The organism is Pseudoalteromonas sp. TAE79 (genome assembly GCF_000498015.1).
Lineage (GTDB): Bacteria > Pseudomonadota > Gammaproteobacteria > Enterobacterales > Alteromonadaceae > Pseudoalteromonas.
Genome location: NZ_AUTL01000246.1, coordinates 1 through 48,447, shown reverse-complemented (window position 1 = coordinate 48,447; position 48,447 = coordinate 1). Strand labels below are relative to the sequence as shown.

Here is a 48,447-nt window from a genome sequence, read left to right as displayed (position 1 = left end):
AGGCAGGCTCGATATTGGCATTGTCAGCGCTAAAGGCGTACTCCCTAAAAAGCTAACCTATAGCGAACTACAAACGTATCCGTGTTTAGCCATGTTTGAAAGTGATTTGAGTATCGACAGCGACAGGCTATCGTACTCAAAAGGCTCCGCCATGATGAAAATTGATGATGTATCTACCTTAAAATCGTTTTTACTCTCAGGTGCAGGTTGGGCAATGATGAGCCTAGAACACTGCGCTCTTGAAATAAAAGCAGGCTTACTTCAAGAAATACATATAACTGATCGAGAGCATAAGTTTAGCGCGCAAATTAGAGCCTTTAGGCAGCATGCAATGCACCACGGCCCTGTAGCGCGTACTATTTGGGAGCAATTTAAAGTACTTAGTGAGGCGTATTTAAATGAACGCTGATATTGATAAAGAAACACTTATTTATACTGTTATCGCAGGCATACCAATAGGAAAAGTAGCAAGCTATGGGCAAGTTGCAGCTCTTGCGGGCTATCCGCAAAACTCACGATTGGTGGGGCGCTTATTAAAAATGATGCCAAACGACTCGGTTATATCTTGGCACAGGGTAGTGAATAGCCAAGGTAAAATATCATTCCCTGAAGGTAGCGAAAAATACCAAGAACAGCGCGAAAAGCTATTATCAGAAGGCGTATTGTTTAAAAACGACAAAGTGAATATGCGCGAGTGCCGATGGGAGTGATGTGACTATTGTGGGCAGGTAAGTGCCATTTGCGGACATTGATGATCCTTGATGAATATAATGTATGAAGTCATAATTTAACCTCTTTGGCATGTTTAAATCTTGCCATGAGCAATTCTTTGACTAATACTCGGGCCTTCTCTACATCAAATGCTCTAGCGGCATACCCTTTTGCAAGAATTTCTTGAGGTAAATATTCATCAAACTTATCTATGGCTTTTTCTGCAATAGCATCAGCTAAATCAATTGCTGATATGGTTTGATCATCTCGAAAGCTTTTAAGAGCCCCGATAACATCATCAATTAAGGTATTCTCAACTTCTATAATTCCTGCAAATGCACCTGCTCCAAACCCTTTGTGTATAAGTACTGCAACGAGTGTATTTACAACTTTATCGCCGGCCCAGGGCAAAACAACGGCTGTATTGCCATACTGTAAGAAATGCGTACTTTCAAGTTTTGCAGTTTTAAAAAAGTCAGCACCTTCTTTGAAAAGTGCTTGAGCAACGGCATCTGCAAATTCAATTCTTTGTTCACCAACTTGAATTCTGTAGTCACCTTCTTCCAGAATTTTAAGCATTTCTTGTCTCACTACATCATGTACAACCATTCCTGAACCACCAAATTTAGGTGGTTTTCCTCCTTTTGCATGCTTTACTGAAATTACTTTTTTATCTGTATCAACTAGCTCAACCACCCAACGTTTACCGGCAAATACAATATGTTGGCCCTCTAAAATAAGGCTATCTACGGGTAATGACCCTAGTGTTTTACTACCCGTTACAATTCTAAATTCTTCAGAGGTTTTAAACACGGCATAAAACGTATAATGATTTGTTATTTTTTCACCCATAAAACCTAAAACTAGTTCACCACTTCCTAACTGGGTAATAAGATCTACCTTACCCATGTGAGATAGCAAATCTTTAAAATGTGTAACAGTAACTTGTTGGAATGGACCGTCTTCACAAAGTAATACGTAGATTTGATCTGCTCTTATACCTCCCCATTGCGCGATGAGAGCTAAAACTTGATGAAGTAATGTTGAAAAGTGATAGAGCGAAGTGTCTGCTGGTTCGTACCATTTACTTGCAACCAATAAACGTATCATCGCTAGCGATTGAACCAATTCAAGCCGAAGTTTATCTACAATACTCGATTTTTCTGTAAGGTCAGCCTCAGTTATCAGCATTCGCAAAATACTAGCGCCACCACGCCTACCTGAACGACCCATGCGCTGCCGTAAACTTGCAATAGAATGCGGCGCAGTAACTTGCACGACAGAGTCAACCTTGCCTATATCAATGCCTAACTCCAAAGTCATAGTACACACTGCTGTAGTGGGCATTTGCTCTTGCTGAAGCCGAGCTTCAAGTGTTTCTCGCATTTCTTTGGCTAACGAGCCGTGATGTGGAAAAAACTCGTTAGGCACAGTGTTACTCTCACACATCTCAGCAAGAGTGGTCGCAATGCTTTCGGTGCGACTTCTGCTGTTTGCAAACACTAAGTGGTTCCCACCACGGCAAAGGCCATATAAATCGTTACATACGCTTTGCTCCGCAGTAACCGCCTCATCTATTACTACAGCGCTTTCAATGTATCCCTTCACTTGCATTTTTAACGTTGATGAAGACTGCGTTTGCTTTATTATTTTACAAGACAGCGATTTATTGGGTCTTAAAGACGCAGGGACACTTTCTAAGTCACCTAAAGTGGCACTTAAAGCGGTTCTGGGTATTGGTGCGTTTACACGGCCAAGCAGATGCTCTAAGCGGTGCAGTAAGCTCAACAAGTGATGGCCACGCTCAGTACCAATAAATGCGTGAAATTCGTCTATAACTATATGCTTTAAATTCTGAAAAGCAGATTTTACCCAGCCACTGTCTCTTATTAATAATGACTCTAGGGACTCTGGCGTTATTAACATGATGCCAGATGGATTTCGTTTCAGCTTATTTTTTCGACCTTGAGGGCTATCACCATGCCAAGGTGTAACTTGTATGTCTAACAAGTCTGACAAGCTTTCTAGCCTTCGATCTTGATCGTTTATTAACGCCTTTAGCGGGCTGATATATAAAATGCCTACACCGCTTACTTGATCTGCGATACTACTTATTGCAGGTAAAAAAAATGCTTCTGTTTTTCCTGCGGCAGTAGAGGCACTAATAAGCACATCAGTCTTTCCTGAGAGGATAGGGTCAATTGCTAAACATTGTATCTCTCTGAGTCGATCCCAGCCTTGTTTAAAAATCCACTGCTGAATTCGAAAATCAAGCCTTTCGTGTGCATCAATCATAATTTAAAATCAGCTAGCTCATCGTCCTCAGATTCAATTTCTAACTCTACATCGGAAGGCTTCTCCTCTGCAATATCAACATTTTTAATTAAGCTGTCCCAAGAAATACTTGGGTTTTGATCAATCACAGCAAGCATATCCAAAAACGCCTTAATCGTATTTCTTGGCGTTCTGAAGTAAGCGTCTCCAATTGTTTGGCTACAATGGACTAGAAATGCTTTAAGGGACTCGTCAGGAACTAAATATAGCGATTCATCACCTGATGCGAAAACATGTCTCAGGTTTTTAAGTAGTATAAATAACTCTTCTGGCGTTAAACTTGCCAAGTGTAATGCAGGGGATGAGTAATCAATAACACCGGCTTGTTTTGCAAATGTGTTGCCAGCTAGGCGAGATTGCAGCGCTTCATAGCTATATAACCCTTTTCTTGGATCAAGTAAAAACTCGGGTGTACCACCGAGTAAAAACCCTAAGTACTCAGCCGATCCTTGTAAGCAGTCGTTGAGTATTCTTAGAATTTGCTCGTAATTTGATAATCGTGCTTGGGTGCTATTGAGTTTGTATAAATTTACCATTTCATCGAGGTTAACTAATAACCCTTCGTAGCCAGCTTGCCTTACAAATAAACTCATAAGCTTTAGAGAGTCATAAAACGACGCATCTGAGATAATACTTCTTATACCAAGATCTTTGCGAGCATCTGTTTTTGTTGCATATTCTGCTCTTAACCATTTTACAGCGTTGTTCTTAAGTTGCTCGTTATCTGTTTCATGGCCAGTCCAGTATGCTTCTATAACTTTTGCAAAGTCGTAACCACCTACAAGCTCAGAGAGAGACGCGAGCCTTTCGTGGATCACTGTGGTTATTTCTTTGCTTGTATTATCTGCTTCTTTTCGTGCCTCGGTAATAAACTTTTCAACCACACTGGTCAATGCATTACCATCAGGCTTATTACGAGTAGACATGTTTCTCATTAACTCAGAATACAAGTTTCTGGCTTGTCCAGATGATGCATGAATACGACGGTCAGGAGATAGATCTGCATTAACAGTAACTAACTTGCGCTCTAATGCTATCGCTCTTACAACACTTAAAAAGAATGTTTTACCTGAGCCGTATTCGCCAATAATTAACCGAAAAGCAGAGCCACCCTCTGTCACTCTGTCGATATCTTTAATGAGTGCTTTAAGCTCATTACCACGACCTACTTGTATATGCTGTATGCCGACTTTTGGGGTAACACCCGATTTAAGAGACTGTATAATTGCATCGCGCTCTTTTGATCTAATTTTTTTTGCTGCCATTGTTATAACTCCCTTATCTCTTCGACTATTTCTTCATCAATGTATATATCACCGTCATAATCAATTACTGGTGCATCCACTAAATCAAATGACCAGTCATTAATGGTTTCTATAGCACCATCGACCATTAATTTTAGCTCACTACACATTTGAGCTACCTCTTCGCGACCCCATTGCGCTTTAGCACATAGCTTTTCAAACAACTGGCTATGAGCCTGATCTAATCCATCAACTTCGTTTGTCAGCTCTGAGACTTCAATATAATCGCTTTCATCTTCATCTGAGGTAAATATCTTTTCCAGCATATTTTTAGCTTCTGTTGTTTGGCTTTCATGAAGGGCTAAGATTGTTTCATCTAAGCTAAATTCTGATGAATTTTGACTTTTTGGCACAAGCCGATGACTACTTGTAGTAAGCTGATGAATATCACTCGTGACAGACTCTTTATTCAACCCTAAATTCGTGTAGAGTTTCTCGATTTGTTTTACTTCTTTGTTATCGACGTTGCCATCAGCGAGCGCAATAGACAGAATAAACCGCTTCACAAATTCTATTTCTGTTTCACCTAAATTATTAAGTCTATTTTTTAAACCCGCATTATCCGATGGGGTAACTAATCGCCATGTAAGATAAGCCTTTAAAGATCGCTTTTCTGTATCCGTTAATTTCTCATCATGAGCAATTAGCTTTTCTAGCTCAAAACTTTCTGACTCATCTACAACCCCATCTATGTTTGCCACCATAGCACCTAAACGCAGTGCGACACCCACTTGGTTAAATACATGACTAGGGACAAACTCTTCCCCATGCCCTGGAGTAAATAAGACAAGTTTGCCATCTAATTTAGGTTTTGCATGGTGGTAACGCGAGTCAGGCGCAATACCTATATCAGCAAAGCTCGCTAGGTTATAAATGAGTTCACTTTCCTTTTTATTTATCGCTTTTGGTGCTGGTAAGTCTGTTTGCAACCAAAATTCAGAAACGTTTGTTACCCCATCATTTTCTACAATGATAGTCTTAGCCCACTTTTTAAACTTTTCAATTAATGGTGATGGTTGGCTATTAGTAATAGCGCGTGGAAGTAACATCAGTGCAGCTAAGTCATCTCTATTAGTGCCTGCTTTACCTAAGTAACGGCTATAACTAGCGAGCTCTTCAGCGGCTTTATCAGCAATAGGTATTAGTTTTTTAATAGGGGCTTTTAATATACTCGGGTCTGGTAAACTATCGAGTAAAATTTTAACGCTAGGAATACCACCGCTGGCGGCAAAGTACTCAGCGTTTAACTTGGTTTTATTTGGTTTAACTTGCATTCCCTCAGAGAATTTTTGATTGTAGTAAAGTTTAAAAAGTGCATCAAACTCTACATCGCAACGCCTAGCTGCGGTTTTTAAATTGTATTGGTCTGTATTTTTGATCCATTCAAGTGCCAACTCATCATCCACTTTTTCTGTGGCAACGATTTGCTCTGAAAGGCGTAATTTAAAAAGTAGTGAATGACGCGTCTTCGGTAATGCATGTTTTTTACCTTTAAGTAATTTAGGTTTAACTAAATACATAAACTCTAAGAGATTTGCTGAATAACCAGCAAAAGAGCGATTTGAAGCAAACACTTTATGTAAACGAAGTACTTCATCAAAAATATCTTCAAATTGTTCCTCTCCAACTTTATTATCTTGACCATTCTCAACAACAAATCTTTCAAATCCGTAAAAGTACAAAAACACAAAGCCTATTGGAGTATTAGCCGCACTTCTATCGGTTGCTAACCAATCAAGGTAGGCACCTCTAGACTCTTTAGATAATAAACCGTAGCTTGGCCAGTAGCCTAAAGATTCATCAGTTGGGAATTCGTTTGAATTAGTCCGTGGTGATATTACTGGTAAGTCTGCACAAATTAATGCTGGTTCAGAGCGATAACCAACCAATGATTCCATCACCCCACCTACGTACAGAAACCCCTTTAACTTTCGACTGTGAATAGTAACTTCTTGACCCTTGCTTAACCATTGAGCTTGTTTACCCTTATTGATATAGGTGTCTTCAGATACATTACTCTCAAAAATATTAAATGTGGCTAAATCGTCTTCAGAATTTCTCGAACTATCAGCACTTTCTATAGTTGGGGTAGATGTATTAACAACAGTGATGCGAGGTTTTGGAGTTGTCTCCTTTGAGGTTGCTAATTCATTAGTTTGTTCGTGTAATTCAATACTTACTGATGCTTTATCAATTTTAATAGATTTTATAGGGCTGATTGCACCATTGGATAGAGCTGATACAGAAGGCTTAGAGGCTGGCGTACTATAAGTGCCTTTTATGTCCGAGCTTGGATTATCTAATACTCGAGGCTTTGCTTTATTTGAATTTGAGCGAGAACTGGTAATTAACCAAATTATCAATATAACAACTGCAATTATTAAAATGAATTCCATGTAACATCCCTTTAAAAATGGTTGGTACCATTTTAGTTTTTAAAACTCCATCGACTACTAACATACTACTAAAAAAATCAGAAATGTATAATACTGCTGCTAGCTAATTGCACTTATTATTAATCAAACAATAAAGTCGTCTTTAATAAAGCTTAATTTTGTATAAGGCTCTCCAGTGATGTGACTTGACCATCAGTATTGTGCTCTTAAATTTGCAAAATTTTAAGATAAACTTGAGCTTAATCCATAGCTAGTGACTGACTGCTTCTCGCTCAAACCAGACCATTCTAATTGGCTTTACCTGCCTAATAAACATAATTACTAATTGAAATATAATGGCAAACACACCCAGCAATAACAAATAAGTGCCAGATAGCGTGGCTAAATTGGGTGCTTTTAGCGCTGTAAAATAATGTACCTAAACTATAAAAAATACCGCCGGCAAGTAGCCAGTAAAGTGCTTTTACATCAACACTTGAATAAAGCGGATATACAATAGCCAGTGCGAACCAACCCATGAGCAAGTAAGTGGCGAGTGATATTTTTTTATTACCGTTTTTTACAAATACTTTGTACGCCACGCCCGCCAGTGCCACCGCCCAAATAAATGTAAGTGTGGCCCATGACCAAGCACCGGATAATGAGATTAATAAAAAGGGAGTGTAGGTGCCGGCAATTAATAAGTATATGGCGCAGTGATCGCACTTTTTATAAAAGGCTCTTAAGCGCGGTTGAATACTGGCGTGGTACAAAGTGGATGACAAAAACAGCACAAATAGGCTGCTGCCGTAAATTGCAGTACTAATATATGCTTTAGTGCTGGTGGCTTGGCTAAATAAATCCCACATTACAAATACGGCAAATATAATACCGAGTGCATGGCTGATTACGTTTAATTTCTCTTCTTTACGGGAATAAGGCGCTTCTAACGACATAACTGTTCCTACCACTATTGGAATTAATTTCAGTGTACAACTGTACGCTGAAATTTTCAATCTTAGCTGTGAGTAATTCTAAATAACTTTATTTGATACGCTACTTTAGCTTTTACTTGATTTTAAAGAGAATTAATTCACTATGTTGGTGTCTAGTGTAATACATATTACGAGCTGAAATAACCATGAAACAAGATCTAAAAGCTGCTTTACTTACCGCCATTGTTTATCCTGGAGCGGGGCATTTTTCTCTAAAAAAACACCTAATAGGCGCTATTTTTGCGGGTGTATTTACTGTTTTTTTAATTTTAACCTTTCAAGATATATTTGCGATTGCACAGTGTACTGCAAATGAAATTGTACACGGTAAAATCCCCATGTCGGTTACGGCCATTTTAAAAGCCGCGCAACAACCTTCCGACGCCTGCGCTAAACTCGCTGAATATAAGTATGTACCTTTAATGATTATAATTTGGGTGCTGAGCATGATTGATGCATACCGTTTGGGCAGAAAAGTACTTCCCACAAAAAAATAAGCCAATTAATTAGAGCTAGGTTTGGTTGGCTTATTAATTGCCTCCCTAATATTTATTCCTGATATTTAGCTATTATTAATGGCGGTAATAATTATTATTGCCGCCTTTTCATTTTTATATATATTTCTTGTAACCGAGATTTTTTGCCTGCATCGTGTAAATGCCTGTATATACCCAGTAAAATCCTCAAACCTCGTTAAAACGCTCAATTGTTAATATTTAGTTAATTAAAGTCCTTCTCCTTGTACCTTTTTATTCATTTAATGTTAATAAGTAAATGATACTTTCTGCTCGCCAAATTAACTTTGTTTAACTGTTAAGTATTGGTTTTGTGACAATTTATTACATCAAGCAATGATGACTGATAATTTCAATTTAAGGAAATACGATGAATAACAGTTTAAATAATCATAAAAGAAAGGATTTTAAAGTGGCGAGCTTATCGTTAGCTTTATTATTAGGGTGCTCAACGATGGCCAATGCCGCTGTTGAGAAGTTAACGGTGAGTGGGAACCAAATTCTTGCGGGTGGAGAAAACACAAGCTTTGCAGGACCTAGCCTATTTTGGAGTAATACGGGGTGGGGCGCTGAAAAATTTTACACAGCAGAAACAGTAGCAAAGGCAAAAACTGAATTTAATGCAACATTAATTCGTGCAGCTATTGGCCATGGTACGAGTACCGGTGGTAGTTTGAACTTTGATTGGGAGGGCAATATGAGCCGTCTTGATACTGTTGTAAACGCAGCTATTAGCGAAGATATGTACGTTATTATTGATTTTCATAGCCATGAAGCACATACCGATCAAGCAACTGCAATTCGCTTTTTTGAAAACGTAGCGACCAAATATGGGCAGTACGACAATGTTATTTATGAAATTTATAATGAGCCGTTACAAATTTCGTGGGTTAACGATATTAAGCCTTACGCAGAAACAGTTATTGATAAAATTAGAGCAATCGACCCTGATAACTTAATTGTGGTTGGTACGCCTACGTGGTCACAAGATGTGGATGTGGCATCACAAAACCCGATAGATCGCGCCAATATTGCTTACACTCTGCATTTTTATGCTGGCACGCATGGTCAATCGTATCGAAATAAAGCACAAACTGCACTCGATAACGGCATTGCACTATTCGCCACAGAGTGGGGTACAGTTAATGCTGATGGCAATGGTGGTGTTAATATTAATGAAACCGATGCATGGATGGCATTTTTTAAAACAAACAATATTAGCCACGCTAACTGGGCTTTAAACGATAAAAACGAAGGTGCATCGTTATTTACTCCAGGCGGTAGTTGGAATTCACTAACCGCTTCAGGCACTAAAGTTAAAGAGATCATTAAAGGTTGGGGTGGTAGTACGGTTGCTTTAGACTCTGATGGCGATGGTATAAGTGATAGTAACGATCAGTGCGATAACACTCCCGCAGGTACAACGGTTGATAGTATTGGTTGTGCAGTAATTGACAGCGATGGTATTAGCGATAGTGTTGATCAATGCCCTAATACACCTGCAGGTGAAACTATTAATAATGTAGGTTGCGTTGTTGAAGTAGTTGAACCACAAAGCGATGTGGATAACGATGGTGTGAATGATGATATTGATCAGTGCCCAGATACACCCGCTGGTACAAGTGTTGATACAAACGGATGCAGTGTTGTAAGTTCAACAGATTGTAATGGTATTAATACATATCCTAATTGGGTAAAAAAAGATTATTCGGCCGGTGCGTTTACTCACAATAACACAGACGATAAAATGCAATATCAAGGTAATGCATACAGCGCAAATTGGTATACAAACAGCATTCCAGGAAGTGATGCTTCGTGGACGCTTATCTATAGCTGTAGTTAAACGCGTTAAATAAAATATGCGAAGAAGGTAAATAATACATTTACCTTCTTTTTAAAAGTATTAGCCTTTATAAACACTTTGGTGTTGATTAATGATGTTGTAGCTAGGGGAGTTTATGTTATCTATATAGCGCCAATCGGTTGTGATTTGCTCTTTAGTAATAGTCACTAACATATATCCACGGTGTGATAAGTCACAATAGTTTAAGTCGTTTATTAACAATGAAAGCGAGTCAGCCATTTGCTTTGCTTGTGCTGTATTAAGCGCTAAATAATGCTCCATACCCGGGGATGTAACACCAGGCGTTGCAAATTCTACTCCTATGCTTTCGCCTTTTGCATTTTTTAATGTGCCATGCCACGCATTGTGCGTATCACCTGCAACCACGACTAACTTTTTATTTAATGCGGTAACGCTTTTGTATAATGCTTCGCGCTCGCTTGGGTAACCATCCCACGCATCTAAATTGTAAGGCATTAAAGTATTTACGCGTGCGAGTTGCTCAGGTGTTACCGCTTTATTAGCTAACACGGCTTTTTTAATGGCAACAAGCTCTTTTAACACCTGAGGTATTTTAGTGCGATCGGATTGCGAGAATATTTCAGTAGGTAGCCACATTTTAGTCATCAATACTTGCTGGCCCAATACTTGCCATTTTGCATTTGATTTAGTTATTGCACTCGTAAGCCAGTTTAGTTGTGTGTTACCTAGTAACTGCCTACTTGGATTATTTAAATCACTGGCAAAGCGCGCAACATCCATTTGTTTGGTCTCTAGGTTTTTATAGTCGCTGTAAGCGAGTTGTTTATCGCGTGCTATTACGCGCGTATCTAGCATGTGCAAGCTTATTAAATTACCAAAATCGAAGGTGCGGTATATTTGCGGGCTTTGCTCGCCCATAGGCGGTCTAATTGGCAGCCATTCGTAATAGGCTTGAATAGCTGCTGCACGGCGCATAAAAAAGTCACCTTCATCAGGGGTATGATTTTCAGCACCACTTTTATAGGTATCGTTGGTAACTTCGTGATCATCCCATATTGCAATAAAAGGCGCTGCAGCGTGAAGAGCTTGAAGGCCTTGGTCTGTTCTGTAAATAGCATAGCGCTTACGATAGTCGCTAAGGGTAATAATTTCACCACTGTTATCGGCTGCNAATTGGCGGCCAATTTTTTCAGCATTTTCGGTAGCGTATCCGCCCATTGGGTATTCGTAAATGTAATCTCCCAAATGCAGTACCACATCTAAATCTTTTTGTTTAGCGGCATCGGTGTAGGCATTAAAGTACCCAGCAGGATAGTTTGAGCACGACACAACAGCCATTTTTACTTGTTCAATGTTATTTATTGGTAGTGTTTTAGCACGGCCAATTGGGCTTTGTGTATTTAAACCCATAAACCGATAAAAGTACTCTGTGTTTGGAGTAAGTTCTTGCACATCTATTTTTATTGTAAAGTCTCTGCTTTTATCTGTTTGTTCGCGCCCGCTGCGGATGATGTTTTTAAATTGAGAGTCACTTGCCAGTTCCCAAGCAGCAGTAACTTCAAAATTTGATTGAGAAGTAGTTGCACGTGTCCAAATTATTAAAGCATTACTGAGCGGATCGCCACTGGCTACACCGTGTTTAAATTCAANATAGCCGATAGTGGTTTGTTTGTTAATGTTTGAGCACAACCTGTAATGGCACTCGATACTGCGACGGTAAATATGCTTGCTGCTGAGGTTTTTAAGAAATTTCGACGTGATGAAAGGGTCATACTGCACTTTTTGAATTATTTATAGTGGTGTGCACTTTAGCGGGTAGATATGACGTTTTTATAAACGCTAAATGTATTTAGTGTGACGGTATTAATACATTTAAACCCTTTTATTTATTAACTAAAAAGTAGTCAAAAAATTAAATTAAATGGTTAAATTAACAAGGTATGAATTTTTTAAATTAAAGAGATGCATGTAAAATTGTTTAATTACAGTTGCTTACGATTTATTTTTATGTTGGCACAACCCTTGAGTATGTAACTACGTCTAAACAATACACAAACAAGGAATACCATTATGAAACATTCAATTAAAATCGCTATGGCAAGTTTATTAGTATTAGGTTCTGCGCAAGTACATGCAACAGAAGTGGACCTAGATGTAACTGATATATTAACTCAAAGTGTAGCAAGCTACGTAAAGCAAACCACAATCGAGCTTGAAAAATCACTAAAGGAAACGCTTTATTTTGATGCTAAAACTGTTTTAGAGGGTTTATTAGATGAGCCCGTTTTAACACATAGCACAACGCTTAAAAATACTGACACTAGTATAAAAAACGTAAAATAAATTATTTAAAGGATTAAAACGATGAGCAGTGAACTTGGATTGTTTGCATTAATGTTAGCACCCGTAGTCAGTATGATTAGCGCTTATTACTCGGTTCAAGTGTTTAAAGCTATGGGAGGTTGGTTTAATCTTTAGCCAATTATATAGCTGGTAATTAATTCGATTCATACAAAGCTGATCGACTTAGCAAAAGCGCACGTAAATAAAGGCAGAGTGTTTGAAAGAAGTAGACTTTATGAAACGTGCGATTTTTCCATTACCCATTTTTATGTTACCTGAAGGCTATACGCGATTACGCATATTTGAGCCTCGCTATTTAAATATGGTTAAAACCGCATTAAAAAACAATACAGGGTTTGTGCTTTGTACATTTGAGCACGACACACCATTTAATATAAGCGCGCAAGGTTGCCTTGTTGATATTATTGATTTTGACCAAGACGACAACGATGTATTATTAATCGATGTGTTTGCTTCTCAAAGCGTTCAAATAAATGACGTTTATCAAGACGAGGACGAACTGCGACATGGTTTGGTGTCTTCTTGTAATACGCCATATTGGTATAAGGATTCTAACAACTCAGTTGGCGAACATGACTTATTGCATGATGCGCTTTTAAACGTGTTTAAAAGTAATCCGGAACTTAATTTACTGTACAAAAAAACTCACTTTGACAAACTGCCTTGGATTGCAGCCCGTTGGCTTGAGCTCCTACCTATTTCTATTGAGAAAAAACAGCAACTTGCGTTTGAAACGAACTTTGATAACTTACTGAATTTCCTCCATACTGTGATTAATAACGAATTTGCCTAAATTTTATGATCCTAAATTAATTATTGCCCGTATTACTTAATACAAAAGCAATAACGGGATAAATTATTATGGTAAGTCAACAACAATCACCACGTTGTGAACCTAATACAGGTAAGTACACTGCCATGCCAGAAACGCCGAGTAAAGAACTCATGCAAGCGCTTATAGATGTTGCACAGTCACGCGATAAAAAAGCATTTTCCTACTTATTTGAATACTTTGCGCCAAAAATTAAACGCTTTGGAATTAAGCAATTTGGTGTTGAAGCTCAAGCAATGGAGCTTGTGCAAGAGACGTTAACATCTGTTTGGCGTAAAGCACATTTGTATCACAGTGATAAAGGTGCGGCTACTACTTGGGTTTATACCGTTATGCGTAACGCTTCATTCGATATGCTTCGTAAAATGAAAAGTAATAAAGAAGAAAACATAAGCGAAGATATTTGGCCGTTATTAAACGAATCACAAGATACACATTACGAATACAGTGATCATTTAGAAGATAAACAAATTAAACGTTATTTAGACAAATTACCTATTGCTCAACGCGAAGTGGTAAGAGGCGTTTATTTTCAAGACATGTCGCAAGAGCAACTTGCACATCAACTTAATATTCCAGTAGGCACGGTAAAATCACGATTACGTTTGGCCTTGCAAAAATTACGTAATGAAATGGGAGATCAGCATGATTAAACATCACCCGAGTGAAACTTTACTGACACAGTATTGCGATGCATCACTTGCTACATCATTGAGTTTAGCCGTTTCTATTCACGTAGACATGTGCCCTGTGTGCCAAGCTAAAGTAGCTAAAATTGAAGCAAGTAATGCAAATGCATTATTTAGTGAAGAGCCTGCTAAATTTGAGAAACCTCAAACTGAAAAATCTGATTTACTTGAAGAATTTGAACTAAATGTTCTCGATATGATCATGTCTGATGATTCTATCGATGAAGTTTACGAAGTAGAGCCTGTTTCTATTAAAGTTAATGAGCATAACTATCAGCTTCCACGTGCGCTAACGCGTATTTCTCACAGTAAATTTACCCAAGTGGGTAAGCTTGCGAGATCTCGTATTGCATTAGATGATGGTGCACTGCGTTCTAGCTTGTTACATATTGATGCTGGTGGTGAAATACCAGAACACACGCACACTGGCTTTGAAGTTACTTTACTCCTAGATGGCGAGTTTAGTGATGAAGAAGGAAAATATGTCCCAGGTGACTTTATATGGCAAGATAGTAGTCACCAACATACTCCTTTAACAAAAGATGGTTGTTTGTGCTTTACAGTTGTCAGTAGTGCGCTACATTTTAATAAGGGCTTCAGCAAGTTACTAAATCCAATAGGTAATTTGATTTACTAAGAGAATTTATGCACACAGATATAATAAAAATAGGTATAAGCGCCTGCTTAGCAGGCGAAAAAGTTAGATTTGACACAGGTCATAAAAAGTCAAATTTCTGTATGGATGAGTTAGGTAAACACGTTGAATATACACGGTTTTGTCCGGAGGTAGCGGTAGGTTTACCAATACCTCGACCAACTATTCGCCAAGTTAAAGTGGGAGATACTATTAAAGTATGTCGCCCAGATGGTACTGGAGACGTAGGCCAACAACTTACCGAGTATGGTAAAAAAGTTGCAACAGAACAAGCTAAAGAGTTGAGCGGGTTTGTATTTTGCGCAAAAAGTCCAAGCTGCGGCATGGAGCGCATTAAAATATACAACGAAGCAGGCACGGGTAATACTTCTGAAGGCGTTGGTTTTTTTGCTGAGCAAATAATGAAGCACAACCCATTATTGCCATGTGAAGAAAACGGTCGCTTAAATGACATGCATTTACGTGAAAACTTTGTAATGAGAATTTACGTATTTAAAAATTGGCAAAAGTTGGTACAAGAACCACTAACGGTTCACAAGCTTACTCAATTTCATTCTCAGTATAAGTACTTGTTGATGGCTCACAATTACCAAGCTTATCGAGATTTGGGTAATCTGCTTGGAACGTTCGTAGGTGACAATATAAATGCAGTTGCGGATGAATATATTTTAGGTTTGATGACGGGTTTGAAAAAGCCAGCTTCTCGCAGAAATAATTGCAACACCCTAATGCATTTACAAGGCTACTTTAAAAATGATTTATCAAAGGTTGAAAAACAAGAACTTCGTGATGCGATAGACGAATACCGCGAAGGATTGGTGCCATTGTATGTACCACTTACTTTGCTAAAACATCATTTGAAAGTTCATCCGAATGAGTACCTTGAAAAACAAGTGTTTTTTAACCCATACCCTCACGATTTAAAACTACGATTTGGTATTTAATGGATACATTATTTTGGTTTAGGCGCGATTTGCGCCTTTTTTCTAATGAAGCGTTAATTCAAGCGCTAAATAATGGCGCTAAACACGCCATTTTTTTTGTGTCTGAAAAGCAGTGGCAACAACACCAAGCTGCGCCTATTCAGATTGACTTACTCAAGCGCCGAGTTACTTATCTTCAATCACAACTTGCTGATTACGGTATTACTTTACATATTATTGAAGCGCCTAGCTTTAGTGATTGTACGCGCGAGCTGATTAACTTTTGTAAAGCAAACGATGTAAAACACGTAATTGCTAATACAGAGTATGAGCTTAATGAAGTAAACCGCGATAAAGCAATTTTGCATGAATGCGATGAGCTTTCTATTACTTTTACTTTGTACGAAGGTGATTTAATTGCGCCTGCAGGCTCTGTCAAAAATCAAAGTAATGAAATGTATAAAGTGTTTACTCCCTTTAAACGTGCATGGTTAAAGCAGTATCAAGATACACACTTTAGTTTGCCACAATGGCCTTTAACTTCTGAGCCAATAAAATTTGATGAAAGCGACTTACTAAAAAGTGATGGATGCTCAGATAAGTGGCCGGTTGACGACGAAACACTCTCTACCGTAGTTGATAATTTTATATGCGACAAACTTACAAGTTACGACGACCAGCGTGATATTCCCAGTGTAAAAGGCACATCGGGTTTAAGCCCGTATTTAGCACTAGGTATTGTAAGCACAAAGCAACTGCTTATTAATATTCAGCAGCGTTATCCTGATATTTTAACTACATCAAAAAGTAAAACGTTTACGTGGATTAACGAGCTTGTTTGGCGCGAATTTTACAGACATTTAATTGCTGAATTTCCGAAGCTTTCGCGCGGCGATAACTTCAACGAAAAGTATAATGCTGTAGTGTGGCGTAAAAGTGAAAGCGATTTTAAAGCATGGTGCGAAGGGCGTACAGGTTACCCATTAGTGGATGCAGCAATGCTACAACTTAAGCAAACCGGTTGGATGCATAATCGTTTACGAATGGTTGTTGCAAGCTTTCTAACTAAACATTTATTAATAGACTGGCGTGAAGGTGAACGCTTTTTTATGCAGCACTTAATTGATGGCGATTTAGCCTCAAATAATGGTGGTTGGCAGTGGGCTGCAAGTACGGGCTGTGATGCTCAGCCTTATTTTAGAGTTTTTAATCCTATCAGACAAAGCGAGCGCTTTGATCCAACGGGCAAGTTTATCCGTAAGTATTTGCCAGAGCTTGAAAACGTGCCAGATAAACACATTCATTTTCCACACACATATTTAGCCGCAACAGGCAAAGATAAGGAATGTTACTGGCCAGCAATAGTTGATCATAAAGCGGCACGAGAACGTGCACTTGCTGCATTTAAGGTGTGATATGGATAACCAGTTACCAGTAGATAAATTTGTTGAAATATACCAACAGCTTGATAGCACTAATCTTGATTTATTGAGTGATATTTACTGTGACAACATACAGTTTATAGACCCGATGCACGAAATTAACGGCATTGTAGAATTGCGAAGATACTTTGCTAACTTATACAGCAATGTTAAGCATTGCCAGTTTGATATTACTGATTCGTTTAATAGCGGTAACAATGCTTTTATTTATTGGACTATGCATTATGCACATCCAAAGCTGTCATCAGGTAAAACTATCTCGGTAGACGGTCATAGCAAGCTTATTTTTAAAGATGGCAAAATTATTAAGCACAGAGACTACTTTAATGTGGGCGAGTTGTTATACAAACACATTCCTTTACTTGGTAGCGTTATAAAGCTAATTGATAAAAGGGCAGGTTAATTATGATCACACTTATAACGGGTGCTACATCAGGTATTGGCGAGCAGCTAGCAATTAAATATGCACAGCTAGGAGACACTGTTATAGCTTGCGGTCGTAATAGTGATAAGCTCGCCGAGCTTGCTAAATATGACAATATCCAAGCATGCAAATTTGATGCAACTAACCTGCAAGATATAAAAGAGTCGACAGTTGGCTTTCCTCATTTTGACCGTGTTATTTTAAACGCTGGTAATTGTGAATATATAGATGATGCGCGCAATTTTGATAGCGCGTTGTTTGAGCGTGTAATAAACGTTAACTTACTTTCTATGGGGTATTGCCTTGAGGCGTTACTTCCTAAAATAAATCCAGGCGGCCAACTTGTTTTGGTCAGCTCAAGTGTTACTTATCTTGCGCTACCTCGTTCAGAAGCTTATGGCGCATCAAAAGCGGGTGTAAGTTACTTAGCAAAAAGCTTAGCGGTTGATTTAAATGATGTTGATGTGACTTTAGTTCATCCTGGGTTTGTAAAAACGCCACTTACTAATAAAAATGATTTCCCGATGCCTATGGCCGTTACTGCTGAAAAAGCAGCTGACTACATGATTAAGGGTATTCAAAAACGCCGCAAAGACGTTCATTTCCCTTATCGTTTTACACTTATATTAAAAGCTTTACGCATTTTACCACTGCCGATTTGGCTTAAAATCGCAAAAGGATTAGCCCGTTGAAAAAAATAGCAATAATAGGAACTGGTATATCTGGTTTAACATGTGGGCATTTGCTTCACAAACATTACGATGTAACCGTATTTGAAAAAAATGATTATATAGGTGGCCATACAGCAACGGTTGATGTTGATGTGTGTGGCATCAAATACGCAATAGATACTGGCTTTATTGTATTTAATGACCGAACTTACCCATATTTCGAAAAGCTACTTTCGCGCATTGGTATTGATAAACAAACAACCCAGATGAGCTTTAGTGTGCATAACGAAGCCACTGGTTTTGAATACAATGGACATACGTTTACAAGCTTATTTGCACAGCGTCGTAATATTTTTAGACCTAAGTTTTGGCGATTATTGTACGACATTGTTAGGTTTAACAAACTGTGCAAAGCAATGCATGAAAAAGGTGATTACCAGTCTGATCAATCATTAGGGCAATTGCTTAACGATAACCAGTTTAATGACTTTTTTAAATACCATTATATTCTTCCTATGGGCGCGGCTATTTGGTCTACCAGTATTAAAGAAATGGAAAACGTAGGCGTTGAGTTTTTTGTTAAGTTTTTCTTTAATCATGGGCTTTTAGATGTAACCAATAGACCACAGTGGTATGTAGTACCAGGAGGCTCTCGTCAGTATATAAAGCCGCTGATCAGAGGTTTTGCTGATAAAATTAAACTTAATACAGATATTAAATCTGTTACGCGGCAAAATGATGAAGTAACAATAGAGTTTGCCAATGGTGAGCAAAGTAAATTTGATAAAGTAATATTTGCTTGTCATTCAGATCAGGCGCTTGCACTACTGGGTGATGCTACTGAGCAAGAAAAGTCAGTATTGGGTGCAATAGCTTACACTGAGAACTCAGTGGTGTTGCACACCGATACAAACCTTTTACCAGATAGAAAAGCGGCATGGGCAAGCTGGAACTACCTACTTAACAACAACACTGATAAAGCTGCTGTTGTAACTTACCAAATGAATATTTTGCAAGGTATACAATCAGATACACAGTTCTGTGTAACGCTTAACCATCTTGAAGGAATAAGCCAAAGTAAAATTTTGCGCGAGTTTACTTATCACCACCCTGTATTTAACCAAGAGTCTATTGCGGCTCAAAAACTTAAACACAGTATTGACGGACACAACAATAGTTATTTTTGTGGCGCTTATTGGTACAATGGTTTTCATGAAGATGGCGTACACAGTGGTGTAGATGTAGCCAAGCAACTTGGGGTCGAATTTGACTAGTGCAGTGTATTTAGGCGATGTTAAACATCGCCGTTTTGCTGTTAAAGAACATCGCTTTAGTTACCCTCTGTATATGATGTGGGTAGATTTAAATAATCCTCAACAACTAAATGGTGTGCATAAACACATAGGTACGTCAGGCTTAAAGGCGTTAAAGTTTAATGAAGCTGATTATTTTAAAGGCACCTCACAGCTTGCTAAACGTCCTCTTATTGAGCGTGCACACGAACAACTTGCCAATTTAGGTATTACTGAAACCTTTACTCATATTTACATGCTTGGGCAACTTCGTTGTTTTGGTGTGTATTTTAGTCCTGTTAATTTTTACTTTTTTGGTCATAACGACACCCGTTTTAAATACATGATTGCTGAAGTAAGTAATACACCATGGAACGAACGTCATTATTATTTAGTACCTTTAGAAAAAAAAGTGAACTTTAAAAAGGTTTTTTCCGTATCACCTTTTATGAATCTAGATATGAACTATCATTGGCATGTTAAGCAATCGCCTGATAAAACATTGATACACATTGAAAATAAGCGAAATGAAGAGCTATTATTTGATGCTACACTTCGCTTAAAACGTAAAGAACTTACTAAAGAAGAAGTTAATAAGTTATTTAAACGTTTTCCGGCCATGACATGGTCTATTTTCAAAGGTATTTATTATCAAGCGTTAAAGTTGTTTATTAAACGAGTTCCTTTTTTAGGCCACTCAGGCAAGCCATAAAGCACATAGATAGTCAGGACAATTAATAGGTATTTCAATGGATAAAGTGTCGAGCTTAAATTGCGAACAAAGCACAAACTGGTTAACTAACATATATAAAAAATTAGTGACTAAAGCCTTCTCGTCAATTGAAACAGGTCAAGTTGTTTTAATTGAAGGGAATGAGCGTACAGTTTTTGGCGACCCATCTTCAGTGCTAAAAGCAACAATTATTGTAAACGATAAAGCTATGTATAAGGCATTTGCATTATCTGGGAGCGTTGGCGCTGGTGAAGCGTATATTTTGGGGCATTGGTCTTGTGACAACTTAACCTCTTTCATTGAGATATTTGCTATAAATGAGAAGCAACTTGATGAGTTTGAGAAGAAATTCGCATTTTTTAGCAATATTGCACACCGGTTTAATCACATAAAAAATAAAAATTCTGAATCGGGTTCTAAGAAAAACATCGTTGCTCATTACGACTTAGGTAATGATTTGTACGAATCATTTTTGAGTAAAGAAATGCTTTACTCAAGTGCTGTATATCCTTCAAAAGAAGCGACGCTTGAAGAGGCTCAACAATACAAGCTGAAACGCATTTGTGAGCAAGTTGAGCTTCAAAAAAATGATTCAGTAATTGAAATTGGTACAGGGTGGGGGGCTTTTGCTATATATGCAGCCACACATTACGATTGCCATGTAACAACAACAACCATATCTGATGAACAACATGATTATGTCGCTAATAAAATTTCAGAGCTTGGTCTTGAAAGTAAAATTACATTACTTAAGCTTGATTACAGGCAATTGAGAGGAAAATACGACAAGCTTGTTTCTATCGAAATGATAGAAGCGGTGGGCCATGAGTACTTACCTAGCTTTTTTACCCAATGTGGTGAATTGTTAAAAGATGACGGTGCCATGCTCATACAAGCTATAACTATTGGCGATCAGCGTTATAAGCATTACTTAAAAAACTCTGATTTTATTCAGCAGTATATTTTTCCAGGCGGGTGTTTGCCATCACTTAACGAAATGAGTGAGCAGATTAAAAATAATACCGACATGGTAATTCATACTGTTAATGATATTGGTGCACACTACGCAAGAACATTAGCAGACTGGCGAAGCCGTTTTATAAAAAGTTGGCCTGATTTGGACCGCTCAAAATTTGATGAACGTTTTTATCGTTTATGGTTGTTTTATTTTGCTTATTGCGAAGGCGCCTTTAGAGCTAGAGCAACAAGTACGGTGCATTTAATGGCGCGTAAACCACGTTTTGTTAGCGATAACGATGATATTGCGCTCGGTTACTAATTTTGTTTTATTTCAAGCAGTGTGGTTTTTATCCTTGCTGCTTGAAGCTGATTCGCTACTTTTTAGCGGATTGATTATTGTTTTAATGTTTTGGTTGTCAAAACAAAAAAAACAAGACACCTTACTTCTTATTAAAGTCCTACCTTTAGCACTATTATTAGAATTTATAGCAGTAAAGTTAGGCTTGTTAGAATTTAAAGTTTATCCCTTCCCTTTATGGCTCGTCTTTTTATGGGCTGCGTTATTACTTTCTTTAAATACTTCTATGGTTTTTTTGAGTAAATTAAAGCTTTGGCAGGCCTTTTTAGTATGCATGGCTTTTGCGCCAGCAAGTTATTGGGCTGGAGCACGCTTTGAAGTAATAAGTTTAGGTTTACCTTTATGGCAGTTTTGGCTCGTTTACGGTGCGCTTTGGTCTACAGTGTTTACTGTTATTCTTTTTATAAACCAAAAAATCAAGTTATTCATCAATCGCTGATCGCCCACAATTCCCATTTCGTAACATTACTCATTGACTCAAGGGAGCTTATTTTGAAATTTTTACTAAAGACAGTTACTTTTTATTTGCTTACAACTTCAATTGTTTTAGCTAACACACAGTTTAACAAAGTAGGCGAAGCACGAATGGAGTATTTATTTTGGGATGTATATGACGCGGTTTTATTTACCCCTTCAGGTAATTACAGCGCAGGAACGCATCCTATTAAATTTAAACTTACCTATTTACGTGACTTTGAAGCTAAAGAAATCGTAAAAGCAACAAATGAGCAGTGGGAGCATATTGGAAAAAAAGAGCTAGCAGACAAATACGACAGTAAATTATTGTCTATTTGGCCTGATATTAGACAAGGTGATTCGCTAACGTTAGTCACAAATGAGCAGGGTATGAGTACTTTTTATCATAATGATGAAAAAATTGGCGAAATAAATGAACCTCAATTTTCGAGTGATTTTTTAGCCATTTGGCTGGATGAAAAAACCTCTGAGCCGAAACTACGAAAGCAACTATTAGGGAATTAATATGAATGTATTTAACTCGTTTAAAACAGCTCTTGTATGCTTATCTGCTTTGTTGCTGATAAGCTGTTCGGCACCAAATGTAGAGCATTATAAAAATACATCGCCAAACTTTGACTTTAAAACATTTTTTAGTGGAAATTTGAAAGCCTACGGTGTTGTACAAGACTTTAAGGGTGAATTGACCCGCAAGCTTGTCGTAGATATGAATGCGAGCTGGGATGGTAACCAGGGCGTTATTGAAGAAGACTTTGTTTATGACGATGGCGAAACTCAAAAGCGTATTTGGAAAATAACGTTAAACGAAGACAATAGTTTAACGGGTGTGGCAGATGATGTTATAGGTACTGCAAAAGGTAGAAGTGATGGCAGCGTATTTCATTGGAATTACGATGTAGAGCTTCCATACGATGGCAGTACTTTAAAAGTGAATTTTGATGATTGGATGTACCTGGTTACACAATCGCGCTTGATAAACCGCACATCTATTGTTAAGTTTGGAGTCGAGGTCGGGGAAGTGACCTTAGTGATCGAAAAAATATAGCTTATTTACCCAGTTGCTTAACTTGCGCCAAAATTGTACTCAAATTAAGTCTTTGTTAACCCAACACGCTGTATTTTACAGAGAATTATTTAAATTTTACTCATTTTTTAAGAATTTAAGCAAAAAATGCAATTTGCTGTTGCTAACTCTTCAAAAATGCATAAAGATAGGTTTTGCGAAGGCAAAATAATAACGAATAGGAATCTAACAATGAATAAAGCTCAATTAGTTGAAAAAATTGCTACTGATGCAGAAATCTCTAAAGCCGCTGCTACTCGTGCTCTTGACGCGTTTACAGGTGCTGTAACTTCTTCTTTAAAAGAAGGTGATTCAGTAGCATTAGTTGGTTTTGGTACTTTCTCAGTAAAAGAACGTGCAGCTCGCACTGGCCGTAACCCACAAACGGGTGCTGAGATCCAAATCGCAGCGGCAACTATTCCAAGCTTTAAAGCAGGTAAAGGTCTTAAAGACCAAGTAAACCCTTAATAGGTTTAACGAATTAAATTAAAAAAAGAGCTAATTAGCTCTTTTTTTTTATGTTTAATAAAGACATCAATTGATGCCTTTATATTACAAATTTATGCTTTTAAGGCTTTATCGCCTCGACCAATGCCAACAGCGCCAGAACGTACAACTTCAATAATATCGGTTTCATGACGAAGAGTGTCTAAAAACGATTCTATTTTGTCTGTACTGCTCACTAATTGTAGACTATAGCTTTGTCGGCCCATATCTAAAATAGCACCTTGGAACACATCAACTACTCGCGTAACCGCTGCACGAGTCGTCTCGTCTTGAGCAAAGACCTTAACAAGCAATAGCTCACGTTCAATGTGACTCATTTCTGTTAAATCGATAATTTTAAGCACGTCGACTAATTTGTTAACCTGCTTTGTAATTTGCTCTACAACTCTGTCATCACCCATAGTGGTAATGGTAATACGTGATAGTGATTGATCGTCAGTTGTGCCAACAGTTAGGCTGTCGATGTTATATGCACGTTGTGAAAAAAGCCCAACAATACGTGATAGGGCACCTGGTTCGTTTTCTAATAAAATAGATAAAATACGACGCATTATGCTTTTACTCCTTTACGTAACCACATCTCATCAATGCCGCCTAACTTAATTTGCATTGGGTATACATGTTCTTTTTCATCAACGTTTATATCTAAAAAGACTAATCGGTCGTTAATTGACATTGCTTTATCGATAGCAGGTTGTAACTCATCTAGTGTGTTTACTTGTATGCCTACATGGCCGTAGCTTTCAACTAACTTAACAAAATCAGGTAGTGAATCCATGTAAGATGATGAATGACGTCCACCGTAAACCATGTCTTGCCATTGGCGTACCATACCTAAAGAGCGGTTATTAAGTGATACAACTTTTACCGCTAGGTTGTACTGTAAACAGGTTGATAGTTCTTGAATATTCATTTGAATAGAGCCATCACCCGTAATACACACAGACTCTTTATCAGGAAAGGCTAGCTTTACGCCCATTGCAGCAGGTAAACCAAAGCCCATGGTGCCTAAGCCGCCTGAGTTGATCCATTGACGAGGATGCTTAAATGGATAATATTGCGCTGCAAACATTTGATGCTGACCAACGTCTGAACTTACGTAAGCATCGCCATTAGTGGCTTTATAAACCGCTTCAATTACAGCTTGTGGCTTAATTTTGTCGCCATCAGTGTTGTAGCTTAAGCACTTTTGTTCGCGCCAGCTGATAATTTGTCGCCACCAATCTTCTTGCGCGCTGCGGTCTATTTTAATTGGGCTTTTATCAATACCCGCTTGTAGTTGTTCAAGTACGGTTGCTAAACAACCTACAACTGGTATGTGTGCTTTAATTGTTTTAGAAATTGAAGTAGGGTCAACATCCACATGAACAATAGTGGCATTAGGGCAAAACTTTTGAACATTATTAGTTACCCTGTCATCAAATCGGGCACCAAGCGCTAAAATTACATCGGCGTTAGCCATTGCTTTGTTTGCCTCAAGCGTGCCGTGCATGCCTAACATACCTACAAAGTTTGGATGCACACCTGAAATACCACCCAATCCCATTAGTGTATTTGTAATGGGGGCATTTAATGATTCAACTAAATGCGTTAATTGCTCTGATGTATTTGAAATAACAATACCACCACCAGAGTAGATAACCAGTTTTTTGGCCTCTAAAATAGCTGTTACGGCTTTGCGAATTTGTTTTGAGTGCCCTTTAGTATTAGGGCTGTACGTTCTCAGCTCGGTGGTTTTAGGAAATTCGTATTCAAACTTAATAGCAGGGTTAAGCATATCTTTTGGAAGCTCAACAACGACAGGACCTGGGCGACCAGTGCTAGCAATATAAAAAGCTTTAGCTAAGATTGTAGGGATGTCTTTAGCACTTCTACAGTTAAAACTGTGTTTAACTACAGGGCGAGAACAACCCACAATATCGGTTTCTTGGAATGCATCGTCGCCAATCAAATTTGTAGGCACTTGGCCTGATAACACAACCATAGGAATTGAATCCATGTAGGCCGTTGCAATACCTGTAATACAGTTTGTAGCGCCAGGGCCTGAGGTTGCAAGTACAACACCAACGTCTCCAGTAGCGCGGGCATAGCCGTCAGCCATATGTGTTGCAGCTTGTTCGTGACGTACTAATATATGTTCAATGTCATCTTGCTGAAAAAGTGCATCATATAAGTCTAAAACCGAACCACCGGGATAGCCAAATATGTATTTTACCTTTAACTCTTTTAATGCCTGAACTACTAGTTCAGAACCATTATATTCTTGTTTGCTCATCCTCATTCCTCTGTGCGCTTTTTTATGCATAAAAAAACCCCCGCGTAGTGCGAGGGTTTTTAAAAAGCAGTATCACCTTTTAATACATCCCCGCTGGGCTTATAACTAAGACCAGTACGAGTACGACTAAAAGATTAATGTGTGTGTTCATAGTTTTTACTCTACTTAGCAAAACACTGCTTTTAAATTAAAGATTTTGTATAGGTTTATTTTTAAGGGTTTTAAGCCTTTATGTCAACCTTGAAAGCTGTTTTTTGCATTTTAAATTCGTTTTGTGGCTTTTTTTAATTTAAACCTGCAGAAAACCTATGTTTAATTGAGTTTGCTGGCAGAAATTATGCGTTTTAGGTTGTAAGTTCGATTTTAGATATAAAAGAGTGTGAGAGACCATTAGCTTTAATTGCATATGTTAACTATATGTTTTTATCGCATGTTTAAATTTCTATTATTAGGTATGATTGCTACATAATTATGTTTGAGGAAAACACAGTGAAAAAAGTGACGTTAATTGCGCTTTTAACTACGTTATTAAGCCCTATGGTGGCGGCTAATAACTTAAGTCCGCATGATATTGGTATAACTAACGAAGAGCGTATTTTATATTGGCTTAAAAAAAGAGACCAAATATCTTCAAGTGAGTTAGATAGTTCATTTAAGTCATATATGAGTAACAAAGACGTTGCCAATCACTCTATTAAAAATGGCTTTAGGCAATTTAAACCCTCCTCCAACGTTTTTTCAAACACAAATAAACAACAGGTCGCTTTTTCAACGTCGCTAGTGCCAGATCAAAGCGTTAATGATGTAAAAGTGTTAGCTATTTTAATTGATTTTCCTGATCTTAAACATGACGACAATCAACTTGTAGAGCAAGACACCGATATGTTTTACGCTGATTATTCAACTGAGCACTATCAGCAAATGCTTTTTAATACTCAAGGTTATACAGGCCCTGATGGACAAAGCTTAAAAACGGCTGCTGATTATTATAAAGCGGCTTCGGGAAACAGCTTAAACTTTAGCGGGCAGGTATATGGCTGGGTAACCGCTAATAGCAATGCAAAAATATATGGTGAGCGCCAAGGCAGTACACGGGATATAAATGCGCCCGCTTTAATTAAAGAGGCTGTGGAGAAAGCAGTTGCAAAGTTTAATATTAATTTAGCGGATTATGACTTAACTGATTTAGATGATATTGATGGCGACGGTATCCTTAATGAACCTAATGGCATTATTGACCATGTAATGGTATTTCATTCAAGTATTGGCGAAGAAGCGGGTGGCGGTTACCTAAGCACCGATGCTATTTGGTCGCACCGCTACTATGTATTTGATGAAAATAGCGGGCCGAGCGAGATTGCAGGCAGCAACATTAAGCTCTTTGGTTATACCATTAACCCTATTGATGCCGGGATTGGTGTGGTTGTGCATGAGTTTGGGCATGATTTAGGATTATTAGATGAATACGACTTACAATCTAACACGGTAGGTGAGCCTGTCGCGTCTTGGTCAGTTATGTCGACAGGAAGTTGGGCTGGTTCGCCAAGAGGCTCAGAGCCAGTTATGTTTAGCCCTTATGCGCTTGAATATTTACAAAAGCGGTACAAGGGTAACTGGGTTAACCAGCTTACGCTTGATATGGATGAGATAGAGGCTAACTCACAGCAAACATTAATTAATACTGCGAGTACTTCACAACAGCAAAATCAAATAAAAATAACACTACCACCAAGGCTCGAAAAATTTAGGGCTCCAGTTGAAGGTGATTTTCAATACTATTCAAATACGGGCGACAATATTAGCAACAGCTTAGCTAATACAATAGCGCTACCAAGCACAACTGAGACACTTACTTTAAGCTTTATTGCTTATTACAGTATTGAGCGTGATTACGATTTAGTTCAAGTAAAAGTAAATGGCGAGCCAATCGCGAGTAATTATACGCAAGCGCTTAATCCATACTACGGTGATATTGGTCCGTATATCTCAGGTGATTCATTTCTTAATAGTGATGCTAAGCAACCTAACGGCTATTTGACCCATAAGTTTGATTTATCAGCTTATGCTGGGCAAACAATTGATTTAAAAATTGAATACATAACAGATGCGAACACACATTATTATGGTTTTGTTGTTGATGATATGCGCATTGAGCAAAGTGATACTTTAATTTGGCAAAATAATGCACAAGATCAAGTTAACACTGTGTTTAATGGCTTTGAAAAAGTTGGTAGTTACACATATGCATCGCCATCACATTACTATTTACAACTGCGTTCATACACAGGCGTTGACAGTAGTTTGCAAGCAGAGCAGTACTCACCGGGGTTATTATTGTGGTACAGCAATGAATCTCAAGCAGATAATAATACTACCGAGCATCCAGGCAGTGGTTTTGCATTAGTGGTAGATGCCGATCAGCGCTCAATAAATAAAGGTAGTACGCAAACTCCGGCAGCTTCAGCAATTCAAATACGTGATGCTGCTTTTAGCCTATATCAACAAAGGGCAGGGTTAGGTGATGATGATTTATCAGCTATCACCGGGTTTACTGATAAAACCGATTATAGCTTTGCAGCGCAAAAACCATCGGGTGTTGTGCTTCCACAGGTTGGTTTTGGGTTTAGTATTATAAGCCAGTCAACAGACAGTGAAGATATAGAAGTAGAGCTTACTTACGATGTTACTAAGGGAATTAATTTTACTAAAAACGGTTTAACCGTTAATTTTAGTGTAGAAGGTTTTGCACTTACTCCTGCGGACAAATTTACGTGGAGTTTTGACGACGGGAGCTCCAGCACAGAGTTAACGCCTACTCATGAATACCAAGACTATGGCACTTATAACGTTGAGTTTATGGCAGATAATGGTACTTCACAGCAAGTAGCTGTAGCACAAGTTACATTAGTTGAACCATTAACTGTAAGTGAAATTGAATATGAAATAAACCAAGGAACTTTAACAGCTGACGCATCGCTTACAGGTGGGGTCGCACCGTATACTTATAATTGGCAGCTAGGGGATGGAAGTACTTTAACGACTCAATCGCTTACGTATAATTATTTGTACTCTGGTGATTACCAAGTAACGCTTACAGTGACAGATAACGAAGGCACTGAGCAATCAAAAGCGATTGATGTAACTGCTAATGTTCCGCTTAGCATAAACGCAAACGCTACAGTTAGTGATTTAAGCGCACAATTTAATGCCCAAGTAACCGGCGGCTTTAATAGTTATACTTACAGTTGGGATTTTGGTGATGGCAGTGCGTTATCAAATTTACAAAACCCAAGGCATACTTATCAAGCTGACGGGACTTATAACGTAACGTTGAATGTTACTGATACTCAAACCAATGATACTTTTACACAAGAGTTATCTGCTACTGTACAAAAACAACAAAGTAGTTCGGGTTCAAGTGGGGGATCTCTGGCGGGTTTATTAGGATTACTACTGTTAAGTTTATTTAGGTTTAATACTAACCTGCATAAATACATTAGGTAGTAAACGCAGTTAGCAAACATAAAAAAGCCCGCTAAATTAGCGGGCTATTTAAATTAATAACAAATATTAATTATAAACGGTCAATTACTGATTGAGTGAAATCAGTTGTACCGTGGCTGCCACCTAAATCGCGAGTTGTACGGTCACCTGATTTAATTACATCAGCAACAGCACTACGAATACGCTCTGCAGTATCGCCCATATTTAAATGCTCAAGCATTTGAATAGACGCTAAAATTACAGATGTTGGGTTAGCAAGGTTTTTGCCAGCAATATCTGGTGCACTACCGTGTACAGCTTCAAAAATTGCTGCGTCTTCACCAATGTTAGCACCTGGTGCCATACCTAAACCGCCAACTAAACCAGCACAAAGGTCAGATAAAATATCACCAAATAAGTTAGTCGTAACAATTACGTCAAACTCTTCAGGTGTCATTACTAGCTTCATACATGTTGCATCAACAATCATTTCATTTGATTCAATTTGTGGGTAACGCTCAGCTACTTCACGTGCTACTTTTAAAAACAAACCAGATGTTGATTTTAAAATGTTAGCTTTATGAACTGCAGTTACTTTTTTACGACCTTCGCGTACCGCTAGCTCGTATGCAAAAGTTACGATTTTTTCTGCGCCTTCACGCGTAATGATCGATTTTGCTTGTGCTTCATTACCGTCTTCACTTACTACTTGGCCAGCACCTGAGTACATACCTTGCGTGTTTTCACGAATAGTAATGATATCAATATCGTCGTAACGTGCTTTAGTACCAACAAATGATTTAACTGGACGTACGTTAGCGTATAAACCAAATTGCTTACGAAGTGTTACGTTAATAGATGTAAAACCTTCACCTACAGGCGTAGTTAATGGGCCTTTAAGAGTGATTTTGTTTTTAGCAATTGTATCAACTGTTTCTTGCGGTAATAACTCACCTGTTTTTTCAAGTGCAGCTAGGCCAGCATCAACAAATTCATAATCAAAGTCGCAACCTGCGGCTTTTAATATTTCAAGTGCTGAGTCGATAATGCTCGGACCGATGCCGTCGCCTTTGATCACTGTGATGGTTTGTTTGGCCATTGACTTTTCCTTTAAAGAGTTTGATTTGCACATAAATTATTACTCTGAGAGAGTAACCGCTTGTTAGAACATTTATGTGAACGTGCTTGAAAATTTAAGGGCGCATTTATACCAATTTATCACCCATTTTGCTAGTTTATACAAAAAATACTGGGTATACACGAAAGTTATAATGGGTATAAAGACATAAAATAGCTTCTAATAAACTAAATACTATTAAACAACTCAAGAGATTCTAATTGTTGATAAAAATCAGCTTGGTTATGCCACTTGAGTATTTTTAGCTGTTCATTTAACGTTTGCTGCTGCCACGGAGTTAGCGAAAGTTCAGGTTTAAACACATTTTGAGCAACAATCTTAAGTGTGATCCAAAGTTTATGGGCCTCAGTTAAGTGCTTCTTAGGTGTTTGCTCTGCTTCTAAGAGTGCTGCAGTCCATGGGTTGTCACTCAATAAATGAGTAAGCTGTTGTGTTAGTTGTTCGGTGTTAATTGAACTTACCCCAAAAAATGAGCAAATAGGGGCACTCAATGTTTTATTTGGTGTGTCGTCAATCAGCGTTTTACGAGAAAGCTGTGTACTGCATTGCGTTAATAAAAAATGGGCGTAAGCGTATAAAGGTAAAGTGATGTGCTCAAACTGGTCGTGATCATTTTTACTAACCAATAAAGCCATTATTTTTACTAATCCATTTAATCTGTTAGTTACGTAGGCTTGCAATGGGTGTGGGGTAACATTAACTAATTGTTCAAAAACAACCCGTTGAATTATTGCAGGTGCATTATAATAACCGACCATCGATAAACTATGTTTTAAGTCTTTTGCGGGCTGGTGTTCTTTATTATATGGTTTTACAGCCTCGCATAAATTAGCAATTACGAGAGGGTGAGGCACCATCAGCAGGCTTAATCCTTTATAGCTGTATTCGTGCTGTAACTTAATATTACTTATTAGCTCAAGTAAAGATTGTGCCTTATCAACCTCAAGCTCACTTTGTGGTTTTACATGTTCACTGTTAAATACTTTGAAGCTAATGGTTTTATCAGTGCAATGCCATTGTTTTGGATTATCGTTAAGCGTTGCTTTTACTCTGTACCAGGTTAATTTATTTGGATTTTCTGTACTAATTAAAACATGCCGTTGTTGTGCATCAGTTGCTAAATAAATCATGGTTTGCTCAGCGTATAAAACGCGGCTTCCCGGTAATAATGGCCCTAAATGCGCTATTAGTGATTGAATTAATTGCAGTGCGAACAAGTTAGGTGTGCGAATGTACAAATCGGTAAGTGCTTTATATAAGCTAATATGTTTATTAGCCGTATTGCTCGTAATGTTCATGCTAATAATATTTGCTAGAGCAATCAGCGTTATGCCCCCATCGTAAAGCATTATTTTAGGAGCACTTACCAATGCTTGTTTATACTTATTTAATTTAGCTAGTAACTGCGTAACAGGTTTGGCTGAATCGCCACTAGCTAACATTACTTTTGCTGCTAACTGATGACGCATTTTCCAAATTTTTTTATCAGAATCTTGAAAAGGTGTTTGCTCGCAAAGCTTGTTTAATTGCGCTCCAACACATAAATGTTCAATGAGTGTAGCGGCTATGTATAGCTCACTTAAGGCACTATTATAATTTTGAGATTTACACAGGGCAGCAGTTATGACGCTCTGACTAACAACTAAATTTGTTGCATAAGAATAACTTGGATTATAAAGCGTTAATCGGGATTGTAATGCGAATGGCTGTTTGCTGTAGAGCTCTCTATATTGCTCAGCTAGCTTACTTGCCATTGGATATAGAGCTGTCCATTTTTGTTTATTGTTGTAATAACTTAAAAACAGCTGCGTATTATTAAGCAGCTGCTCTAAGGTAGTTGAAACAGCTTCATCCATTAAACCTTCACCTAATTTTGTTCTTGGTATTTATTGTATGCACTCGGGCCCCATAAAAACAGCTGCCCATTTTTAAATAATAGGCCAGTACATTCATCCATAGTGGTAATACCGTCAGATGTTTTATGTTGTGTACGATAAAAAACTATCTGAAATACTTGTTCACCATCTCGTTTGGCATAAGTAAGATCGGGGCTGCCTAAGTAATCAAGAACACTATTTAGTGTTGTTGGCTGCTCAAGTGATAGTTTTTCGATGTAACGTTTATTGAAAGCCTCTCGGTCTTGCCAAATCATAGCTTGAGGATCGTCTTTATAAAAGGTAATCACCAATGCAGCTATCAGTGCATATAGCCCTAAACCTAAAATTAAATATCGGATAAATTTTTTCAATATGGCTTACTCTGACTCCGGTAACTAATATCAGTATACGTTTTGTAATGTTTAGAGGCTATTAACTTGCGACTAATTAAGTCTTAACTGCTTTAAACTAAAACCTAAATTTATATCGGTGCGTAAACTAACCAAGTGCTTTGAAATTACGTACATATCCATATTAGCGGCTAACTTTGCTTTAATACTCGGGCTTAGAGACTCATCTTCGGCTGCTTGTTCAATTGAGTTATAGTTATTAACTATTTGCTGCGCAGATTTAGTACCTATTCCTTTAACTCCCGGAATATCATTTGTTTTATCGCCCGCTAATGCCCAAAAATCAACGAGTTTATTTTGCTCAACACCAAAACGCTCTTTTATACTTGTCTCATCTAGATAGAGCTTTTTAAAGTAATCGTAAACTGTAATGTAAGGGCCAATATAAGGTAAAAAGCCTTTATCAGTAGAAACAACAGTGCTCGTTATTTGATTATTTGATGCCTTAAAGGCAAGCGTTGCAATAATATCATCAGCTTCATCGTTAATAGGCTCAAATACTACAATACCTGTTTCTTCAATTGCGGCTTTAAAATGCAATAGAGCATCTTTTAATACTTGGGGCATTGGCGCGCGTGAATGTTTGTAGTCTTTATAAAAATGATAACGCCAGCTTTTGTCACCATCGAACACAGCAATGGCATGGGTTGCATTACTCGTATCTAAAAGCTTTTTACAGGCGTGGGCTACACGTGCACAGCACGTTTGTATCATTTGCTCGTCGCTATGATGTTTTTGATTTGCGTCAACGGCGTAAATGCGCCTAATTAAATTAAGCGCATCAATAAGAAGTAAATGGGGTTTCAAACTATAAAACTCATGCTTTTATTTTGTAACATGGAACATATTTACTACCAGGGAGCTTCATGCGACCTTGAAGAACAAATGCCTGTAATAATTTATCCATATTTGTCATAAGGGCAGGTTCGCCACTTAAAATGTATGGACCGTTTAGTTTAATGGCTCTAACGCCTTCGTCTTTTACATTACCAGCAACAATACCAGAGAAAGCTCTACGCAAATTAGCCGCGAGTAGCTGTTTAGGCTGATCAAGGTGTAAATCTAGACTTGCCATATTTTCATGTGTTGGTGCAAAAGGTTGTTGAAAGTCGTTATCTATTTTTAATGTCCAGTTAAAGTAGTAGGCATCACCTTCACTTTTACGGTAATCACGAACATTAGCCATCGATGACTTTAGTTTTTGACCGACTAATTCAGGATTATCAATAATTACTTGAAACTTATCCAAGGCTTCCTTACCAAGTGTCATTTCAACGAACTCGCATAGCTCTTTAAAGTACGCCTCGCTTTGTTTGGGGCCAGTTAAAATAACAGGTAAACATTGCTTAGTATTATCTGGGTGCAACAATATGCCTAATAAATATAACAACTCTTCAGCAGTACCTGCGCCACCAGGAAAAATGATAATTGCGTGAGCTGTTCTAATAAAAGCTTCAAGGCGTTTTTCAATATCAGGTAAAATAACGAGTTCGTTTACAATAGGATTTGGTGGCTCGGCAGCAATAATGCTTGGCTCTGTTAAACCTAAGTAGCGATTATCGGTGTTACGTTGCTTTGCGTGGCCAATAGTTGCGCCTTTCATTGGGCCTTTCATGGCACCAGGACCACAACCGGTACAAATATTTAATCCACGTAAACCAAGTTCGTAACCTACTTGTTTTGTGTACTTATATTCAACCTCGTTTATTGAATGTCCGCCCCAGCAAACAACCATGTTAGGCTCGCTTTTAACACGCAGTGCACCTGCATTTCTGAGCATATCGAACACCATATGGGTTATGGCTTTTTGCTCTTTTAAATCTTTTTCGTATTTTTGACAAATAAACAAAATATCACGAATAACAGAAAATATATGTTCGTGAATACCGGTAATTATTTCGCCATCAACAAATGCGGTTTCGGGTGGGTTTTCAAGCTCAATTTTAATACCTCGTTCGCGGCTTACTAAACGAATATCAAAATCTTTGTATTTGTCGTATATATCGTTACTGTCGTCGGTATGGCTACCTACATTGAGGACTGCAAGTACGCAGTTTCTAAATAATTTATAACGCTCACTAGCAGACGATTGCTCTAATAAATCAACTTCTAATTGCGACAGTAAATCTAAAACCCCAGTTGGGTTTAACTGTATTAACATAGACGTGCTCCTACTACTAAATCGTAAAACTACTTGTCATAAAAGTTATAATAGCTATGACATTATTTACTGGTACAAAGTCTATCTCGCCCTGAATTTTTGGCTTCGTAAAGTGCATCATCAGCTCTATCAAATGCTTTTAATAGGGTATCGCCTTTTTTAAATTGAGTTGCACCTACCGAAATAGTGATCTCAATTTGTTTTTCTCTAAATTTAAAAGGTATATTTTTAATTACCTTTCTTACTTTATCCAGGGGTAATGTTGCGTTTTCTAGCGACACACCTGGCATTAACATTACAAATTCTTCACCGCCATAACGCGCTATAAAATCAGACTTTCTTACCGATTTTTGCAACGCTTTTGATATAACTTGTAAGGTAATATCACCTGCGGTGTGGCCAAATCTATCATTGATAGATTTAAAGTGGTCAACATCAATAACTGCAAGCGTAACATCTGATGGCTGCACATTAAACAAATGCATTTCGTGATTGTAACGTTCGTCAAATGCAGCCCGGTTAGGCAGTTTTGTAAGTCCATCTAGTAAGCTTTTAAAGCGCTGTTCGTTTAAGCGTTTTTTATACGTTGTTAACTTATCTTCTAAAGTAACAATTCGAGTCTTTATTTCATTAAAGCTAGCGCTAAGCATTTCTCTGTCTTTTCGTTCTAACTTTTCTTTTGCTATAAAATCTTCGCTTATTGATTTTAATTCGTTATCTACGAGTTCTTTTAAAGATGAGATTGATGTAGCTTTTTGCGTTTGCTCATTAAGATTTTTTATTTTTAGTTCAATGCTTTTATTAAGTGAGTCAAACTCAACTTCCATAGACTCAGAGTGCTTGCTAGTTGAGACGATAGAGTTATGTAGATCTTCGAGGGTTTGATTTAATGAAACTAAAAAACTTTGCGCGGATTTACGCTCTTTACTTATATTTTTTACGACTACATCAATAATACTAATTGCAACATCGAGTAATGAGTCGATTGAGTCACTTTCTGTAATATTATTTTTTATATTATTAATTTGTAGCGTAGCTTCTTCTTCAAGTATAAGTTCATTAGCGAGCTCAAGTAGTTTTTTTGCACGCGCCTGTTTTATTGGGCGCTGCTGATCAACTTGAGGGTCTTGTTTGGTAAGCAACGCTTCATGATAAAAGCTAATAAGTTGATCAAGTAGCGGAATGTAACCATGAGTTGAATGAACGTTATTAATCTCGTGATCGAGTAAATTTCTTAGAGTCCTACGAGTATCGTCAGGTAAACCTTTGGTTTTTTGTAATTGTTTACCGGCACTTTGCACACTGTTGTATAAATTACGTTGCTGAGCTTGTTGAATCGATTCTTGGTTTTTAAGTAGGATTAAAGTTTCACTAATAAGGGGAGCAAGGTTTTCAAAACTCATGCCTTTATTAAGCGCACTTCTAAATTTGGCGAGGCGATTATCTAACTCGATATCTAGTCCTTTACAGCTCAACGATAGTTTAGCTGTAAAGTCACATAGAACATCTACTTGATGTTTGCGAGCACTCTCAACAGCCATACGCGCATCAATTGCTTGTTTTAGCTTTTTATCTGTTGCGTTAGATCTTTGTGACACCTAAGCATACCGCCATCAAATTAATTTCATTATCTTCAGTTTACAACAAATTTTTATTATGTGTAGTTATCTAGTAAAAAACTTAGAAATTTTAATAAGCTACTACTTATAAACTCGTATATAGGGTCATTTATCGTATTTAATTCACTTTTAAATAGGGGCTTGTTAGTCTTGTAAGCAATTAAGTTTCCACTAAGAGTCTCTATGAAAAAGTTATTAGCCCTTTCAATTTTAGCTGCATGTTCTGCACCTGTATTTGCCGATGTAAATTATTCTTTAGAAATCTCGCAACCACAGCATCATTTAGGTGATGTAAGTGTTGAGTTTCCAAAAACAGCGCAAGCACACCTTGATATAAAACTTCCTGCGTGGCGCACGGGTCGCTACGAAATGTTAAACCTAGCAAATGGTATTCGCTACTTCAAAGCCAAAGATGAAGATGGCAAAGAACTAAAATGGGAAAAAATAGATCACAGTACATGGCGTGTACATCTTAATGAACCTACAGAAGTTAATGTTGACTACCAAGTGTATGCAAATGAGCTTGGTAAACGTGCTCGCCACATTGACGACAGCCATGCATTTATAGATGCGTCAGGCTTTTTTATGTTTAGTGACTCGTTTCGCCAAGAGCCTGTAACCGTTAATTTAGACGTGCCTAAAAAGTGGCGTTCTGTATCGGGTATGGATAATTTAAAAGGCAAAAATTCATTTAAAGCAGCCGATTACGACGTACTTGTTGATTCACCAATCGAAACGGGTATTAACCAACTACACACATTTGAAGTAGATGGCCGTGAATACGAGTTAGTTATATGGGGCGATGGTAACTACGATGTAGAGCAAATGCTTACCGATCTTAAAAAATTAGTTGCCACGGGTAATGTAATTTGGGATGGCTATCCGTATGAGCGTTATGTATTTATGGTGCATGCAACATCAGGTGCGGGTGGTGCAACAGAGCATTTAAACTCAACAATTATTCAACGTCCACGCGATAGATTTGGTAGCCGCGAAGATTACCTAGGTTTTATTAGCACCGCTGCGCATGAGTTTGTTCATACGTGGAATGTTAAAGCATACCGCCCTCAAGGTTTAGTGCCATACGATTACACTAATATGAATTACTCTAAACTGCTTTGGATTGCAGAGGGTTCAACAAGTTACTTTGAAGATCATTTATTAGTGCGCTCAGGCATTCAAACAACGGATGAATTTTTTAAAGTGATGAGTAAAACAATTAATCGTCATTTGCAAACACCGGGCCGTGAAGTGCAAAGCGCAAGCGAAACAAGCTTTGATAAATGGATTAATCAAGGTGGCGATCATGCACGTAACTACAGCACCAATATTTATTCTGAGGGCTCGTTACTTTCACTTGCTTTAGATATCGACTTACTAGAAAAAAGCCAAGGTAAAATAAGCTACCGAGACGTACACAAAGCACTTTATAACAATCATAAAATGCCCGCTGGATTTACAGATACAGATGTACTTAATATCTTAAAAGATTTAACAGGACGTGATTATTCAAGCTGGTGGCAAGAAAATGTAGAGTCGCCTGCAAGTATTAACTTTGACGACTTACTTACTAAAGTAGGTTTAAAGTTTGAGCGTCCTGAAAAAGCAAAAGCACTTGCAAGTATTGATGCTACCGCTAAAAACACGGGTGAATTACTGACGTTAAGTTATGTACGCCGTGGTGGCAGTGCGTGGAAAGCGGGTTTAACTACCGATGATAAAATTGTCGCTATAAACAAACATCACGTAGGTAAAGATTTAAAAACCAGCCTAGAAACGTTTAAGGCAGGCGACAAAGTAACCGTTGACTATCTTCGTCGCGATGCACTTGAAAGCTTAACATTAGTATTATCAGAAGATTTCGATAAGCCTAAAAAAGTAGTTGCTGATAAAGAGGCAACGCCACAGCAAAAAGCGCTTTTCAAAGCATGGATTGGCGTGGAACATCCAAATGATGTGACAAAAAAATAAATTTAGTTTTTATAGCGTTTAAATACAGTTAACAATTATTAAAAAAGAGCTTCGGCTCTTTTTTTGTTTTGTATAATGGCGTATATAATGTACATGGAAATTTAATATTAAAATTAAATTTAATTATTATTTGGTGTTTTTTATTACTAAATAAAATTACTTATGGATATAGCCTCAAAATGAAATTAGACGACGTTGCTTCAGACTTAACCAACCAATTTGTAATTAACGACTATTTGCATCAGTTATTTGATGCGGTAAATGTAATTTCTGTTCAAGGTTATGACAATGAACGTCGTGTTATTTATTGGAATGAAGGCAGTGAGCGACTTTACGGATACACAAAAGAAGAAGCCATAGGGCAAAAAATAGAAGACCTTATAATTCCAGAGCCGATGTGTGAATTTGTAATTGACGCACACAGTGATTGGGTAGAAAAAGACATAGAAATTCCAGCATCCGAAATTACCCTAAAAGGTAAAGATGGCGAAAGTGTATCTGTTTTTTCTAGCCATGTTATGTTTACAAATCAATATAATACAAAACAAATGTATTGCATTGATATTGACTTATCTGAGGTTAAAAAGGCACAAGCAGATGCATCATTTAATGAGGATATGCTAAAAACTATTTTTGAGGCAATTCCTGACTTATTTTTCTTGATGAAAAATGATGGAACTATTATTGAGTATCATGCCAGTAATGAGACCGATCTCTATACCAAGCCCAAGCAATTTATTGGTAAAAAAATGGGTGATGTACTCCCGCGCGATGTAGCCGAAAAATTTGAAACCTATATCAGCCTCGTATTAGAAAAAGAGCAGATGATGAGCTTTAAATACGAGCTAGCTTTGCCCCATGGGCTCGTTTTTTTTGAAGCAAGAATAAATAAAATAACAGAACATAACCAGTTAATGGTTATTATTCGAGATATTACAGAACAGCATAAATCAGATGAGCTAATTAGACATCAAGCGTATTACGATAGTCTAACTTTACTTCCAAATCGTTTTTTAGCACTTGATCGTTTGTCGCAATTACTTATTGAAGCACAAAGAAATAACGAAAAAGCAGCGGTACTGTTTTTGGATTTAGATGATTTTAAAAAAATAAATGATTCGTTAGGCCATGAAACAGGAGACAAACTTTTAATTGAATCAGCGCAAAGGCTGCAAGAGGCATTGCGAAAAGACGACACGGTAGGGCGCCTAGGTGGAGATGAGTTTATCGTATTACTGCGAGGTATAACTGATCACCATGCAGCGCTAAAAATTACTGAAAAACTGGTCAATAACTTTAGAGCCCCTTTTAAAATTGAGGGCCGAGAACACATACTTACAGCGAGTATTGGTGTAGCCATATACCCAGAAAATGGTACAACCGTTGCTGATTTATTACGAAATGCTGACACCGCAATGTATCAAGCAAAATCATATGGTCGTAATACTTATTCATTTTTTACTAAAAAAATGAATGTAATTATTCAGCGCCGACTAGTAATAGAAGAGCAGATGCGTGGCGCCCTTGAGCGTGATGAATTCGAGTTATTCTACCAACCCCAATTTGACGCCAAAAATAAACACATCATTGGCGCAGAAGCGTTATTACGCTGGAATAACCCTGTGCTAGGTAATGTAACTCCCGATGAGTTTATACCTATTGCCGAAAATACAGGATTAATTGTACCCATTGGCAAGTTTGTAATTAGCCAAGCATTAGATTTTTTAAACACATGGCAAAGTACCTGCAAACGCCAACAAAAATACACCATGGCTGTTAACTTATCGCCTCGTCAATTTAGGGACGTAGGGCTGCTCAGTTTTATTCAAAACTCATTGAGTGAAGCAAACGTAAATCCCGAAAATTTAGAGCTTGAAATAACTGAGGGAGTGCTGATGAGTTGCCACACTAATGTTGTTGATATACTGACTGAAATAACAGCATTAGGCATTAACTTGTCAATGGATGACTTTGGTACAGGTTATTCATCATTAAGTTATTTGAGAGAATACCCTTTTAATGTACTTAAAATAGATAGAAGTTTTATTGATGGTATTGTACTAAACAATGAAGATTGTAATCTCGTAAAGGCAATTATTGCTATGTCGCACAGCTTAGGACTGACAGTGGTAGCCGAAGGTGTAGAAACAAAAGAGCAGCATACTTTATTGAACGAATTGGGTTGTGATTTTATGCAAGGCTTCTATTTTAGTAAACCAATACCAGCAAAACAGTTTCTTGATTTTTCGATGAATTTTGATAAAAAGTAAGATTAAACACTCGATTGTAACAATTCATTGCACGGCTATTGACCTTATTGCCCCATCGCGAGTAACCTGTTATAGAAACAAATAAAAAGGATTCTATAATGCGTTTAAAACCTCTTGTAGCTACATTAGTAGCCACATTTTCTTTATCATTTGCAAGTAGTGCCATAGCCGACGAAGGCATGTGGCAACCACACCAACTTCCAGAGTTAGAATCAATTTTAAAAGCCAAAGGGCTTGAAATTGATGTTGAATCTATTTCTAAATTAACCGAATTCCCAATGAATGCGGTAATTAGCCTAGGTGGCTGTACAGCATCGTTTGTATCGCCTAAGGGTTTAGTTGTGTCAAACCATCACTGTGTTTATGGCTCGGTGCAATACAACTCAACACCTGAAAACAATATTTTAGAAAATGGCTTTTTAGCTAAAAGTCCTACAGAAGATTTACCTGCAGCGCCGGGCTCACGCGTCTATGTAACAAAAACGGTTACCAACGTAACAGATGAAGTAATTAAAGGTACTAACGAGTTAACAGCAAAAGCACGCTACGACGCAATAGTAAAAAACGAAAAAGCGCTAGTAGCCCAGTGTGAAGCCGACGAAAGCTACCGTTGTAATGTGTATTCGTTTCATGGTGGTTTAGAGTTTTACCTAATTAAGTCACTTGAAATTAAAGACGTACGTTTATCTTACGCACCAGCTATGGGCGTAGGTAAATACGGTGGCGATATAGATAACTGGATGTGGCCGCGCCACACAGGCGACTTTGGTTTTTACCGCGCTTATGTAGGCAAAGATGGAAAACCAGCTGAGTACAGCGAAGACAACGTACCTTACGTACCAGACTCTTACCTAAAAGTAAGTGCCAAAGGCGTGCAAGAAGGCGACTTTGTAATGGTTACAGGCTACCCAGGGCGTACTAACCGCTACCGCATTGCAACAGAGGTAGATAACGTATTTAACGACAGCTACCCTAAAGCACGCGTTCATAACTCAAAATACGTGTCGCTTATTGAAGAAAACTCAGAAGACGGCAGTAAAGCGCGTATTGCTTACGAAAGCACCATTGCAGGTTATAACAACTATATTAAAAACTATGGTTCGATGATCGAAAGCTTCAAAAAAGGCACTATGCTTGAGCGCAAAAAACAGTTTGAGCAAGAGTTAACACAATGGATCAATAGCGATGGTGAGCGTAAAGAGCAATACGGAAGCGTATTAGGTGAGCTATCTGAGCTAATTGCACAATCACAAGAGCACAGTGAACGCGACCGAATGTTAGGTTATGTACATCGCTCACAGATGATCAGCACAGCACGACGTTTATACCGCCTAGCTTACGAAAAACAAAAGCCAAATAGCGAACGTGAATCTGGTTATCAAGAACGTGACTTACCTCGCATTAAAGCAGGGCTTGAGCGCATGACGCGCCGTTATGATAGCAAAGTAGACAAAGCTATTTTACTGCACTTTTTAGAGCTGTATGCAGCACTTCCAAAAGAAGAGCGCTTTAGCGAGGTTGATAACGTATTTAAAGTACAAAATGGGTTTGATAAAGCAACCCAAAGCGCGTTACTTGATAGCATGTATGAACAGTCAAGACTCGATAATGCCACTGTTCGCAATTCATTATTTGAACAATCGTTTAGCCAGCTAAATCAAAGCCAAGACCCATTTGTGCATTACGCTAAAGCAATATTTAAAGTAATGAAAGCACAGGAAGATAAATCAAAAGCACTTGCAGGTAAATTACAAGCAGCTCGTCCAAAGCTAATGAGCGCAATAATTGCGTTTAACAAAGCTAAAAACAAACCTGTATACGCCGATGCCAACAGCACACTACGAGTAACCTATGGCACCGTAGGTGGCTACTCACCTCAAGATGGCTTGGTAGCAACACCTTTTACCTCGCTTGAAGGGTTACTCGCTAAAAACACCGATGTTGACCCATTTAATGCACCTAAAAAGTTACAAGAGCAAATTAAAGCCAAGCTTTACGGTGATTACACGGGCGGCATGAATACAGTACCAGTAAACTTTTTATCAAATGTAGACACTACCGGTGGTAACTCAGGTTCGCCAACACTTAACGGCAAAGCAGAGCTTGTTGGTTTACTGTTTGACGGTGTTTACGAAAGTATTATTGGTGACTGGGATTACAACCCTGAGCTTAATCGCTCAATCCACGTTGATTCACGCTACATGCTGTGGGTAATGGATAAAGTAGATAATGCACAAAACTTATTAGACGAAATGACAATCGTAAAATAAGTAATTAGTGAGATAAGAGAAGGGCGCTTACCGTAAAGGAAGCGCCTTTTTTGTTAATCATAATGGGTTACGGTTTGTATACGTCAGTAGCATAACTTAGTTTTGCTAAGCACGCTTCTCTTCATCGCGAAGTGTTAAAACTTCGAAGCCAGTTTCTGTTACTAGAACGGTATGTTCCCACTGAGCAGAAAGTTTCTTGTCTTTTGTTACGACTGTCCATCCATCTTTTTTAGTTTTTACCTTCTTGGAACCTTGGTTGATCATAGGCTCTATAGTAAAGGTCATACCTGCTTCAAGCACTAACCCTGTATGAGGTTTACCATAATGCAAAACTTGCGGCTCTTCATGCATTTCTTTACCAATACCATGACCGCAATATTCACGTACTACACTATAACCAGAAGATTCAGCGTGCTTTTGAATAGCATAGCCAATATCACCAAGCGTTGCTTTTGGCTTTACCACCTTAATACCTTCCCACATAGCATCATAAGTCGTTTTAACCAATCGTTTGGCTTCTGAGCTTGTCGCTGCAAAAGTATACATTTTACTTGAATCACTGATATAACCATTTTTCTCTAAGGTAATATCAATATTTAAAATATCTTTGTTTTTTAATTTATAAATATTATTGGGTACACCATGGCACACTACGTCATTAACAGATGAGTTCAATGAATACCGATAGCCATATTGGCCTTTACTGGCAGGACGAGCATGTAACACATTGGTAATATAGCTTTCTACTTTAGTGTCTATATCTAACGTAGTTATGCCCTCGCAAATAAAATCATCAAGCATTTTAAATACCTGAGCTAAAAGCTTTCCTGATTCTCTCATGAGCTCAATTTCTGCATCAGTCTTTATTGTTGCTTTACTCATGCAAAAGATCCTGAATAGTAAGCTTTTCTTTTATGAGTTGTTTTTTAATTATTTCATGGTAGGTAAGTGTCGGATTTAACTCAGCAAGCATGCCTATTTTAATCCAAAACTCTGCTTGTGAATTGATAGATCTGGACATGATATTACTCGATTTTCTAATTTCTTCATGCAGCCCATCTGATATTTTCACTATTCCCATTATATATACCGTATATGGTTCATGCATGTATCGTATATAATGAAAACATGGATGTCAACTTGGAGGTCTTACAATCAAAAGTGTATTTCTCTGCCACTTCACAAGAAAAATGATTAATAAGCAATGCTTTATGTTTGCATTGAATTATATAAGTAATCCTTTTAAACTGCATTGGGGCAGCTGATAAATTTAATGGGTTATGATATGAGATTGAATGTGACAAGAAGTGCGACTAGTATTTTATATAGCGCTATTTTGTATTTTCACTGTATTATTTTTGCACTAGGAATGGTTGAATCTACTTTTTCTGGGTATGAATTAATGAAGGTGATAAGCCCCACGACGGCAATAATTTCACTGTTAATTGCAGGCGTTTTAGCAACCATAAAAAAAGTAAGTCTATATACAAAGAAGTATTGCATCGCAATAGCTACAGTTGCTGCATTGTGTTTTCTATTTATTCAGTTTTCTTTTTTATTGCATATGCAGGTTAATTTCGATCTGGGAAGCCTTGATAACAACCCATTTACTTTATCATTGTACGCCATTTTTATGTTTACTTGTTTTTCAGCAATTACTATCAAAGCTTTTCATAAAAATATAAAAATAAATGAAATGAAAAAAATAAAATTAGTCGTATTTATAGTTGTATTAATCGGTTCAACTGTGTGGCATCAGTCATCTTTGAATCTAGTCAGAACCCAAGATGCTAATGCAAGAGAAAAAATACACTTATTAGAAACAATGATAAACCGCTCTTTGGCTTCACAGAAAAAAGCTCTAGCTAGAATAAAGACTAGAGTAGAAAAAGTTAGTTTTGAAGATTTTATGCGTCTAATTAATATAGACTCAAAAAATTACATTAGTGATTATAATATAATCAAAGGTGTTTTAGTTCTTGATAATGAATTAAATTATATTTCAGGCGATAATTTTTCTAGCAGTTTTTACTTAAATGGAATGCTAGAAAAACCTACAATAAAATTATGGCTTAAAAGAGATATAGAGGAAGTCCAATTTGCAGCTAACTCATTAACTCTAGACTCCGATATACCAATTTTAATGTTTTTAGCCCCTGTTAAACTTGCGAACCAAAGTCGTTTTTATATATTAAATTTACTAGATATGAACTTATTATTAGAGAAAAGTTATTTAAAATATCTTAGTCGGTATGATACATATTTAGAGTTAACTCCAAATGTATACTTTTCAGTAGACTATAAAAATAAAACTCAGTCTGATTTAAACAAGCTAACTAGCCGTTATAACCATTTTATCACTGAAAAAATAAATGTGATGGGTTTAGTTGAACATAATGTCTATACCTTTATCAATGACTATGAAGCAATACACATTGATACCATAATTGATCAATTAATATTATGGTTTACGTTTCTATTTATATTTATTTTTGTACTGGTAGCTGATTCATCAAGAGCCTTAGAGTTTAGTACAAAGCATGATGAATTAACTGGTTTACTGAGATTGAAAGCTTTGGAAGAAGAGTTTCTGCAGCTTAGCTCGGTTAGAGGATATAGTAATTTTGCAACTGTAATAGTTAAACTAGATTTTTATGAAGAGATACATAACTCTTTAGGTTATGAAATCAGTGATAAAATTCTGAAAAAAGCTTCTGAAAGAATAAGTATAAATGTTGACAACCGAGTATTAATTTCTAAGGGAATTAACGATAGCTTTGTTTTATATTTTACAGATACTACACCAGCTATCCTTGAGCAAAAAATTGAGGCTCTAATACTCGATTTATCTAAAGCGTACTGTATAGACACATTTGACTTCAATCTTACTGCAAGTGCTGGAGTGGTATTTTATCAAACCCCCGAATTATTTAATTTTAAGCTTAACCTTCAGCAAGCAAATATAGCCCTTGAAAAATCTACAGAGCTTGGAGGGAATCAAATACACTTTTATCAACAAATAATGGATGATAAACACAGCGAAAAAATTATTATCCGAAATAATTTACACACGGCTCTAAAGAACAACGAATTAGAAGTGTTCTACCAACCTATACATAACTTGAATGGGAACCAAATTGTAGGTGTTGAAGCGCTAGTTAGGTGGTGTTGTAACGGTGAATGGATCTCTCCGGCAAAATTTATCCCTGTAGCAGAAACTACGGGTCAAATAGTTCAAGTAGGTAAACAAGTTTTAAATCAAGTCCTTCACGATATAAAAAAACATTCGCAACTTCAAAATATAGCCGTAGCAGTTAATTTTTCAACCAAGCAGATTATTAAAGACAATTTTTCTATCGACTTACTCCATTTACTTACTCAAAATAACATCACATATAAAAATTTCACTGTTGAAGTCACTGAGTCCTCCTTTCAAGAAAAGACATCTATAGAGAAAACATTACTTGAATTAATTAATTCAGGTTTGAATGTTGCTATAGACGATTTTGGGACTGGTTTTTCAAGTTTGTCATATCTTGCTAATCAGCCCGCGAACATTATTAAAATTGATCGAGAGTTTACTCTTGGAGCGGATAAAGATACGAAAGAACGAAAGCTTTTAGATACCATTATCAAAGTTTGTTATGACTTAGGCAAAAAAGTGGTAGTAGAGGGGGTAGAAGATGAAAAGCTAATTACACACTTATCTAGATATAAAGGTATTAGGATTCAAGGATACTTTTTCTCAAAGCCGCTTCCTGTTGACCAACTTATTGAATATATTCGAGCCATACAATACAAATAATATTAGTAATTTATGTTGTCCTCTAAAGTTTCTAATACATATTTCGATTAAGCTTGTTTTATTTAGTGCTTAATACTAATTCATTAAATATAACCTTAAAATAACTTACTACCTAATGGAAGAACACAGCCATATAAAGTTTTTTTATATGGTTTTTCTAAAAAGTTCAAAAGAACATAATCCTTGAACTCATAGCTATTAACCGCCTTAACTTAAATCAAATCACCTAACAGCCTTTAATATATTTCATGTGCATTTTATAACCAAGAAGTGCTAGCTTAGTGGTAAATTAATTGAAGGAAATAATTATGAAATTAGAGTCATTAGCACTGCACCACGGTTACGAATCTGAGCCTACGACCAAATCGGCAGCCGTGCCTATTTATCACACTTCTTCTTATACATTTGACAACACGCAGCATGGCGCTGATTTATTCGATTTAAAAGTACCTGGAAATATTTACACCCGCATAATGAACCCAACCAATGCCGTACTTGAACAACGTATTGCCGCGATGGAAGGGGGCATTGGTGGGCTGGCCGTTGCCTCTGGGATGGCTGCTATTACGTATGCTATTCAATGTTTGTGTGAAGTCGGTACTAACATTGTCAGCACCAGCCAAGTATATGGTGGGACGTATAACTTATTTGCTCATACACTACCTAGGCAAGGTATTGAAGCACGCATGATTAAAGCTGATGACTTTAGCGCATTCGAGGATGCCATTGACGACAGCACCCGTGCTGTTTTTTGTGAATCTATTGGTAACCCGGCAGGTAATATTGTTGATATTGAGCGTTTAGCACGTATTGCACACAGCAAAGGTGTGCCGCTTATAGTTGATAATACCGTGGCTACGCCGTATTTATGCCGTCCATTTGAGCTGGGCGCCGATATAGTGGTTCACTCACTGACAAAGTATATAAACGGGCACGGTACTGCTATTGGCGGCATGATTGTCGACTCAGGTAAATTTGATTGGAAAGCGAATGCTACACGTTTTGCAATGATGAACGAGCCCGATCCGTCGTACCACAATGTGGTTTATACCGAAGCTTTTGCTGAAGCTGCATTTATCGGTCGCTGCAGAGTAGTGCCACTTAGAAATACCGGCGCAGCGCTTGCCCCTAAAAACGCATCTGACATTTTAATCGGCCTTGAAACCTTAGGCTTAAGAATGGATCGCCACTGCGAGAATGCACAGCAGCTAGCTGAGTATTTAGAAAATCATCCAAAAGTGCTTTGTGAATCGCCCCGAGTTCATCGGAGACCAGTTTGTTTAAGTCAGGCCACTTTACCTGACTCGTTTAAATTATCATAGTAGTCTGTTTCATATTGAGCTGGTGAAATATACCCAATTGAAGATAATAAGCGTTGATTATTAAACCAATTGACCCACTCTAACGTTGCGTATTCAACAGCATCAACATTCTTCCACGGGCCATTTCTGCGAATAATCTCTGTTTTAAATAATCCATTTATTGTTTCAGCCAATGCATTGTCATAAGAGTCACCCACACTGCCTACAGACGCTTGAATTCCAGCTTCAGCAAGTCGCTCAGTGTATCGTATAGACAAATATTGGCTGCCTCTGTCGCTGTGGTGAATTAACCCTTCGGGGTTGCCACGATGCCAAATAGCTTGCTCTAACGCATCAAGAATAAGCTCTGTGTGCATTGTCGTTGATACACGCCAACCTACAATGTATCGTGAAAAAA

General features: G+C 37.7%; 38 protein-coding genes and 3 pseudogenes. 25 read left to right on the top strand and 16 right to left on the bottom strand.

Annotated features, from left to right (window positions below; all coding sequences use genetic code 11):
- A pseudogene (locus L655_RS0119515) lies at window positions 1–409 on the top strand (LysR family transcriptional regulator); the annotation flags it as partial.
- Window positions 399–710: an MGMT family protein gene (locus L655_RS0119510; protein WP_024606020.1), complete on the top strand. Its 312-nt coding sequence runs from the start codon at window positions 399–401 to the stop codon at window positions 708–710. The pseudogene L655_RS0119515 and the gene L655_RS0119510, both read left to right, overlap by 11 nt.
- Window positions 711–780: 70 nt before the next feature.
- Here the strand turns inward: L655_RS0119510 and L655_RS0119505 are convergent, their stop codons facing one another.
- From L655_RS0119505 to L655_RS0119490, 4 genes are all read right to left on the bottom strand, one after another.
- The gene (locus L655_RS0119505; protein ID WP_024606019.1) at window positions 781–3,006 is read right to left on the bottom strand and encodes a DEAD/DEAH box helicase; all 2,226 of its coding nucleotides are present in this window, start codon (window positions 3,004–3,006) and stop codon (window positions 781–783) included.
- The gene (locus L655_RS0119500) at window positions 3,003–4,310 is read right to left on the bottom strand and encodes an ATP-binding protein (RefSeq protein WP_024606018.1); all 1,308 of its coding nucleotides are present in this window, start codon (window positions 4,308–4,310) and stop codon (window positions 3,003–3,005) included. Before L655_RS0119500 ends, L655_RS0119505 begins: the two co-directional genes overlap by 4 nt.
- 2 nt (window positions 4,311–4,312) lie before the next feature.
- Window positions 4,313–6,745 (bottom strand): TerB N-terminal domain-containing protein, encoded by a 2,433-nt coding sequence (locus tag L655_RS0119495; RefSeq protein WP_024606017.1) that lies wholly within the window; start codon window positions 6,743–6,745, stop codon window positions 4,313–4,315.
- Window positions 6,746–7,050: 305 nt separating this feature from the next.
- A complete protein-coding gene (locus L655_RS0119490) occupies window positions 7,051–7,680 on the bottom strand; it encodes a hemolysin III family protein (protein ID WP_024606016.1) in 630 nt (209 codons plus the stop codon).
- Between the two features lie 185 nt (window positions 7,681–7,865).
- Between L655_RS0119490 and L655_RS0119485 the strand changes: the two genes are divergently transcribed.
- On the top strand, window positions 7,866–8,216 hold the full coding sequence (locus L655_RS0119485; protein ID WP_024598121.1) for a hypothetical protein: 351 nt from the start codon (window positions 7,866–7,868) through the stop codon (window positions 8,214–8,216).
- Window positions 8,217–8,604: 388 nt separating this feature from the next.
- Entirely contained in the window at window positions 8,605–10,077 is a 1,473-nt protein-coding gene (locus L655_RS0119480) for a cellulase family glycosylhydrolase (protein ID WP_024606015.1), read from the top strand.
- 60 nt (window positions 10,078–10,137) lie between these two features.
- On the opposite strand, the pseudogene L655_RS01000000125915 reads toward L655_RS0119480, so the two are convergent.
- Window positions 10,138–11,831, bottom strand: a pseudogene (locus L655_RS01000000125915) (alkaline phosphatase D family protein).
- A gap of 298 nt (window positions 11,832–12,129) precedes the next feature.
- On the opposite strand from L655_RS01000000125915, the gene L655_RS0119470 reads away from it, so the two are divergent.
- The 15 genes from L655_RS0119470 (at window position 12,130) to L655_RS0119395 (ending at window position 23,410) form a co-directional block, all read left to right on the top strand.
- A complete protein-coding gene (locus L655_RS0119470) occupies window positions 12,130–12,402 on the top strand; it encodes a hypothetical protein (RefSeq protein ID WP_024596914.1) in 273 nt (90 codons plus the stop codon).
- 235 nt (window positions 12,403–12,637) lie between these two features.
- Complete coding sequence (locus L655_RS0119460) at window positions 12,638–13,216, top strand: LON peptidase substrate-binding domain-containing protein (protein WP_024596915.1); 579 nt, start codon at window positions 12,638–12,640, stop codon at window positions 13,214–13,216.
- 68 nt (window positions 13,217–13,284) lie between these two features.
- A complete protein-coding gene (locus tag L655_RS0119455; protein WP_024606014.1) occupies window positions 13,285–13,908 on the top strand; it encodes a sigma-70 family RNA polymerase sigma factor in 624 nt (207 codons plus the stop codon).
- Window positions 13,901–14,581, top strand: coding sequence for a ChrR family anti-sigma-E factor (locus L655_RS0119450; RefSeq protein ID WP_024606013.1), 681 nt, complete (start codon window positions 13,901–13,903; stop codon window positions 14,579–14,581). Before L655_RS0119455 ends, L655_RS0119450 begins: the two co-directional genes overlap by 8 nt.
- An 8-nt stretch (window positions 14,582–14,589) precedes the next feature.
- Complete coding sequence (locus L655_RS0119445; RefSeq protein WP_024606012.1) at window positions 14,590–15,543, top strand: DUF523 and DUF1722 domain-containing protein; 954 nt, start codon at window positions 14,590–14,592, stop codon at window positions 15,541–15,543.
- Window positions 15,543–16,937: a deoxyribodipyrimidine photo-lyase gene (gene phrB / locus L655_RS0119440; RefSeq protein WP_024606011.1), complete on the top strand. Its 1,395-nt coding sequence runs from the start codon at window positions 15,543–15,545 to the stop codon at window positions 16,935–16,937. Before L655_RS0119445 ends, phrB begins: the two co-directional genes overlap by 1 nt.
- A 1-nt stretch (window position 16,938) precedes the next feature.
- The gene (locus L655_RS0119435; RefSeq protein ID WP_024606010.1) at window positions 16,939–17,367 is read left to right on the top strand and encodes a nuclear transport factor 2 family protein; all 429 of its coding nucleotides are present in this window, start codon (window positions 16,939–16,941) and stop codon (window positions 17,365–17,367) included.
- A gap of 2 nt (window positions 17,368–17,369) precedes the next feature.
- Window positions 17,370–18,080: an SDR family NAD(P)-dependent oxidoreductase gene (locus L655_RS0119430; protein WP_024596920.1), complete on the top strand. Its 711-nt coding sequence runs from the start codon at window positions 17,370–17,372 to the stop codon at window positions 18,078–18,080.
- On the top strand, window positions 18,077–19,333 hold the full coding sequence (locus tag L655_RS0119425) for an FAD-dependent oxidoreductase (protein ID WP_024606009.1): 1,257 nt from the start codon (window positions 18,077–18,079) through the stop codon (window positions 19,331–19,333). The genes L655_RS0119430 and L655_RS0119425 overlap by 4 nt, the downstream gene beginning before the upstream one ends.
- Window positions 19,326–20,063 carry a DUF1365 domain-containing protein gene (locus L655_RS0119420; RefSeq protein ID WP_024606008.1) on the top strand — a complete coding sequence of 246 codons (738 nt, stop codon included), beginning with the start codon at window positions 19,326–19,328 and terminating at the stop codon, window positions 20,061–20,063. Before L655_RS0119425 ends, L655_RS0119420 begins: the two co-directional genes overlap by 8 nt.
- 37 nt (window positions 20,064–20,100) lie before the next feature.
- Window positions 20,101–21,363 (top strand): cyclopropane-fatty-acyl-phospholipid synthase family protein, encoded by a 1,263-nt coding sequence (locus tag L655_RS0119415; RefSeq protein WP_024606007.1) that lies wholly within the window; start codon window positions 20,101–20,103, stop codon window positions 21,361–21,363.
- Window positions 21,341–21,841, top strand: coding sequence for a DUF2878 domain-containing protein (locus L655_RS0119410; RefSeq protein WP_024606006.1), 501 nt, complete (start codon window positions 21,341–21,343; stop codon window positions 21,839–21,841). Before L655_RS0119415 ends, L655_RS0119410 begins: the two co-directional genes overlap by 23 nt.
- 53 nt (window positions 21,842–21,894) lie before the next feature.
- Window positions 21,895–22,383, top strand: coding sequence for a chalcone isomerase family protein (locus L655_RS0119405; RefSeq protein ID WP_024606005.1), 489 nt, complete (start codon window positions 21,895–21,897; stop codon window positions 22,381–22,383).
- A gap of 1 nt (window position 22,384) precedes the next feature.
- Window positions 22,385–22,924: a DUF3833 domain-containing protein gene (locus L655_RS0119400; protein ID WP_024606004.1), complete on the top strand. Its 540-nt coding sequence runs from the start codon at window positions 22,385–22,387 to the stop codon at window positions 22,922–22,924.
- Window positions 22,925–23,134: 210 nt separating this feature from the next.
- Window positions 23,135–23,410: an HU family DNA-binding protein gene (locus L655_RS0119395; protein WP_002962474.1), complete on the top strand. Its 276-nt coding sequence runs from the start codon at window positions 23,135–23,137 to the stop codon at window positions 23,408–23,410.
- A gap of 92 nt (window positions 23,411–23,502) precedes the next feature.
- Here L655_RS0119395 and ilvN read toward each other — a convergent pair whose 3' ends face one another.
- Window positions 23,503–24,000, bottom strand: coding sequence for an acetolactate synthase small subunit (gene ilvN / locus L655_RS0119390; protein ID WP_002960314.1), 498 nt, complete (start codon window positions 23,998–24,000; stop codon window positions 23,503–23,505).
- Window positions 24,000–25,724: an acetolactate synthase 3 large subunit gene (locus L655_RS0119385; RefSeq protein ID WP_024596926.1), complete on the bottom strand. Its 1,725-nt coding sequence runs from the start codon at window positions 25,722–25,724 to the stop codon at window positions 24,000–24,002. The genes ilvN and L655_RS0119385 overlap by 1 nt, the downstream gene beginning before the upstream one ends.
- Window positions 25,725–26,213: 489 nt before the next feature.
- Here L655_RS0119385 and L655_RS0119380 point away from each other — a divergent pair, with 489 nt between their 5' ends.
- Window positions 26,214–29,228, top strand: coding sequence for an immune inhibitor A domain-containing protein (locus L655_RS0119380; protein WP_024606003.1), 3,015 nt, complete (start codon window positions 26,214–26,216; stop codon window positions 29,226–29,228).
- A gap of 70 nt (window positions 29,229–29,298) precedes the next feature.
- Here the strand turns inward: L655_RS0119380 and L655_RS0119375 are convergent, their stop codons facing one another.
- From L655_RS0119375 to L655_RS0119350, 6 genes are all read right to left on the bottom strand, one after another.
- A complete protein-coding gene (locus tag L655_RS0119375; RefSeq protein WP_002960311.1) occupies window positions 29,299–30,306 on the bottom strand; it encodes an isocitrate dehydrogenase in 1,008 nt (335 codons plus the stop codon).
- A gap of 206 nt (window positions 30,307–30,512) precedes the next feature.
- Entirely contained in the window at window positions 30,513–32,201 is a 1,689-nt protein-coding gene (locus L655_RS0119370; protein ID WP_024606002.1) for a hypothetical protein, read from the bottom strand.
- Window positions 32,202–32,212: 11 nt separating this feature from the next.
- Window positions 32,213–32,596, bottom strand: a complete 384-nt coding sequence (locus L655_RS0119365) for a DUF3192 domain-containing protein (protein ID WP_024596929.1) — start codon at window positions 32,594–32,596, stop codon at window positions 32,213–32,215.
- Between the two features lie 69 nt (window positions 32,597–32,665).
- Complete coding sequence (gene xni, locus L655_RS0119360) at window positions 32,666–33,439, bottom strand: flap endonuclease Xni (RefSeq protein WP_024596930.1); 774 nt, start codon at window positions 33,437–33,439, stop codon at window positions 32,666–32,668.
- 10 nt (window positions 33,440–33,449) lie between these two features.
- Window positions 33,450–34,793 carry a nucleotide 5'-monophosphate nucleosidase PpnN gene (gene ppnN / locus L655_RS0119355; RefSeq protein ID WP_024606001.1) on the bottom strand — a complete coding sequence of 448 codons (1,344 nt, stop codon included), beginning with the start codon at window positions 34,791–34,793 and terminating at the stop codon, window positions 33,450–33,452.
- Window positions 34,794–34,855: 62 nt separating this feature from the next.
- Window positions 34,856–36,391, bottom strand: coding sequence for a GGDEF domain-containing protein (locus L655_RS0119350; RefSeq protein WP_024606000.1), 1,536 nt, complete (start codon window positions 36,389–36,391; stop codon window positions 34,856–34,858).
- Window positions 36,392–36,595: 204 nt separating this feature from the next.
- Between L655_RS0119350 and L655_RS0119345 the strand changes: the two genes are divergently transcribed.
- The 3 genes from L655_RS0119345 to L655_RS0119335 all read left to right on the top strand — a co-directional run bounded on the left by L655_RS0119345 (window position 36,596) and on the right by L655_RS0119335 (window position 42,923).
- On the top strand, window positions 36,596–38,383 hold the full coding sequence (locus tag L655_RS0119345; RefSeq protein ID WP_002960304.1) for a PDZ domain-containing protein: 1,788 nt from the start codon (window positions 36,596–36,598) through the stop codon (window positions 38,381–38,383).
- A 179-nt stretch (window positions 38,384–38,562) separates the two neighbouring features.
- Window positions 38,563–40,653, top strand: coding sequence for a bifunctional diguanylate cyclase/phosphodiesterase (locus L655_RS0119340; protein ID WP_024605999.1), 2,091 nt, complete (start codon window positions 38,563–38,565; stop codon window positions 40,651–40,653).
- Window positions 40,654–40,751: 98 nt separating this feature from the next.
- Window positions 40,752–42,923, top strand: coding sequence for a S46 family peptidase (locus tag L655_RS0119335; protein ID WP_024605998.1), 2,172 nt, complete (start codon window positions 40,752–40,754; stop codon window positions 42,921–42,923).
- 105 nt (window positions 42,924–43,028) lie between these two features.
- Here the strand turns inward: L655_RS0119335 and map are convergent, their stop codons facing one another.
- Together map and L655_RS0119325 are read right to left on the bottom strand one after the other, a co-directional pair.
- Window positions 43,029–43,805, bottom strand: a complete 777-nt coding sequence (gene map, locus L655_RS0119330; RefSeq protein ID WP_024605997.1) for a type I methionyl aminopeptidase — start codon at window positions 43,803–43,805, stop codon at window positions 43,029–43,031.
- Window positions 43,798–44,004 (bottom strand): ParD-like family protein, encoded by a 207-nt coding sequence (locus tag L655_RS0119325; protein WP_024596935.1) that lies wholly within the window; start codon window positions 44,002–44,004, stop codon window positions 43,798–43,800. The genes map and L655_RS0119325 overlap by 8 nt, the downstream gene beginning before the upstream one ends.
- A gap of 192 nt (window positions 44,005–44,196) precedes the next feature.
- On the opposite strand from L655_RS0119325, the gene L655_RS0119320 reads away from it, so the two are divergent.
- Window positions 44,197–46,728 (top strand): bifunctional diguanylate cyclase/phosphodiesterase, encoded by a 2,532-nt coding sequence (locus L655_RS0119320; protein ID WP_241764520.1) that lies wholly within the window; start codon window positions 44,197–44,199, stop codon window positions 46,726–46,728.
- A 308-nt stretch (window positions 46,729–47,036) separates the two neighbouring features.
- Window positions 47,037–47,972, top strand: a pseudogene (locus L655_RS0119315) (aminotransferase class I/II-fold pyridoxal phosphate-dependent enzyme); the annotation flags it as partial.
- A gap of 41 nt (window positions 47,973–48,013) precedes the next feature.
- Here L655_RS0119315 and L655_RS0119310 read toward each other — a convergent pair.
- Window positions 48,014–48,447: IS3 family transposase (locus L655_RS0119310; protein WP_024604509.1), on the bottom strand; the 434-nt coding region annotated here is incomplete at its 5' end.

What these genes read in the sequence shown, in the direction of transcription:
- L655_RS0119510 (WP_024606020.1), top strand. Translation starts at nt 399, where the DNA reads ATGAACGCTGATATTGATAAAGAAACACTTATTTATACTGTTATCGCA.
- L655_RS0119505 (WP_024606019.1), bottom strand. Translation starts at nt 3,006, where the DNA reads ATGATTGATGCACACGAAAGGCTTGATTTTCGAATTCAGCAGTGGATT.
- L655_RS0119500 (WP_024606018.1), bottom strand. Translation starts at nt 4,310, where the DNA reads ATGGCAGCAAAAAAAATTAGATCAAAAGAGCGCGATGCAATTATACAG.
- L655_RS0119495 (WP_024606017.1), bottom strand. Translation starts at nt 6,745, where the DNA reads ATGGAATTCATTTTAATAATTGCAGTTGTTATATTGATAATTTGGTTA.
- L655_RS0119490 (WP_024606016.1), bottom strand. Translation starts at nt 7,680, where the DNA reads ATGTCGTTAGAAGCGCCTTATTCCCGTAAAGAAGAGAAATTAAACGTA.
- L655_RS0119485 (WP_024598121.1), top strand. Translation starts at nt 7,866, where the DNA reads ATGAAACAAGATCTAAAAGCTGCTTTACTTACCGCCATTGTTTATCCT.
- L655_RS0119480 (WP_024606015.1), top strand. Translation starts at nt 8,605, where the DNA reads ATGAATAACAGTTTAAATAATCATAAAAGAAAGGATTTTAAAGTGGCG.
- L655_RS0119470 (WP_024596914.1), top strand. Translation starts at nt 12,130, where the DNA reads ATGAAACATTCAATTAAAATCGCTATGGCAAGTTTATTAGTATTAGGT.
- L655_RS0119460 (WP_024596915.1), top strand. Translation starts at nt 12,638, where the DNA reads ATGAAACGTGCGATTTTTCCATTACCCATTTTTATGTTACCTGAAGGC.
- L655_RS0119455 (WP_024606014.1), top strand. Translation starts at nt 13,285, where the DNA reads ATGGTAAGTCAACAACAATCACCACGTTGTGAACCTAATACAGGTAAG.
- L655_RS0119450 (WP_024606013.1), top strand. Translation starts at nt 13,901, where the DNA reads ATGATTAAACATCACCCGAGTGAAACTTTACTGACACAGTATTGCGAT.
- L655_RS0119445 (WP_024606012.1), top strand. Translation starts at nt 14,590, where the DNA reads ATGCACACAGATATAATAAAAATAGGTATAAGCGCCTGCTTAGCAGGC.
- phrB (WP_024606011.1), top strand. Translation starts at nt 15,543, where the DNA reads ATGGATACATTATTTTGGTTTAGGCGCGATTTGCGCCTTTTTTCTAAT.
- L655_RS0119435 (WP_024606010.1), top strand. Translation starts at nt 16,939, where the DNA reads ATGGATAACCAGTTACCAGTAGATAAATTTGTTGAAATATACCAACAG.
- L655_RS0119430 (WP_024596920.1), top strand. Translation starts at nt 17,370, where the DNA reads ATGATCACACTTATAACGGGTGCTACATCAGGTATTGGCGAGCAGCTA.
- L655_RS0119415 (WP_024606007.1), top strand. Translation starts at nt 20,101, where the DNA reads ATGGATAAAGTGTCGAGCTTAAATTGCGAACAAAGCACAAACTGGTTA.
- L655_RS0119410 (WP_024606006.1), top strand. Translation starts at nt 21,341, where the DNA reads ATGATATTGCGCTCGGTTACTAATTTTGTTTTATTTCAAGCAGTGTGG.
- L655_RS0119400 (WP_024606004.1), top strand. Translation starts at nt 22,385, where the DNA reads ATGAATGTATTTAACTCGTTTAAAACAGCTCTTGTATGCTTATCTGCT.
- L655_RS0119395 (WP_002962474.1), top strand. Translation starts at nt 23,135, where the DNA reads ATGAATAAAGCTCAATTAGTTGAAAAAATTGCTACTGATGCAGAAATC.
- ilvN (WP_002960314.1), bottom strand. Translation starts at nt 24,000, where the DNA reads ATGCGTCGTATTTTATCTATTTTATTAGAAAACGAACCAGGTGCCCTA.
- L655_RS0119385 (WP_024596926.1), bottom strand. Translation starts at nt 25,724, where the DNA reads ATGAGCAAACAAGAATATAATGGTTCTGAACTAGTAGTTCAGGCATTA.
- L655_RS0119375 (WP_002960311.1), bottom strand. Translation starts at nt 30,306, where the DNA reads ATGGCCAAACAAACCATCACAGTGATCAAAGGCGACGGCATCGGTCCG.
- L655_RS0119370 (WP_024606002.1), bottom strand. Translation starts at nt 32,201, where the DNA reads ATGGATGAAGCTGTTTCAACTACCTTAGAGCAGCTGCTTAATAATACG.
- ppnN (WP_024606001.1), bottom strand. Translation starts at nt 34,793, where the DNA reads ATGTTAATACAGTTAAACCCAACTGGGGTTTTAGATTTACTGTCGCAA.
- L655_RS0119345 (WP_002960304.1), top strand. Translation starts at nt 36,596, where the DNA reads ATGAAAAAGTTATTAGCCCTTTCAATTTTAGCTGCATGTTCTGCACCT.
- L655_RS0119340 (WP_024605999.1), top strand. Translation starts at nt 38,563, where the DNA reads ATGAAATTAGACGACGTTGCTTCAGACTTAACCAACCAATTTGTAATT.
- L655_RS0119335 (WP_024605998.1), top strand. Translation starts at nt 40,752, where the DNA reads ATGCGTTTAAAACCTCTTGTAGCTACATTAGTAGCCACATTTTCTTTA.
- map (WP_024605997.1), bottom strand. Translation starts at nt 43,805, where the DNA reads ATGAGTAAAGCAACAATAAAGACTGATGCAGAAATTGAGCTCATGAGA.
- L655_RS0119325 (WP_024596935.1), bottom strand. Translation starts at nt 44,004, where the DNA reads ATGGGAATAGTGAAAATATCAGATGGGCTGCATGAAGAAATTAGAAAA.
- L655_RS0119320 (WP_241764520.1), top strand. Translation starts at nt 44,197, where the DNA reads ATGGGTTATGATATGAGATTGAATGTGACAAGAAGTGCGACTAGTATT.